Source organism: Salinivibrio proteolyticus (assembly GCF_001996165.1).
GTDB lineage: Bacteria > Pseudomonadota > Gammaproteobacteria > Enterobacterales > Vibrionaceae > Salinivibrio > Salinivibrio proteolyticus.
In genome coordinates, this window is sequence record NZ_MUFP01000019.1 from 1 (window position 1) to 57,671 (window position 57,671).

47 protein-coding genes (1 of these 47 running past the window's edge) are annotated in these 57,671 nt (G+C 48.3%); 21 read left to right on the plus strand and 26 right to left on the minus strand.

Annotation, left to right across the window (positions count from 1 at the left end):
• Together BZJ19_RS13710 and BZJ19_RS13715 are read left to right on the plus strand one after the other, a co-directional pair.
• A partial coding sequence (locus BZJ19_RS13710; protein ID WP_131826406.1) for a VCBS domain-containing protein occupies positions 1-6,261 on the plus strand: 6,261 nt, incomplete at its 5' end.
• Between the two features lie 117 nt (positions 6,262-6,378).
• Positions 6,379-7,290 carry a mechanosensitive ion channel family protein gene (locus BZJ19_RS13715; protein WP_077676046.1) on the plus strand — a complete coding sequence of 304 codons (912 nt, stop codon included), beginning with the start codon at positions 6,379-6,381 and terminating at the stop codon, positions 7,288-7,290.
• Between the two features lie 58 nt (positions 7,291-7,348).
• Here the strand turns inward: BZJ19_RS13715 and BZJ19_RS13720 are convergent, their stop codons facing one another.
• A complete protein-coding gene (locus BZJ19_RS13720; RefSeq protein ID WP_077676047.1) occupies positions 7,349-8,689 on the minus strand; it encodes a magnesium transporter in 1,341 nt (446 codons plus the stop codon).
• A 307-nt stretch (positions 8,690-8,996) separates the two neighbouring features.
• Here BZJ19_RS13720 and BZJ19_RS13725 point away from each other — a divergent pair, with 307 nt between their 5' ends.
• The 5 genes from BZJ19_RS13725 (at position 8,997) to BZJ19_RS13745 (ending at position 13,497) form a co-directional block, all read left to right on the plus strand.
• A complete protein-coding gene (locus BZJ19_RS13725; protein ID WP_077676048.1) occupies positions 8,997-9,443 on the plus strand; it encodes an ATP-dependent zinc protease family protein in 447 nt (148 codons plus the stop codon).
• 13 nt (positions 9,444-9,456) lie between these two features.
• Entirely contained in the window at positions 9,457-10,362 is a 906-nt protein-coding gene (rimK, locus tag BZJ19_RS13730; RefSeq protein WP_069590396.1) for a 30S ribosomal protein S6--L-glutamate ligase, read from the plus strand.
• The gene (locus BZJ19_RS13735; RefSeq protein ID WP_077676049.1) at positions 10,349-11,410 is read left to right on the plus strand and encodes a succinylglutamate desuccinylase/aspartoacylase family protein; all 1,062 of its coding nucleotides are present in this window, start codon (positions 10,349-10,351) and stop codon (positions 11,408-11,410) included. Before rimK ends, BZJ19_RS13735 begins: the two co-directional genes overlap by 14 nt.
• A gap of 114 nt (positions 11,411-11,524) precedes the next feature.
• Complete coding sequence (gene msrB, locus BZJ19_RS13740; protein WP_077676050.1) at positions 11,525-11,968, plus strand: peptide-methionine (R)-S-oxide reductase MsrB; 444 nt, start codon at positions 11,525-11,527, stop codon at positions 11,966-11,968.
• A 122-nt stretch (positions 11,969-12,090) separates the two neighbouring features.
• Positions 12,091-13,497, plus strand: coding sequence for a GGDEF domain-containing protein (locus tag BZJ19_RS13745; protein WP_157891201.1), 1,407 nt, complete (start codon positions 12,091-12,093; stop codon positions 13,495-13,497).
• Between the two features lie 3 nt (positions 13,498-13,500).
• On the opposite strand, the gene BZJ19_RS13750 is transcribed toward BZJ19_RS13745, so the two are convergent.
• Entirely contained in the window at positions 13,501-14,883 is a 1,383-nt protein-coding gene (locus tag BZJ19_RS13750) for a class II fumarate hydratase (protein ID WP_077676052.1), read from the minus strand.
• 163 nt (positions 14,884-15,046) lie between these two features.
• Between BZJ19_RS13750 and BZJ19_RS13755 the strand changes: the two genes are divergently transcribed.
• Entirely contained in the window at positions 15,047-15,331 is a 285-nt protein-coding gene (locus BZJ19_RS13755; RefSeq protein WP_077641331.1) for a hypothetical protein, read from the plus strand.
• A 45-nt stretch (positions 15,332-15,376) separates the two neighbouring features.
• On the opposite strand, the gene BZJ19_RS13760 is transcribed toward BZJ19_RS13755, so the two are convergent.
• Entirely contained in the window at positions 15,377-16,510 is a 1,134-nt protein-coding gene (locus BZJ19_RS13760; RefSeq protein ID WP_077676053.1) for an MFS transporter, read from the minus strand.
• Positions 16,511-16,612: 102 nt separating this feature from the next.
• Between BZJ19_RS13760 and BZJ19_RS13765 the strand changes: the two genes are divergently transcribed.
• Entirely contained in the window at positions 16,613-17,383 is a 771-nt protein-coding gene (locus tag BZJ19_RS13765) for an AraC family transcriptional regulator (protein WP_077676054.1), read from the plus strand.
• Positions 17,384-17,410: 27 nt separating this feature from the next.
• Here BZJ19_RS13765 and BZJ19_RS13770 read toward each other — a convergent pair whose 3' ends face one another.
• The 3 genes from BZJ19_RS13770 to BZJ19_RS13780 form a co-directional block, all read right to left on the minus strand.
• Positions 17,411-17,878, minus strand: a complete 468-nt coding sequence (locus tag BZJ19_RS13770) for an ASCH domain-containing protein (RefSeq protein ID WP_077481159.1) — start codon at positions 17,876-17,878, stop codon at positions 17,411-17,413.
• A 227-nt stretch (positions 17,879-18,105) separates the two neighbouring features.
• Positions 18,106-19,353 (minus strand): cysteine desulfurase-like protein, encoded by a 1,248-nt coding sequence (locus BZJ19_RS13775; RefSeq protein WP_077676055.1) that lies wholly within the window; start codon positions 19,351-19,353, stop codon positions 18,106-18,108.
• A gap of 2 nt (positions 19,354-19,355) precedes the next feature.
• A complete protein-coding gene (locus tag BZJ19_RS13780) occupies positions 19,356-19,991 on the minus strand; it encodes a 2OG-Fe dioxygenase family protein (protein WP_077676056.1) in 636 nt (211 codons plus the stop codon).
• A 424-nt stretch (positions 19,992-20,415) separates the two neighbouring features.
• Between BZJ19_RS13780 and BZJ19_RS13785 the strand changes: the two genes are divergently transcribed.
• From BZJ19_RS13785 to BZJ19_RS13795, 3 genes are all read left to right on the plus strand, one after another.
• Positions 20,416-21,021, plus strand: a complete 606-nt coding sequence (locus BZJ19_RS13785; RefSeq protein WP_077676057.1) for a DUF6151 family protein — start codon at positions 20,416-20,418, stop codon at positions 21,019-21,021.
• A gap of 162 nt (positions 21,022-21,183) precedes the next feature.
• Positions 21,184-23,928, plus strand: a complete 2,745-nt coding sequence (gene acnA / locus BZJ19_RS13790; protein WP_077676058.1) for an aconitate hydratase AcnA — start codon at positions 21,184-21,186, stop codon at positions 23,926-23,928.
• Positions 23,929-24,071: 143 nt separating this feature from the next.
• Complete coding sequence (locus tag BZJ19_RS13795) at positions 24,072-26,090, plus strand: LTA synthase family protein (RefSeq protein WP_077676059.1); 2,019 nt, start codon at positions 24,072-24,074, stop codon at positions 26,088-26,090.
• A 46-nt stretch (positions 26,091-26,136) separates the two neighbouring features.
• Here BZJ19_RS13795 and BZJ19_RS13800 read toward each other — a convergent pair whose 3' ends face one another.
• Entirely contained in the window at positions 26,137-27,186 is a 1,050-nt protein-coding gene (locus tag BZJ19_RS13800) for a glycosyltransferase family 9 protein (protein WP_077676060.1), read from the minus strand.
• 96 nt (positions 27,187-27,282) lie between these two features.
• Between BZJ19_RS13800 and BZJ19_RS13805 the strand changes: the two genes are divergently transcribed.
• Together BZJ19_RS13805 and BZJ19_RS13810 are read left to right on the plus strand one after the other, a co-directional pair.
• Entirely contained in the window at positions 27,283-27,684 is a 402-nt protein-coding gene (locus tag BZJ19_RS13805; RefSeq protein WP_077676061.1) for a diacylglycerol kinase, read from the plus strand.
• A gap of 73 nt (positions 27,685-27,757) precedes the next feature.
• Positions 27,758-29,587, plus strand: coding sequence for a DUF3413 domain-containing protein (locus BZJ19_RS13810; protein WP_077676062.1), 1,830 nt, complete (start codon positions 27,758-27,760; stop codon positions 29,585-29,587).
• A 77-nt stretch (positions 29,588-29,664) separates the two neighbouring features.
• Here the strand turns inward: BZJ19_RS13810 and BZJ19_RS13815 are convergent, their stop codons facing one another.
• The 3 genes from BZJ19_RS13815 to BZJ19_RS13825 are packed head-to-tail and all read right to left on the minus strand — an operon-like array spanning position 29,665 to position 32,023.
• Positions 29,665-30,615: a 5-oxoprolinase subunit C family protein gene (locus tag BZJ19_RS13815; RefSeq protein WP_077676063.1), complete on the minus strand. Its 951-nt coding sequence runs from the start codon at positions 30,613-30,615 to the stop codon at positions 29,665-29,667.
• Entirely contained in the window at positions 30,600-31,295 is a 696-nt protein-coding gene (gene pxpB / locus BZJ19_RS13820; protein WP_077676064.1) for a 5-oxoprolinase subunit PxpB, read from the minus strand. Before pxpB ends, BZJ19_RS13815 begins: the two co-directional genes overlap by 16 nt.
• Entirely contained in the window at positions 31,292-32,023 is a 732-nt protein-coding gene (locus tag BZJ19_RS13825; RefSeq protein ID WP_077676065.1) for a 5-oxoprolinase subunit PxpA, read from the minus strand. The genes pxpB and BZJ19_RS13825 overlap by 4 nt, the downstream gene beginning before the upstream one ends.
• Before the next feature lie 288 nt (positions 32,024-32,311).
• Between BZJ19_RS13825 and trpS the strand changes: the two genes are divergently transcribed.
• Both trpS and BZJ19_RS13835 read left to right on the plus strand, forming a co-directional pair.
• The gene (trpS, locus tag BZJ19_RS13830) at positions 32,312-33,349 is read left to right on the plus strand and encodes a tryptophan--tRNA ligase (protein WP_077676066.1); all 1,038 of its coding nucleotides are present in this window, start codon (positions 32,312-32,314) and stop codon (positions 33,347-33,349) included.
• Between the two features lie 221 nt (positions 33,350-33,570).
• The gene (locus BZJ19_RS13835; protein ID WP_077676067.1) at positions 33,571-35,241 is read left to right on the plus strand and encodes a methyl-accepting chemotaxis protein; all 1,671 of its coding nucleotides are present in this window, start codon (positions 33,571-33,573) and stop codon (positions 35,239-35,241) included.
• Between the two features lie 63 nt (positions 35,242-35,304).
• Here BZJ19_RS13835 and BZJ19_RS13840 read toward each other — a convergent pair whose 3' ends face one another.
• The 4 genes from BZJ19_RS13840 to BZJ19_RS13855 all read right to left on the minus strand — a co-directional run bounded on the left by BZJ19_RS13840 (position 35,305) and on the right by BZJ19_RS13855 (position 38,173).
• Entirely contained in the window at positions 35,305-36,609 is a 1,305-nt protein-coding gene (locus BZJ19_RS13840) for an MFS transporter (protein ID WP_077676068.1), read from the minus strand.
• Positions 36,610-36,769: 160 nt separating this feature from the next.
• Entirely contained in the window at positions 36,770-37,324 is a 555-nt protein-coding gene (locus tag BZJ19_RS13845) for a GNAT family N-acetyltransferase (protein ID WP_077676069.1), read from the minus strand.
• 49 nt (positions 37,325-37,373) lie between these two features.
• Entirely contained in the window at positions 37,374-37,730 is a 357-nt protein-coding gene (locus BZJ19_RS13850; RefSeq protein ID WP_077662728.1) for an NADH:ubiquinone oxidoreductase, read from the minus strand.
• A gap of 56 nt (positions 37,731-37,786) precedes the next feature.
• The gene (locus BZJ19_RS13855; RefSeq protein ID WP_131826407.1) at positions 37,787-38,173 is read right to left on the minus strand and encodes a hypothetical protein; all 387 of its coding nucleotides are present in this window, start codon (positions 38,171-38,173) and stop codon (positions 37,787-37,789) included.
• Between the two features lie 298 nt (positions 38,174-38,471).
• On the opposite strand from BZJ19_RS13855, the gene BZJ19_RS13860 reads away from it, so the two are divergent.
• The 3 genes from BZJ19_RS13860 to BZJ19_RS13870 all read left to right on the plus strand — a co-directional run bounded on the left by BZJ19_RS13860 (position 38,472) and on the right by BZJ19_RS13870 (position 42,073).
• Complete coding sequence (locus BZJ19_RS13860) at positions 38,472-39,530, plus strand: ABC transporter substrate-binding protein (RefSeq protein ID WP_157891202.1); 1,059 nt, start codon at positions 38,472-38,474, stop codon at positions 39,528-39,530.
• On the plus strand, positions 39,527-41,362 hold the full coding sequence (locus BZJ19_RS13865; RefSeq protein ID WP_077676072.1) for a sensor domain-containing diguanylate cyclase: 1,836 nt from the start codon (positions 39,527-39,529) through the stop codon (positions 41,360-41,362). Before BZJ19_RS13860 ends, BZJ19_RS13865 begins: the two co-directional genes overlap by 4 nt.
• A 171-nt stretch (positions 41,363-41,533) precedes the next feature.
• Positions 41,534-42,073: a histidine phosphatase family protein gene (locus BZJ19_RS13870; protein ID WP_077676073.1), complete on the plus strand. Its 540-nt coding sequence runs from the start codon at positions 41,534-41,536 to the stop codon at positions 42,071-42,073.
• Between the two features lie 73 nt (positions 42,074-42,146).
• Here BZJ19_RS13870 and BZJ19_RS13875 read toward each other — a convergent pair whose 3' ends face one another.
• Positions 42,147-43,574 carry a 6-phospho-beta-glucosidase gene (locus tag BZJ19_RS13875; RefSeq protein ID WP_077676074.1) on the minus strand — a complete coding sequence of 476 codons (1,428 nt, stop codon included), beginning with the start codon at positions 43,572-43,574 and terminating at the stop codon, positions 42,147-42,149.
• A gap of 230 nt (positions 43,575-43,804) precedes the next feature.
• Here BZJ19_RS13875 and BZJ19_RS13880 point away from each other — a divergent pair, with 230 nt between their 5' ends.
• Both BZJ19_RS13880 and BZJ19_RS13885 read left to right on the plus strand, forming a co-directional pair.
• Positions 43,805-44,692 carry an aspartoacylase gene (locus tag BZJ19_RS13880; protein ID WP_077676075.1) on the plus strand — a complete coding sequence of 296 codons (888 nt, stop codon included), beginning with the start codon at positions 43,805-43,807 and terminating at the stop codon, positions 44,690-44,692.
• A gap of 80 nt (positions 44,693-44,772) precedes the next feature.
• The gene (locus tag BZJ19_RS13885; protein ID WP_201249199.1) at positions 44,773-46,167 is read left to right on the plus strand and encodes a sensor domain-containing diguanylate cyclase; all 1,395 of its coding nucleotides are present in this window, start codon (positions 44,773-44,775) and stop codon (positions 46,165-46,167) included.
• A 30-nt stretch (positions 46,168-46,197) separates the two neighbouring features.
• On the opposite strand, the gene BZJ19_RS13890 is transcribed toward BZJ19_RS13885, so the two are convergent.
• From BZJ19_RS13890 to BZJ19_RS13940, 11 genes are all read right to left on the minus strand, one after another.
• Complete coding sequence (locus BZJ19_RS13890) at positions 46,198-47,301, minus strand: hypothetical protein (protein ID WP_077676076.1); 1,104 nt, start codon at positions 47,299-47,301, stop codon at positions 46,198-46,200.
• Positions 47,285-47,569, minus strand: a complete 285-nt coding sequence (locus BZJ19_RS13895) for a type VI secretion system PAAR protein (protein WP_069590453.1) — start codon at positions 47,567-47,569, stop codon at positions 47,285-47,287. The genes BZJ19_RS13890 and BZJ19_RS13895 overlap by 17 nt, the downstream gene beginning before the upstream one ends.
• A gap of 28 nt (positions 47,570-47,597) precedes the next feature.
• Positions 47,598-49,547, minus strand: coding sequence for a type VI secretion system Vgr family protein (locus tag BZJ19_RS13900; protein ID WP_077676077.1), 1,950 nt, complete (start codon positions 49,545-49,547; stop codon positions 47,598-47,600).
• Between the two features lie 121 nt (positions 49,548-49,668).
• Complete coding sequence (gene hcp-2, locus BZJ19_RS13905) at positions 49,669-50,187, minus strand: type VI secretion system effector Hcp-2 (RefSeq protein ID WP_069590456.1); 519 nt, start codon at positions 50,185-50,187, stop codon at positions 49,669-49,671.
• A gap of 319 nt (positions 50,188-50,506) precedes the next feature.
• Positions 50,507-51,628 (minus strand): hypothetical protein, encoded by a 1,122-nt coding sequence (locus BZJ19_RS13910; protein WP_077676078.1) that lies wholly within the window; start codon positions 51,626-51,628, stop codon positions 50,507-50,509.
• 411 nt (positions 51,629-52,039) lie between these two features.
• Entirely contained in the window at positions 52,040-52,327 is a 288-nt protein-coding gene (locus tag BZJ19_RS13915) for a hypothetical protein (RefSeq protein ID WP_131826408.1), read from the minus strand.
• A gap of 131 nt (positions 52,328-52,458) precedes the next feature.
• On the minus strand, positions 52,459-53,070 hold the full coding sequence (locus tag BZJ19_RS13920) for an SEL1-like repeat protein (RefSeq protein WP_077676080.1): 612 nt from the start codon (positions 53,068-53,070) through the stop codon (positions 52,459-52,461).
• 1 nt (position 53,071) lies between these two features.
• Positions 53,072-54,418, minus strand: coding sequence for a hypothetical protein (locus BZJ19_RS13925; RefSeq protein ID WP_131826409.1), 1,347 nt, complete (start codon positions 54,416-54,418; stop codon positions 53,072-53,074).
• 410 nt (positions 54,419-54,828) lie between these two features.
• Positions 54,829-55,944, minus strand: a complete 1,116-nt coding sequence (locus BZJ19_RS13930; RefSeq protein ID WP_077676082.1) for a hypothetical protein — start codon at positions 55,942-55,944, stop codon at positions 54,829-54,831.
• A 180-nt stretch (positions 55,945-56,124) separates the two neighbouring features.
• Positions 56,125-57,252 (minus strand): hypothetical protein, encoded by a 1,128-nt coding sequence (locus tag BZJ19_RS13935; RefSeq protein ID WP_077676083.1) that lies wholly within the window; start codon positions 57,250-57,252, stop codon positions 56,125-56,127.
• Positions 57,253-57,422: 170 nt separating this feature from the next.
• Positions 57,423-57,671, minus strand: partial view of a sel1 repeat family protein gene (locus BZJ19_RS13940; RefSeq protein WP_131826410.1) — the 3' end only. The gene runs 819 nt beyond the window's last position; the window shows 249 of its 1,068 coding nt (coding positions 820-1,068); its start codon lies off the right edge, out of view; the stop codon is at positions 57,423-57,425.

A 57,671-nucleotide genomic window follows, 5' to 3' on the forward strand; every position in this document is an offset into this window, starting at 1 on the left:
GATGGTGCTGATGGTGCTTGGACGTACACCCTCGATCAATCTGCCGTGCAGAACTTGGATGCCGGTGATGAGGTGACGGACACCATCACCCTGACAGCCTCTGATGGCACCGAGCAAAATATTGTTATCACTATTACCGGCACCGATGACCTACCTGAGGTCACTGGTAGCTTTACCGGCTCGGTGACCGAAGGTGACGCGGGCGATACCGCAGTAACTGCCACCGGCACCATTGCGATCAGTGATGTCGATAGTGACGACGCGCCCACCTTTGCCAATACCACTGAAGCAGGAACCTATGGTTCGCTCCAGCTAGTTAACGGTAATTGGACGTACACCCTTAATCAGTCTGCGGTGCAAGATTTAGATGCCGGTGATCAAGTGACGGATACCATTACCCTGACTGCCTCTGATGGCACCCAGCAAGATATTGTTATCACCATTACCGGCACCGACGACTTATCTGAAGTCACCGGTAGCTTTGTTGGCTCAGTGACCGAAGGTGACGTGGGCGCTACCGCAGTAACTGCCACCGGCACCATTGCGATCAGTGATATTGATGACGACGATAACCCCACCTTTGCCAATACCACTGAGGCGGGCACCTATGGTTCGCTAGAACTGGTGAACGGCAATTGGACTTACACCCTCGAGCAAGCCAGCGTGCAGGATTTAGATGCCGGCGATCAGGTGACGGACACCATCACCCTGACTGCCTCTGATGGCACAGAGCAAGATATTGTTATCACGATTACAGGTAGCGAAGATGCGCCTGAAGTCACCGGTGAGTTTGTTGGTTCGGTGACCGAAGGCAACGTCGGCGATGTACCCGTTACTGCCACGGGCACCATTGCGATCAGTGATGTCGATGGCGATGACAATCCGACGTTTGCCGATACCACAGAGACCGGCACTTACGGTTCACTCGACCTGGTCAACGGCAGTTGGACCTACACGCTAAATCAGAGCTCAGTACAGAATTTAGATGCCGGTGATCAAGTCACCGATACCATCACCCTGACAGCGTCTGATGGCACAGAGCAAGCCATTGTGATCACTATTACTGGTAGCGAAGATGCGCCTGAAGTCACCGGTAGCTTTACCGGCTCAGTGACCGACGGTGACGAAGGCGATGCGGTCACTGCCACCGGCACCATTGCGATCAGTGATATTGATGACGGCGATAATCCGACCTTTGCGAATACTACAGAAGCGGGGACTTATGGCTCGCTAGACCTAGTTAACGGCAACTGGACCTACACCCTTGATCAGTCTGCCGTGCAGAATTTAGACACCGGTGATGAGGTGACCGACACTATCACCCTCACCGCAAGCGATAACACACAACAAGATATTGTTATCACCATTACCGGCACCGACGACTTACCTGAAGTCACCGGTAGCTTTACTGGTTCAGTGACCGAAGGCAACGTGGGCGATGCCCCTGTCATTGCCACGGGCACCATCGCGATCAGTGATGTCGATAGTGACGACGCGCCAACTTTTGCCAATACCACAGAGAGCAGCACTTACGGTTTGCTAGAGCTGGTGAACGGCAATTGGACTTACACGCTTGATCAGTCTGCGGTGCAAGATTTAGATGCCGGTGATCAGGTGACCGACACCATCACCCTCACCGCAAGCGATAACACACAACAAGATATTGTTATCACCATTACCGGCACCGACGACTTACCTGAAGTCACCGGTAGCTTTACTGGTTCAGTGACCGAAGGCAACGTGGGCGATGCCCCTGTCACTGCCACGGGAACCATCGCGATCAGTGATGTGGATGGCGACGACAATCCGACCTTTGCCGATGTTACACAGGCTGGCACCTATGGGTCGCTCGAGCTGGTGAACGGTAATTGGACGTACACCCTTAATCAGTCTGCGGTGCAAGATTTAGATGCCGGTGATCAAGTCACCGACACCATTACCCTGACTGCCTCTGATGGCACTGAGCAAGATATTGTTATCACCATTACCGGTAGCGAAGATGCGCCTGAAGTCACCGGTGAGTTTGTTGGCTCAGTCACCGAAGGCAACGTGGGCGATGCAGCGGTCACTGCCACCGGCACCCTTGCGATCAGTGATGTTGATGACGACGACAATCCGACCTTTGCCGATGTTACACAGGCAGGCACTTATGGCTCGTTGGAGCTAGTAGATGGTGCTTGGACCTACACCCTCGATCAGTCTGCCGTGCAGGATTTAGATGCCGGTGATGAGGTGACAGACACTATCACATTAACGGCTACTAACGGCGTACAACAGGACATTACCATTACCATTACCGGTACCAATGACGCTCCCATATTGACCCAAACCGTTTCAACACAAACTCTGCAAGAGGATTTTGTTAGCTACACCATTGATCTTAATACGGTGTTTTCCGATATCGACAGTGACGATACCTTGAGTTTCGATGTGGCAAATGTGCCCAGTGGGGTCTCCGTCTCTATTGATGCGAATGGTATCGCAACCATTTCATCGGTCGCCGATTGGAGTGGGACAGAGACAGTAAGCTTCCGCGCCACCGATACGCAAAATGCGAGTCTCACCCACGATGTCACCTTCAACGTCGAAGGGGTTGCTACCGCCCCCACACTTACGGTCAGCCGTGGCGATCAATCACTGACTTATATTGACGACACGGGACAAATCTCCGCCACTGACCCTGGCGCGGGCGGGTCACGTGCGATTCTTTCGCCCTTAACAATCTCCGGCACCGCCAATGAATCGGGCGAAACACTTACTTACCGAATCAGCGGCTTACCGGATGATGCAGTATTATCAGCGGGGACAAAAGAGGCAAGCACCGGCGATTGGCTACTCACGGACGCGCAACTGAGTGGTCTTAATCTCGCCTCTCCTGCCGATATTACTGGTGTCACACTATCGATTACGGCTATCAGTACCGACGGCACGGATCAGGCATCAACCACGGCCACGCTGAGTCTAGAAAATGATAGCTTTGCACAGACCGAAGGACAAACCACCAGCATTGCTAGTGTCGACGGACTGATCAGCAACGATACAGACACACAGGCCTCTGTCACCCGCGTTGCCACCAATGCCAGCCAAGGAGAAAGTGGTAACAGTGAAATTGTGATCGGCCCAGCCACTATCGCCACCGCATTGGGTGGCAGTGTTACTGTCAATGCCGACGGTAGCTTTACCTACACCGCACCTTCAGTGAACCATGCAGGCGGCGGTCAAGTCTATGACAGCTTCTCCTACCAAAGTAGCGAGAATAGCGAGTGGACAACCGTGACCTTTGATGTGAGCGACTCTGCACCGGTAGCCCATGATGATAGCGATAGCGTGGCCTCTGGTGCCTCGACAGGGGGGAACGTGATCACTGCCGGCGCCGGTGCCGATACCCTCGGTGCGGATACCACCACGGTGACCGCGGTTAGCTTTAATGGCACCACCTATGCAGTCAACGGCAGTACTGTGATTACCACATCGCAAGGACAATTAACCATTCAACCTGACGGCAGCTACCTGTATCAATCATCGGTCGCGTCAACGACAGATGCCAGCACGCTGAACGATGAGGTATTCACCTATACCCTCACCGACAGCGATGGGGATACCAGTCAGGCACAGCTCACACTCGGTCATGACAACAATACCCAATTAAACGCCGATATCGCTTCAGTCAGCGAGCAAGGGTTGGTGAGCGACGATAATAGTCAAACTACCCAAGGTAACCTGTTGGATAATGATACGGGGATTGGCGTCAATGTTAGCCTGTATCAAATTAATGGACAAAGCTTTGGCAGTGATGGGGTTTTAACCCTCACCACCGCCATTGGCACTCTGACTGTTTATAACCAAGACAACACCCAAGGTTATCGCGCGGGTGACTACACCTATACGCTCAATAATGCCACCAGCGGTGATAACGTGAGCGACGCCTTCACCTACACCACCTATGATCCGACGGCATCTACCGCGTATCGCTCATCAACGTTAACCATCAACGTCCAAGATGATGCACCCACATCTGACAACATCGAAAGTGCCTTATACGCCACGGCGGAGAGTAGCTCGACGTTTAACCTTATACTTACCGTTGATCTGTCCGGCAGTATGTCCGATCCGGTTGATCCAAGCGATCCGGCTTCACCCACTCGGATGGAAGTCACCAAAGCCGCGCTAAAATCCATGGTGGAGGAATATGACAAACTCGGGGATCTCAATATTCAAATCGTGTCTTTCTCGGATGCCGCGAGTTCTTCTGGCTGGATTCAGAATGACGTCGGCAGCGCATTAGACGCAATCGAGGGTCTATATGCCGGCGGCGCGACTCGGTACGATAACGCGCTGAACGAGATCATCAATAATGTCGATACCTCAGGGCTCACTGCGGATAAAACCATCTCGTATTTTATCTCGGACGGGATGCCCAATGATGACTTTGAAAATAACACCAGCCTGCAAAGCGCGTGGCAAAACTATATCAGTACGCAAGGTATTGATGAGTCCTTCAGTGTCGGGGTCGGAAACGGTATTACAACATCGCCACTGACTCCCATCGCGGCAAGTAGTTCAGGCGATACCAGTGACAATGTATTGTTAGTCACCGATGAAAATGAGCTCGCTTACTCACTACTACAAACCATTGAGAGTGGACAAGTGTCAGGCGGCCTCATTCTATTAGATGATGAAGGCAATACTGTTTCCTTATTCGGGGCTGACGGTGGTTATATCTCCGCGCTCACCTTGGATGGACAAACGTACAACTATGATCCCACGACTGACAGCGCACAGCAGACCTTTGAAACCGCAAAAGGCGGTATCCTCACCATCAACTTTGATACCGGCGAATACGACTATCGCGTGGCGGTCGACAGAAATATTCTCAACGAGCAAGAGCAAATCGCACTGACGCTTACCGACAACGATGGCGATACCAGTGACGTCAATGTCGTCATTAACCTCTACTACGAGGCACGACTTGACGCCAATCACGATATTGTGATCACCAATATTCATGACGGTAGCCCAATCGTCATTCCCGGTTTGGCCTTAACCCATAACGATATTCCTTCGATGGACAGCACGATCACGGCCACCAGTAATGCGATACAAGGGTCGGTAACGGGGACGGATGACATCACCTTCACACCTGATGGTGCGATGAATACGCAAAGCTTCCTTGATCCCATCGGTAACGATTCCGAGTTTATCGCAGAATCCGAACTGGGCGATTTCGCCAACTCGTTTGCTCAGGCACAGAGCCTAGATCGCGGTAAGTTCGGCACCATGACACAAGAGGTGTGGTCTCACATTGATGCCGGTAACTATGGTGCCAACGCTGCCCTGACGGGGACGGTCCAGAACGGCATTGATAGTGATATGACGAAAATGGATCTTTACCAGAACGAGACCTTACTCTTTGATGATGACCATTGGTTCAATGATTTAAGCGTGAGAGTCTATGACCAAAACCAACAGCTTTTGGACACCCTCAATCCCGACTCTGGCAGTAATAGCTTTACCGCCGGTCAGCAGGGCACTTACTACTTTGAGATCGTCTCCAACGATGACGCCAGTGACACCGAGAGCTATGAAATTTATCTCACTCTGGATAGCTCGAACGCGGTGTTGCCAGAGCCTGAGCATCAATTTGAATACACCACCTCTAACGGCAGTTATGTGGACAGTGCATTGGTCGATATTATTGCCATTGATGACCAAACACTGGAAGGTGGCTATCAAAGTGAAATCCTCGCCGCCGGTACAGGTGACGATACCCTGATCGGTAACGAGGGAGATGATAGCTTACTCGGGAACCTCGGCGATGATACCCTTGATGGCGGGCTTGGGGATGACCTGCTGATTGGCGGTAAAGGTGACGATACGCTGACTGGCGGGCTTGGGTCGGACACCTTCGCATTTTTAAGCGGTGACCAAGGGTCTGTCGGCGCAGAAGCGGTCGATCGCATTACGGACTTTGATGTGCAAAAGGACACACTGGATCTCTCCGAGCTGCTTATTGATGAAGACCAAGCCGGTGCAAGCCTTGAAGACTATCTAACCCTTGAGGACAACGATCAAGGTGAAGCCACCTTATACATTGCCTCAGCGGGCGATAATCAAATCGATCAACACGTGGTGTTCGAGAACCTCAGTGTGGCAGATATGGCCGCAGCCTACGAGATTGATATCAGTGGCCTGAGTAGCCAAGAGCTCAGCGCTTCAGTGATTGATGCCATGATCCAACAAAGCAAATTGATGACAGATTAGCACCCACCTCACACGCCGATACCTCGTCCTGAGGTATCGGCAACTTTGCGTTTTATTTTTATCGCCAAAGGGGCAGAATAGCGCCAAAGCTCGGGAAAAAAACAATAGGGAGCAACTTTGTTATCTGAGTTAAAAAATATTGCCCAACTGTTGGTCGATAACAAGCTACTGACCACCATCGGCGTCATTGTTGTTGTGAGCGTTGTTCGCCGCCTGATCCTACGTCATATTCGCGGTGACAGTAACTTTCTCAGTGAAGATCAACGTAAGTGGATATCTCGCACTAAAAATGGGGCGTTTAGCTTACTGTTACTGTTTTTATTTTTATTCTGGAACACGGAAATTAGCGAGTTTGCCCTCTCACTGACTGCCATCRCAGTGGCCGTCGTGGTGGCATCGAAAGAAATTATCTTGTGCTTTACCGGCTCCATTCAACGCGCTAGCTCTCGATCATTTCGTATCGGCGATTGGATTGAGGTGGGTAACTCTCGCGGCGAAGTGATCGAGCACAATTTGATGGCGACCAAAATTCAGGAAATTGACACCCACCATGGTCACTATTGCTACACCGGAAAAACCGCGACATTACCAAATAGTCTGTTTTTCTCTACCACAGTGAAAAACCTGAATTTTATGAAGCGCTATGTCTATCACCATTTTCACTTAGTGATCCGTGGCGATATTAATCTATACCCTCATATTCCCGCACTGCTGGCACGCATTGATGATCATAGTGAGGATTTTCTCGATGTCGCTCGACGTTATAACCATGTGATAGAGCGTCATGCAGGGGTGGATTTACCTGGACCTGAACCCCATGTTTATTTGTCTCATGCCGATACCGGCGAGCAGCATGTTCACGTCCGCCTGTTCTGTCCGACCGAACGCGCCGCCGAACTCGAACAATTAATACGGGAAGACATTATGACGCTTTATTGTGAGAAGCTGCTCCCTGCCGCTGACGGAAAACGGCCAGAGAGCGCCGACGCTGCTGCGTCAGATACTCCCGCGCCACCAGCAAACCCATAACAAAAAGCGCTCGTCGTTACGGCGAGCGCTTTTCAATCCCTGCTTTCTTGGTAAAGGTTTACAGCAAAAACAAGGTTCCTAACCCAAGGAAGGCAACAAAACCAACAATATCCGTCACCGTGGTTAAAATGACCGATCCTGACAGAGCCGGATCAATTTTCAGCTTATCGAGAATGACCGGAAGAAAGATACCAGCCAAGGCGGCACTGATAATATTGGCGACAATGGCAGCACCAATCACCATCCCTAGTCCCCAGCTGTTAAACCAGTAACCGGCGATCAAACCAATCACTATCGCCCAAAGCACACCATTCAGTAGCCCCACTTGCAGCTCTTTGTTCAATAACGGCCTCAAGTTACTTTTAGATATTTGTCCTAATGCTAAGCCTCGCACAATCAAGGTTAGCGTCTGGCTTCCGGCGATCCCACCCATTGACGCCACCACGGGCATCAATACCGCCAGCGCGACCACTTGTTGTAAGGTTGCTTCAAATAAACCGATAAACCAAGATGCAAGAAAAGCCGTCATCAAATTAATGCCAAGCCACAGTGCACGATTGCGCGCACTTTTCATCACTGGGGAGAATAAATCTTCATCTTCATCCAAACCCGCCGTCGCCATAATTTGTGCTTCAGCTCGCTCGGCTTGCATTTCATACGCGGTACCGAGATCAAGCCGACCAATCAACATCCCGCCATCGTCTAGCACTGGTAAGGCAACTTCTTCACTGCTAGCGACCTTATCGGCACTCACATAAATATCCTCGCGAGCATTCAGACTCGGGAACTGTTCGCGCACCAGCTCACTAATTTTGAGCACACCATCAGCACCAAAGAGTTTGTGAATCGGCACCGCACCAACCCATATTCCACGGCTATCAACTACGAACACATGGTCACAGTATTTTGGCATCACACGGCGCAGTAAACGCAGCACGACATTCACTTTTGTTTTGGCCGGCACCACTAAAGGTTGATGGTCACACCAGTGCCCTACCTCGCTATCTGCATATTGCTGAGCGGAGGCATAACGTTGCTTTTGCTCCGTATCCATGCGCCCCAATGCTTCTTCCAGCAAAGGTTCGGTGAGCACATCTTGCAGCTCCAGCAAGGTGTCGGCATCCAGTTCTGCAAACAAGTCATGGAGACGAACCTCATCCACCGCGCGAATAATCGCTTCACTCGCATCAGCGCGCATTTCTGCTAGCACCGGAAGCTGTATTGCCGGCGACAACTGCTCCCAAAAACTCACACGATCAGTAACGGGTAAAGACTCAAGTAATAGCGCGAGGTCATCAAGACTATGGGCTTGCTCGATCTCTTGTGCCACTTCGGGCGTTCCCTCATCAACTTTTGAGAGCAAATCCTCAATTACTTCTTGTCTATCACTGTTTTGCATGGTATTTCCTTCATGAAACTTTTCGTGTGCTCTCTGACACGCCTTTAAGGCCTCTATGTGTCGCCCTGCCCAGAGATGCCATGACGTTGCCACGACGAATCCCAGACTCTCTCGTATTGCCGCAAAGCGGTGAGTGCGTGCATCCGCATGCACCTCATACTGCTGACACCACGAAAATGTCTGAGTCAATGCGTTGTAAATGTATGCGATGGTTATCACACATCATCGCTTATTTTTCAGATTCTTACCACGAGTAATCGTCATCCCTTCTACGGTAGAGTAAGGGACTTTTTTATAGCGGATCAAAATGAACACTGTGCAACACAAAACACCTAAAGTCAGCGTCGGCTGGCGAGAGTGGGTCGCACTCCCCGACCTAGGCATTGATCGGGTAAAAGCCAAAATTGATACCGGAGCACGGACTTCTTGCCTGCATACGTTTAAGATCGAAGAATTCGACCAAAACGGGGAAGCTTGGGTTCGCTTTTGGGTTCATCCTCATCAAGGGGACGATGAAACACACGTACAAGCTGAAGCCAAAGTCCTAGCCAGACGCGTTGTTCGCGACTCGGGAGGTCATGAACAGCTTAGGTATGTCATACAGACCACACTTCAAGCGGGTACATTGCGCTATCCGATAGAAATGACACTAACGGCAAGAGACAACATGCGTTTTCGCATGCTACTCGGCCGCACAGCCATGGCGGGACAAATGACCGTCGATCCCATGCACTCTTTTTTGCTCGGTAAGTAGGAGCGGTTAAACCATGAAAATAGGCATTCTGTCGCGTAACAAAAATCTTTATTCTACGCGTCGCCTGATAGAAGCCTGCGAACAACGCGGTCACGAATATAAAATCATTGATGCGCTGCGCTGCTACATGAGTATTAACTCAACGCAGCCGATGATTCATTTGGCCGGTGAGGAGCTATCAGGATTCGACGCCATCGTACCGCGGATTGGTGCATCCGTTACTTTCTATGGCTGTGCGGTACTGCGCCAATTCGAAATGATGGGCGTATTCCCCGTCAATGAGTCGGTTGCCATCAGTCGCTCTCGCGATAAATTACGCTCAATGCAATTGTTGTCACGTAAAGGGATCGGCATGCCTCATACTGGGTTTGCCAGTAAGCCCGGTGATATTGCTGACTTGCTGACAATGGTGGGTGGCACGCCCGTGGTGGTCAAACTCTTGGAAGGAACCCAAGGTATTGGCGTCGTGCTTGCTGAAACTAAAAAAGCCGCAGAAAGTGTGATTGAAGCCTTTATGGGCTTAAAAGCGGATATTTTGGTGCAAGAATACATTAAAGAGTCTAGCGGTGCCGACATTCGCTGCTTTGTGATTGGCGACAAGGTGATCGCCGCGATGAAGCGTCAAGCGCAACCGGGCGAGTTTCGATCTAATCTTCACCGTGGCGGTACGGCGAGTCTAGTCCGTATTACGCCAGCCGAGCGTCGAACCGCGATCGCGGCCGCGAAAGCCATGGGACTTAACGTGGCAGGGGTTGATCTTCTTCGCTCCGAGCGCGGGCCCCTTGTGATGGAAGTCAACTCATCTCCTGGACTAGAAGGCATTGAAAAAGCAACAGGAAAAGATGTCGCGGGCATGATCGTCGAGTATATTGAAAAGACGGCTAAACCCCAAAGGACACGCACACGTGGCAAGGGCTAAAAAAAACAATGCCATCGATATCGGTGGCGAAACAATCCAAGCTGGCGAGCAGGCCAGCTTGGAGCTGGAAATGGCGCGCCTATACACTCACGCGCCATTAAATGTCAGCATTGAGGTGTTAAACGGCAAGTTAGAGGGGCCTATTCTGCTTGTTTGCGCCGCAATTCATGGCGACGAGCTCAATGGAATTGAAATTGTTCGTCAAATATTAGCCAAAGTCGATACCGAAAAGCTTCGTGGCACCTTGATAGCTATTCCTGTCGTCAATGTCTTTGGCTTTATTCACAAGTCCCGCTATTTACCCGATCGACGCGACTTAAACCGTTCTTTCCCCGGCTCCGAGCGCGGCTCCATTGCCGGCCGTATGGCATATCAATTATTTAATGAAGTGATCAGTCAGTGTACGCACGTCATTGATCTTCATACCGCAGCGATTCATCGCACCAATCTGCCTCAAATCCGCGCCAATCTTGATAATGAAGGAGCAGCCGAGATGGCTAAAGCCTTTGCAGCTCCCGTTATGGTTGATGCCGCCTTACGTGATGGCTCTCTACGTGCCGAGGCGGAAGCGATCGGTATTCCAGTCATCACCTACGAGGCAGGTGAAGCGCTGCGATTTGAGCCTTACGCCATTAATACGGGCGTGCGGGGTGTCATTCGCGTTATGCGTCATTTAGGGATGCTACGCCATTCTCGGCGTACCCTGCCCTATCAACCGGTTACAGCACGGGCTACACGGTGGGTGCGCGCTGAAGCTGACGGTATCTTTCGTAGTCATATTGCGCTGGGTGAAAGAGTTAATAAGGGACAAATACTCGGTATCATCAGCGATCCAGCTGGCAGCAATGAAGTGGAAATCAAAGCCTCGCAAAGCGGCATATTGATTGGCCAACAAACTCTTCCTGTTGTCAATGAAGGGGATGCGGTCTTTCATATTGCCTTTTTCTCGCAATCTGACGAACTAATTGAGCAACACTTAGAGGGCTATTTAGATCAAGTGCGAGACGATCAAGACGATGAATTACGATGGGGTATCGGCACACTTTAACTTTGATCTTAAAGGCGAATCATCACCGTACTACTTGCATCACGCACTCAGATTCATAACACTACGCGTTTTTGTAGCACGGGCAGTTGCCCGCCACACAAGAGGATCGACATCATGCTGACATGGCAAGAGATCGTCACACGAAGCGAACAAGGTAATGTGTCGCCGCGCCAGCGGGTGGAAAAAACAGATCAACAATGGCAGTCTCAGCTCAGCGACGAGCAATATCGCGTCACGCGTCAAAAGGGCACTGAACGTGCTTTTAGCTCGGGCATGTGTACCTTGTTTGAGCCAGGCCTATATGGCTGCGTTTGTTGCGGCACACTGTTGTTTGATGCGAATGAGAAATTTGACTCTGGCACTGGCTGGCCTTCATTCACACAACCTGCCGAAGATAGCGCCATCGCATACCATAAAGATACCAGTCACGGGATGACGCGAATTGAAACCACTTGTGCCAGCTGTGATGCTCATCTGGGACATGTGTTTCCCGATGGTCCCCCACCGACTGGATTGCGTTTTTGTATGAACGCCGTTGCGTTAAAGAAATTGGATTAACTCCCCTCCTCGAGTTTCAGAGCCGGCGCATGCCGGCTCTGCTATACTTATCAAGAGAATATACTTCAATGACTTAGCATTACTGCTGAGGCCACTGCTGCCCTCTGATGGATGTGGGAGACATGCAATCAGTTCTATCTCAAACACGATCACGGATGATTTTCTTGTGGATTGTGTTGYATGGCAGCCTTGTCTGGGCAGATATGCGGTTCTTATCGGCCATTCTCGATCTGAACACGGTGACGCTGCTAAACATTTCTAGTGGGCTTGCCGTTATCCTATTCCAACATTTTGGAACAAGGCTTGTCTTGCCTCTTACCGTTGCAGGTGCATTAGGACATGGTTTAGCGGCTATTTCACGTATTGAATCCGTCCATCTAATCACTGGATTACTCTTCGGTGCTTGCCTGACCCTGACCCCACTCGTCTCCTCATGGATATGGAAAAAGCTATACCCTCACTGCCTCGACAGCGTGAGTGCCTTGTTCAGGTTTCTCATTATTGGTTGTTTAGTGCCTGCGCTTGGAATGATCGCGCTCATCTCGATTCCTCTTTACCTTGATGAGCAACTTATCTCTGGGCGGATTCAATTTCTCGCTATAGAGTTTGCAGTCACTTACACGACCGCTGTTTTGATGAGTGTTAGCCTATATACCGCATGGCAACGTGTCGGAATAGATTTTGGTAAGATTACACGAATGCGAGTGGCTTACGTGCTGTGCGTTTTTTTACTCACACTGTTTAGCTTTTCTGTTTTCCCTGGCTCAATTTTCATCGTCCTTGCCTTGCTAATCTATATTGCCTTCGCTGGCCACTGGCGGACCCTATTGATTGCATTATGTACATTAATTGCAACAACGATCGTCATGGTTCCCATCAATATGGGCGCCTTTGATATCCCAGATATTCATAACGGGGTGCTAGCGCTACTGATCTATATTTTGACCACCGTACTCGCCAGTATCAGTATTTCAATCCAAGTCATGGAACTCAAAAACGCGGTTGCCGCAAGGGATAGCTGGCAGCTAAAAGCCAGCTTAGATCCTTTGACCGGAGTGGTAAATCGCTATGGTTTATTACCTGAGTTGGCGATTGAATATGAACATGCTCGCCGAGCTCGTTATCGATATACCATCGCCGTATTTGACGTAGACCATTTCAAACAATTCAATGATAGCTATGGCCACCTTGCGGGCGATCAAGTATTGAAAGATGTCGCTAGCATCATCACAGACACAGTGCGCCAGAACGATTTAGTCGCTCGCTATGGCGGTGAGGAGTTCGTGGTCATCTTTCGCAACACGCGTGCAAGCGATGCCACTCATGTGGCAGAACGGATCCGAGAACGCATCGCCGCTAGCATTTCTCACATTGATGGCCAGTCACTGACCTATACCGTCAGCTGCGGTTTGGCTGAAAACCACACGGACGATATTCACCCAGAGCGTGTTTTTGACCGAGCCGATGATTGCTTATATCAGGCCAAAAAGACGGGGCGCAACCGTGTTGTTGTGGCGCCCCCACCCTAATATCTATTCAGCGATACCGCCTTCGGTGAGCTTGGCAGGATCAAGCAATTGAGACAAATGCTCGCGGCCGAGATCCGTTTCTTCCTCCGCAACATCCAAGATAGGCCGGCCCTGTTGATAGGCCTTCTTCGCAATTTCAGCGGCTTTAAGGTAACCCACAACTGGGTTAAGCGCCGTTACTAAAATAGGGTTACGGGCTAGCGCTGACTGTAAGTTATCTTCTCGCACTTTAAAGGTCGCCACCGCTTTATCTGCTAGCAGATGAGCAGCATTCGCCAATAGACGAATACTTTGCAGTAAGTTGGTAGCAATCACAGGCAACATCACGTTCAGCTCAAAATTCCCCGATTGCCCCGCCACCGTGATGGTAGTGTCGTTGCCCATCACTTGCGCCGCAACCATAGCAGCAGATTCTGGAATAACAGGATTCACTTTCCCCGGCATAATAGACGATCCGGGCTGTAACCCCTCTAGCTCAATTTCTCCAAGCCCGGCCAGTGGGCCCGAGTTCATCCAACGTAAATCGTTACTCAGTTTCATAACTGCAACCGCGGTTGTCTTCAACTGGCCGTGCAATGCCACCAGCGCATCTTGGCTACCAATAGCAAAAAAAGGATTCTCGCTCGCCGTGAATGACGAGTGGCTGCACGCACAGACTGCGTTGGCAAAACGCTCGGCAAACAATGGATGAGCATTGATTCCCGTCCCCACTGCCGTGCCACCCTGAGCCAGTGCGCGCACCGATGATAGACTTTGGGTAATTTGTACCATCGCGTGTTCGACCTGCTGAGTCCAAGCATCTAGCTCTTGGCCAAGAGTCACAGGCATCGCATCCATCAAGTGAGTGCGACCCGTTTTCACGATATGGCCGACTGTGCGTTTCTTTTCCTGTAACGCATCACGTAAATGCGCTAACGCTGGAAGTAAGGCTTTTTCACAGCCTAATGTGGCACTGATTTGGATAGCCGTAGGAACAGAATCGTTGCTACTTTGACTCATATTGACATGATCGTTGGGACTGACCGTTTCACCACACTTTTCAGAGGCTAACGTTGCCAGCACTTCATTCATATTCATGTTTGAACTCGTGCCTGAGCCAGTCTGAAACACATCAACGGGAAACTGCGCTAAATGCTCACCATCCATGATAGATTCGGCACTTTGGCGAATCGCATGTGCAATATTGCCATCCAGTAAGCCCAGCTCTTCGTTAGCCGTTGCCGCTGCATGCTTCACCATGGCTAACGCGCGAATAAAATCCTCAGGCATCGCCTGGTCACTGACCGCAAAGTTATTCACGGCTCGCTGAGTTTGTGCTTGGTACAGCGCATCAGCAGGTACCTCAACATTACCCATACTGTCTTTTTCGATACGTGTTTTCACCATGACTATATCCTTTTCATTCGCCACACCATTTCGATAATGGTTATCATTAACATATTGAGTTAACTAAATGAAGTTAGTGACGTCATAGGCTGACAAAAAATCCGTGCCTCTCAGGCTTGCATCCCCTAGTATGACGTCACTGTCACCCATAACGAGCAATACCATGCAAGATGAAACCAGTACCAGTATCGCTAACTTGATTGAAGTGGTTGAGAACCAGATCGCCGACCAAGACCCTAAAAAGGTAGCAGAAACCTTGATGCGCCTGCGTATGACCGGCTATTCACGCGACGAAGCTATCGAATACATTGCCTGTGCGTTAATGGTTGAGATCTATGATGTTAGCAATCACAACGGACAATTTACCCTGTCCCGCTATGAAGCCAACTTAGACACCTTGCCAGACATGCCATGGGCCGATGAGATTAATTTGGATATCGGTGAGTAAACTTTGATCGGATTAGTCGCGACAGTGCCCGCCTAAAAACGCAGTTCAGACCGATTTTGTCTGCCACCACCCAATGCACATCGCGACTATACTACTGACAGTCAAACTTATCCCCAGAGCTTGCTCTGCTCCTACGCTTGCTAATCCAATACCAATTAACCCGTAATAGAGCATACCGAATAGGGCGCCAGCCGTACCGACACAATCAGCGTAGTGGCGAAGCGCGTATGCGAGGATGTTAGGGATCGCAATCCCATACGCCATCACAACGAATATCATAGGCATCACAAACCACGGACTGGTTTCTAGCCTCCAAACCGCAATACTTCCTAGGGTAGAGACGAGGCAAGACAATAAAAGTAACGGCTTATACACCCAGCCTCTTGCTATAAGCTTCTTATTCACGATGGCTCCCATACCAATCCCTAGTGCTAAGATGCAACCTGAGTAGCCATACCATGAGGGCGGCATACGCAAAGCGCTAAAATAGAAAGGCGCAAGCTGATARTAAGCAAATAAATTAATGTTAAATGCAGCCACCAAGACAGCACTGAACCAGACATCAACATCCATCATTAAGCGCCGTAAAATCGGTACTATCGGAGGAAGAGAGTTATCAGCCCTTCGGGTCTCAGGTAAGCACTGATAGGTGTAGAGAAAAAGTCCTACAGACGTAATAGCCAGCCCAATAAAAACGCCTTGATAACCAAGAAAACCTACCAATAACGCTCCAGCCAACACGCCAATCGCAGGGCTCAGTGCAATGGCAATCCCCATCACTGCGAACATTCGCGTCAATTGGGTACGACTATAGCAATCTCTAATCATTGTTTGCGTGCCAACTGACCCAACCGCGGCACCAAAAGCAGCCATGACTCTGGCGAACAAAACAAGGCTAAAAGTAGAACTAAACACGGCAAGCAAGCACGCCATCGCATAGACACCCAAGCCAGCGAGCATACTCAGCCGACGACCTATAACATCACAAGCTCTCCCCCAAAAAACAACGCCAAATGCAAAAGCAACAAAGTAGCTAGATAAGGTTTGCGAAGCAATATCGGGAGTAACCGAAAAGTGTAAAGCAAGTTCGGGGAGTGCCGGGCTGTAAATAGTTTCTGCAATTTGCGGAAACATCATTAAAGCCATAGCTAAAGTCAGGCTAAAAGTCCGTGTTTGCATAATGACCTCTGAAAAAAACAGTGAGGTCTAAACTTATCAACATCGGTCCTTTGCCCATTATAATATAAAAGACAATTAATTTATAAAATAAGACAGTTTGTAATGGCATGGCTCAACAGCGACGATAACTTTGATCCTGATATGCTCAATAACTCGGTGCTTGGGATCGGTGCTGACTTAACCTCGCACGACTCAGGCTTTCACTCTCACCAAAAAGGTCAATTACTCTTTAGTCAGCATGGCTGTATGCGGATAACCCTCGCGAATTCAGTCAGTATCTTGCCTCCCACCCGAGTTGCGTGGATTCCGGGCCACTGCAATCATCGGGTTGAGATGCAACACACGGTCGGCTATCGCTCGATCTATTTTGACCAAAGGGTAATCACCCAATTACCTACTCAGTTAATGATCCTGACGACGACACCATTACTCACAGCAGTTCTGGAACGTATTGCTCTTTCTCCGTTTGCGACGAATTGGCAATGTGGCGCACCAGCCAACCTTCTCGCGGTATGTATCGATGAGCTGGCAAACGCTAAAGAAGAAACAATGACGTTGCCTTTACCGGCGGATTATCGTTTATCACCACTCCTCGAAATGGATGTACTCCCACCGTTAAAAGAAGCAGCAACACGATGCGGCGCCTCTGAAAAAACGATCACGCGCTTGTTTAAGAAAGAAACAGGGATGAGCTATCAGCAATGGCGACAACAATGGCGGATCATTAAAGCGATAGAGCTACTCGCTGCGGGAAAAAAGCAAGGTGATATCGCCCATCGATTACACTTTGCCAGTGACAGTGCATTTATCACATTTTTCAGAACCATGCTGGGAGAGTCACCTCGCACTTACATGAAGGTGAATCACCATTAAAAAAGCCGCTCAGCGCGGCTTGGATTTTTAGAGTGGATAGACTTTCTCAAACTCTTCAAGCACCACATCCGAGTGCTCATCAAAATGTAGGCCGTGTGTTTTGGCGTACTGGGAAAAGTAACCCCAATGCGCTTCGTGCCAACACTGGTAAGATCCATCTCCCTCTCCTTCACGTGCCGCAAATTCAGCACTGACTTGGTTAAACGGGCAATAGCTCACCTGTGTGGTTTTGACGATACACACGGGTCGGTGGTGACCATTAAGGACAATCTTATAATGTCCTTTGTGTGGGATCACCGCATTTTTCTCTTCCAAAGAGCTGCGCAATCGACAGTGAGCTTTCTTTTTATTCAAACTCACCAATGTCGCAACTTCGTTCGCTCTCACCGTGTGATGACTTAAGGTGTCCACCACCACTTGATCATCAGTTGGCCGTTGGTCCGCGGGAAGGGTCGTTAGATATTGGTGCCAAAAGGCGTTTTGTTCTTCAGTCATGGGTCTCGCCTTGATTATTATTGGTTTCGTTTTTAAATGATTTCTTTCTGAATAGTTTCTTGGACAGCACTAACGATGGTGATCATAACGTGCAGCCGCACATTCGCCTATGCGCTAGCTAACGTTTCTAGGTTGCATTGTGAATAAATTCACACTTAAACATCAACTGAAGCCAATTTTGATCAAAAAAAAGCGGCCTTTTTGGCCGCTTGAGAGATTGATTAACCTTAATCGCTAATAAATGGCAATAAGGCTTGGTGAAGCCGGTCAATTTCATCAATTGTGTTGTAATGCATCATTCCAATGCGGACCACACCGCCTTTGTCTAAGATATCAAGCTGCTCGCACAAGCCTTGGGCATAAAAGTGCCCATTCCAGACACACAAATTTTGCTCGCCAAGTGCTTGAGCAACTTCTGCCGGCTCTGTTCCCTCTATGCGGATCGCAAACGTTGGAGTCCGTTTATCGAGCTGATTATCATCGGTAATACCATAAATACGTACTTTGGGATAAGCGCGCATCAACTGGATAAAATGTGCTGACAATGCTTGCTCATGCGCTTGATACTGCGCATAGCTTGCCGCTAGTCTTTCTCGCAGAGAGGACGTCGGATCGCCCCATTGCGCAAGATAGTCAACCGCCGCAATAAAGCCCGCTATCGCCTCAAAGCTTTGGGTGCCTGTTTCAAATCGGCCAGGGCCTTGATTGGTCGCAGGTTCCACTTTGTACGGTTTTAACGTCTGTACCCACTCAGGCGCGACATAGGCAAAACCAACATGAGGCCCAAAAAACTTATACGCTGAGCAGGCAAGAAAATCGCATCCGAGTGCTTGCACATCCACTAAGTGATGGGGCGCATAATGCACCGCATCCACATACACTTTGGCACCCACTTGTTTCGCCATCTCTACCACTTTTGCCACATCAACCAAACTGCCTGTGGTGTTTGAGGCGAGTGTCACTGCAACCAACTTGGTCTTTTCGGTCATTAGGCTGGCAAGATGTGCCATATCGATAGAATACGTCGACTCATCAACACGTATCTGTTTCACGATCGCGCCTTTGTCATGCGCCGCTTGTTGCCAGCTAGATACATTTGAATAGTGATCGAGTGCCGAAACAATCACTTCATCTCCCGCCTGCCAGTCGCGACTGATTGCCCGACTCAACGAGAAGGTCAAGGTGGTCATATTCGGACCGAATACCATGCTTTCTGACGACGAGGCATTCACAAAGGTGGCCGCCACATCACGCGCGCGCTGCATAAGCTCGGTGGTATAACGACCAGAGAAAAACTGGCCGCCCAGATTGGCATTGTAGTGCCCTAAATAATCCACCATAGCGTCAAGCACCGCGCGGGGTACTTGTGCGCCCCCCGGGCCATCAAAAAATGCAACGGGTTTACCTTCAATGATTTGCGCGAGCGCGGGAAAGTGGCCCCGAACAGCATGGGGTGAAAAACCTGCCGGTGTCATCGTTACTTCCTTGTTGCTGTGAGTACAAATACATCCATCGTGCCCGGTTTCTGGTTATCCACGGGCGTAATCGGCTCAGCGTAATGCCATAGTGTACGGTCATCAAGTGCCGCCATTTGTCCCGGTTCCAGCGGCAGGCTAAACAGCGGTGCGCTGGTTTTATGACTAAATACCTGAAAGTCACCGCCCTCAATATTATCGCGGCCAATGCTGACAATGGCGATATGATCAAAGCCGTCTTGGTGAACGCCTTCTGGGGCGACTTGCACCGACTGATTATCCGCCTGAATACGGATTTGGTGGATTTCGATGTCGTTGTCATCGCTAAGCTGATATAAGTCGCGGAATGTCCGACACATGGCATGGAAGCCGGGTGCTTGAATGGTCTGGGGCTCAATATCCTCAAAGGTTCTGGCCACATCCCCTTGGAATTCATTGATATCAGATGTTTGCATAAATGGGCGAGTCGGCAACTTCTCGACGCCTCCATCGAAAGCATGCACGATTGAATAGCGACGCAAGCGATAACCGCCGTCCGCGTGAGATGTACCGGGAAGGTTATCAAACGAAGGCTGTAATTGTTTGATGTGATTATCGTCCAGTTGATTAAGCTGCATGAGTAATGTTGACGTATTCATGGCTTCCTCCTGTTTCGYGACCGTGTCGCGCATTCAAACCAATACGTTTGAAATACATTTATTTAACAAACGTGATACATCCAATCATCAACCATATACACTGTTATTTCCAGATCGAGCACTATATTTGTCGACCATGAACCACTCGTTTAGTTTTTTTGTCTAAAAAATTTCGCTAAGCCGTTGAAAGTCTCCACCGCAAAGATTAACAATTATTAAACAAAAGAATTAATCACTACATAGCTGGCATATTGCCCTATTTTAGAAGGTGGAAATGGGACAAGAATGTCACGAAAAGTTGCCATTCTGCGTAATTTAGAGGAATTTCATGTTCAGATAGTGTTATAAATCAAACACTCTGCATCGGTTTTTCGCTCATCCTCTACACTAGTAAGACACGCTTTGATGCGCGGGAGAGGATAGAATGACAAGGTTGAATATCCAGTGTGCTTGTGGTCAAGTGACGGGAGAAATTATTGATGCACGACGCAGTCAGCGTTGCGTATGTTACTGCAAAGACTGCCAAGCCTTCGCTGAAAAACTGGGTTACCATACCGAGCTAAAGCCCGGTGGCGGCACAGAAATCCTACAAATCACGCCCGCCCAATTACGCGTGTACCGAGGGCGAGATAAGCTTTCCTGCGCGAGATTATCCGAAAAAGGGCTTTATCGCTGGTACGCGAGCTGTTGCCATACACCGATAGCGAATACGATTAGCGCAGCTATCCCTTTTATCGGCATTATTAGTAGTTGTTATCACATCGAAGGGGATAACGAAGAAGAAATTGGCCCTGTTCGTTGGTACGTGCAAGGTCAAGACGCACGTTCCCCCATCCCAGAAAAAAATGTCCACCCTCGCTTTCCACTTAGCTTAATGATCAGAACCGCTCTACGCATTGGCTGGGCACGTTTACTCGGTCAGCATCGTCCCAACGCTTTTTTCGATCGCCAAGGTCAGCCACGCGGCGTTGTTTACTACCCACAAGACGCGATGATCGCCAAACCCGACAAGCAGCCTCATCCTGAATAAAAAGGTTTCAGCGATGGCAGTTATCGGCCACACGATAGTAACCAAGCTTTAACTAAATCAATCTCGCATTTACAATAGTGCTGTAAAAACAAGCAATCCCCCGAGCGAGGTGTCCTTATTCATCTCGCTTCTACTCACAATAACGGACTTGGGGAGGCACCCGTGAGCAACACATCTCATTCCAATAGCCAAGACAGTTTCAACACGCGACGTACCCTACACGTCAATGGTGAAACCTACGATTACTTTCGTCTCGATGCATTGTCTGATCAATTTAATATCAGCCGCTTGCCCTACTGCCTAAAAGTGCTGCTTGAAAACTTGCTGCGCAAAGAAGACGGTAAGAATGTGTCGGCAGAAGACATTAAAACCCTTTGTCAGTGGCAAGCTGATGCTGCCGGTAAAGATCAGGTTAATTTCACCCCTGCACGTGTCGTGCTTCAAGATTTCACTGGCGTACCTGCCGTGGTGGATCTAGCAGCCATGCGTGCCGCCATGCGCGATTTAAAAGGCGATCCAGCCAAGATCAACCCGCTTGGTGCGGTTGATCTTGTCATCGACCACTCGGTCATGGTGGATGACTACGGCAACCCTGACTCCTTGCAGAAAAACACTGAGATTGAGTTCGAACGAAACAGCGAACGTTACCAGTTTTTACGCTGGGGTCAGCAAGCCTTTTCGAATTTCCGCGTCGTCCCCCCCGGCACTGGGATCGTACACCAAGTGAACCTCGAGTATTTAGCCCCGGGTGTATTAGTCGAAGCGCAAGGCGGCAATAAACTAGCCATGCCGGACACGCTAGTGGGCACTGACTCACATACCACCATGATCAACGGCTTAGGTGTACTTGGTTGGGGTGTGGGAGGTATCGAAGCGGAAGCGGCGATGCTCGGCCAGCCTATCACCATGCTTATTCCTGAAGTAGTTGGCTTTGAGCTCAAAGGCGAGCTACCTGCGTCTGCCACTGCGACTGATTTGGTACTCACCATCACCCAAATGCTACGTGAGCGCGGTGTGGTGGGTAAATTTGTTGAGTTTTATGGCCCAGGTCTCGCCAAATTGCCGCTGGCTGACCGCGCGACCATTGCCAACATGGCACCCGAATATGGTGCAACCTGTGGCATCTTCCCGATTGATGAAGAAACACTTAGCTACATGCGCCTAACAGGACGCACCGACGATCAAATCACACTGGTCGAAACTTATGCCAAAGCACAAGGCTTGTGGCGAGATGACAATGCACCGGTGGCTGATTATAGTGACACGCTCCAGCTCGACCTCGGTGACGTGGTGCCAAGCCTTGCCGGCCCCAAACGACCGCAGGATAGAATCGCATTAACGGATGCCAAAACCCAATTCGATCAGCTGTTGGAAAAAGAGCAAGCGGCAGCAAATAACCTAATCGCCAGTTTTGCCAGTGAAGGCGGACAAACTGCGGTCGATAATCCCAGTGTGCGCGAACAAGGTGATACTCAAGTTAAGTATAAGGGAGAGACGTTTACGCTTGAAAACGGTGCAGTCGTCATCGCGGCAATCACTTCCTGCACCAACACCTCAAACCCGGCCGTGCTTGTTGCTGCTGGGCTGGTCGCCAAGAAAGCACGCGAGCTTGGCTTAAAAACAAAACCGTGGGTGAAAACCTCGCTTGCGCCAGGATCACAGGTTGTCCCTGCCTATTTAGAGAATGTGGGTTTACTCGAACCTCTGGCTGAGCTTGGCTTTAACATCGTCGGCTTTGGCTGTACTACCTGTATTGGTAACTCAGGGCCATTACCAGAGCCTATCACTGAAGCCATTCGCGCTGGCGATTTATTGGTGACTAGCGTGCTGTCCGGTAACCGTAATTTTGAAGGCCGTATTCACCAAGATGTAAAAGCCAACTATTTAGCCTCTCCACCACTTGTCGTGGCCTACGCACTGGCAGGTAATATGAACGTGGATGTTCTGAACGAGTCACTCGGACAGGATAAAAACGGTAAGCCAGTTTATCTCAGAGACATTTGGCCAACGCCACAGGAAGTCGCGCAAACCATTCAGACAGCAATGACCGATGGGCTTTACCAAGACAAATACGCGGACGTGTTTTCCGGCACAGACGCATGGCGTCAGCTGCCCGTGCCTGAAGATGAGATTTATTCATGGCCTGACTCCACCTACGTTAAAAAGCCAACGTACTTTGACGGCATGACCATGGCACTGCCTGAGATGAAACCTATCAAAGGCGCGCGCTGTGTGGTGAAAGTCGGTGATTCGATCACGACCGACCATATTTCACCTGCAGGGGCGATAAAACCAGATAGCCCTGCGGGCGAGTATTTGAAATCTAAAGGCGTTGAGCCAAAAGATTTCAACAGCTACGGCTCACGCCGAGGCAACCACGAGGTGATGGTACGTGGCACCTTTGCCAACGTGCGCTTGAAAAACCAAATGGCGCCAGGCTCCGAGGGCGGTATGACGACCTATTTGCCCACCAATGAACAAATGAGTATTTACGATGCTGCGCAACGGTACCAAGCGGACGGCACGCCATTAGTTGTACTTGCGGGCAAAGAGTATGGGACAGGGTCAAGCCGTGACTGGGCCGCCAAGGGTACCAACTTGCTGGGTATCAAAGCCGTCATTGCTGAAAGCTTCGAGCGTATTCACCGCTCTAACTTAGTGGGCTTTGGCGTGTTGCCGTTGCAATTTAAAGACGGCGATTCCGTCGAGTCACTCGAGTTGGATGGCACGGAAACGTTCGATTTTGAGGAGATCAGCGGCGAACCCTCGACCCTCAAGGTGCGTGCGGTTCGGGATGATAAAACCATCGAGTTTGACGTCAACGTCCGCATCGACACCGCGGTTGAATGGGATTACTATCGCCACGGCGGCATTCTCCACTACGTATTGCGCCAACTCGCCAGCTAATACTGGCATCGCTACCACAAAGGCCCCGCGGGGCCTTTTTTGTTATCTACCCCACAGCTTAAAGGCGTCTCAGGCAACCCAATCATGACAGCGAGCTAAACAGTGTTATAGTGAAAACTATATATAAAGTATAAGTATAAGGTATGTATCAATATCGCTTTCGTTTTTTATTTATAATGAGTTTTCGCTATATATTGCCAGGGCTTGCCATTCTCACTCTTGGGCGGCTGGCATTATTGTGGTTTGTGAATACTGACATCGAACTGGACACACGCGTTCAAGATTTACTTAGGGCACTATGGGTTGGATTCAGATTTGACGCAAAAGTAGTGGCTATAGGTTTTGCACCATTGATACTCGCTGGCTTATTAAGCCTCACCTCGACACGTCTTTTCCAAAAACTAACAAAAATCTCGAGTTGGTATGCTACTGTCATCTATGCCTTAATGATTCTAGGCTCCGCGATAAATACTTACTATTTTTTAGCATACGGGAATCATCTTGATGTATTCCTATTTGGTTTGTTTGACGATGATAGTCAAGCAATCATGGATACGCTTTGGCAAAGCTACCCATTATTCTCAGGCGTTATGGCCACAATTATTATCGCATTTTTTCTCGGGCATACTTTTTGTGTAAAATACAACTCAAATGAACGTTACCAATCCCTGTCAATAAGATCACATATCATGTATTGCATGGCGATCGCAGCGTTTGTTGTTGCTTATTTTATCGTCGCTCGCGGTTCGATAGAGTCACTACCACTTAAGCGTTATCATGCTAGCGTATCCGAGCTGCCATTACTGAATGCAACAGTGCCCAATGCTTTTATGGCCCTTGATTGGGCATACAGTGATTATCAAAAACAAGAGATCCTCTCCTCGATTGAAGAAAAAGAATTAAGAGAACAAATGTTTGCTGTGCTTGGCAAACCCACTCCCTTTGAAAAAACATTAAATAACGACTATTTAAAAAATAATCCGCCTCATGTCGTTATAACTTTGATGGAGGGAATGGGGATGAATATGTTGGTTGAGGATAATAAAGAGACTAATGACTTGTTGGGAAGACTGCGCCCTTACTTTCAAAAAGAGTTCGTTTTTACGCGTTTCTTGGCTGGTACTTCTGCCACCATTGATAGCATCGTCATGATGCTCTTTCACAGTGATGTCCCCACAATTAGCCATTCAACTTATAGTGCTAAGTCTCTGTCAGATAGTGCCGTAGAACCTTATAATCGTGCAGGATACCAAACCATTTTTATCTATGGTGGTAATGCAATGTGGAGAAATCTATCACGTTACCTTCCGTTGCAAGGCTTTGACCACGTTTACGACGAAAATACAATCATCGACATATTCCCCGAAGCGAAAAAAAGTGCCGGAACATGGGGGGTCGCAGATGAATATACTTTCAAGTTGGCTCAAGAAATACTTGAAAAAGCATCCAAACCAACCTTTATCTATATCATGACGGTGACTAACCACTCTCCTTTTTATGTACCAGATAACTATCAAGCGAAACCAGTCACTGCGAGCCCCCGATTAAAAAGTAGAGTCCATGGTGAAACAGTTGAAGTAAGTACTATGTTAAAAGCCTACCAATATGCTAGCGATGCTTTAGGCGGTTTCATAGAGGCCATTGATGACTCACCACTTTCTGAGCGCACTATTATTGCTGCAACAGGGGATCATCATTTACGATTTTTATCAAAAGGTGCACAGAACGAAATTGCACTGAATTATGCTGTTCCATTTTTTCTTAAAGTACCAAAAAAAATTCTAACTCAAACATCTTATTATTATAACCCAACGCGTATCGGCTCACACCGTGATATTTTCCCTACGCTCTATCACTTTAGCTTATCCAACTCGCTATACTCGAGTTTAGGCGGAGAAAACTTGCTGCAAAAGCAACCTGTCTCTAATTATGGCTACAATAGCTCTGTTGTTATCAATTCGCAGGGTGTATATCGCCTCTCGTCCCCTAAAAAACTCTATCCTTGGCGTACATTACTAACCAACGAACGCGAGGCGATCACAAATTCAGAGCCAAACTGGGGTAGAAACTATCAAAAGCTTCAACATAACTTTCTAAGATTTAGGGTCAACGCCAACAGTGAAAAACATGCGCTGATACGTCCCACTACGACGAATAAGTAAAACAGAAGCGCGTAGGTGCCGCCTTATCATAACCTATGCGCTAACCTCAGTGATATTGCTTCGCCATCATGGTTTCAAACGCGTCGATCACCTGCTGAGTGCCAATGGTGGCCATCACATGATCGCCTTTCACCCGCGTGCTCCATGCTAATTGCTCAACGGGCTTTCCATGTTGCTGTTCAGCAAAGGTTTCATAAACACTGACCACATCCGCGAGGTTGTTGTAAGGGCCGGTCCGCTTCGGGTTGCTATGGCCATAAAGGCCTAAAACAGGCGTGCCTTGAGTAGTCGCCATGTGCGCGGGGCCAGAATCGGGGGCCAGCACCACATCGGCGCGTGCGAGCACCGCAGCTAATTGCTTAAGGCTTGTTTGTCCCACCAAGTTAACCAGTGGCGCGTTAGCGGCGGCAATAATGCGCGCAGCCAGCGTTTTTTCACGCGCAGCCGGCGAACCACAGAGTACCACCTGATAACCTTTACCGACCGCGTAGTCAGCAAATTCGGCATAACGCTCTGGTAGCCAGTTGCGCTCATCTTTACTCGCGGCTGGACTAATCACGATAGTGGGCTTATCACCCAGTTGCGCGTTGGCAAAGGCATGATCGTCTTCAGAAAGTGGTAGTTGCCACTGCGGCGGCGTAACCGGCACGCCCAAATATTGAGTGAAGGCGAAAAAGCTATCTAACACATGGCAAGATTGGGTATCGGGGATCCGTTTATTGGTAAACAGCCACTGTCCCTCTTTCGCTCGGTGGCGGTGAAACCCCACGCGATAGCGCGCGCCGATCCCCACAGTCAATAAGCTAGCGCGTAAAGCAAGCTGCATATGTACTAACGCATCAAACCGACGTCCTTTCAGCTGCCGCCAGACTTGACGCATACCCGCCAAGCCCGCTTTTTTATCAAACACCACCAGCTCCACCCCATCAAGCCCGGCTAAAAGCTGTGCTTCGACTTTACCAACCACCCAAGTGATCTGCGTCTGCGGCCAATGGCGCTGCACGGCTTGAATCGCCGCGACCGCATGACAAACATCGCCAATCGCAGATAGGCGCAAAAAACACAGGGAGCGTGGGGCGTGAGTAAACAGAGGCATAACAAATTCCAATTAAGTTATCGCGCCGATTATGCAGTTGGCTCGGTTAAATGTAAAATGCCAGCCTATCGATCAAATTGTTACGAGAATGTATTTATGGGCGCTAATACATCCCCATCAGAAAAACCGCGAGGGCTGATACGTATCATTAAAGCCACTGGCTATTCTTGGGCTGGATTAAAAGCGGCATATCACCATGAAGCCGCGATCCGTCAAGAAGTTGTATTATTGGCAACGGCGCTAGCCGTATTACTCTGGCTACAATTGCCTGTGATGGAATCTTTGATGATGTTCGGCGTCATTGTGTTAGTGATTATCGTCGAACTGCTTAACTCCGCCATTGAAGCTGTGGTCGACAGAGTGGGTGAAGAGCGTCATGAGCTGAGTGGTAGAGCAAAGGACATCGGCTCTGCGGCGGTGTTTGTCAGTTTGCTTTTAGCCGGTGTAGTCTGGCTTACCACCTTATGGCATCACTTTGGTGTCCAATTGATTCAATAACACACGTCGTCATACAACCCGGCAACGCGTCCATTATGTTGCCGATTGATTAACTTAACTGTGATGAGAAATCATGTCTTTTAAATCGCGACTTCAAACACACAGCTGGTTCATCGCCATTAACGCCCTTGTGTTAATGGCAATAGCCAGCCGCTACTTTGCGTTTCTACCTAGCTTTCCCACTGAGCCACTTGGCATCACCTTTATCGTGGTCAGTACCTTTAGCCAAATGGCCTTACTTGCCGCCATTGTTGGCTTGATAACACTGCCACTGCTATTGCTGCCAACCAAGGTGCGCCAACCGTTGCTCGCCTTGATTGCCTCGGTGGGTGTGATCACGCTTTTCATCGATACCATCGTGTTTGCCCAGTACCGATTCCATATTAATGCCATGGTGTTAGATCTGATCCTCGCTGGGCAGATTGTCAGCTTCCCGCTGATCACTTGGCTGATGGTGATAGGTGGCGTGGTTGCCTGCCTCGCCGCGCAATGGGCGCTACTGGCTGCGTTGTCGCGGACACGGTTTTCCCACCAGCACAAAGTCGGCAAAAAGTTTGCGCTGCTCACGTTTCTCACCTTGCTCGCCACCCACGGGATTCATATCTGGGCTGCGGCCTATGCGTACCAACCCGTGACAACGGTAAAACGTTATTTGCCACTTTTCTATCCAGCCACCGCCAACAGTATGATGCGCAAAAACGGCTGGATTGATGAACAAGCTCTAGCGCGCCAAAAGGCGATGGATGTAGATCGCGAAGCCGACCTTAACTACCCGCTTTCACCATTAGAAACCATCCATGTTGAACAACCGGTGAATATCATGTTTCTGGTGGTTGATTCATGGCGTGCGGATACCTTCAACGCCGACAACACCCCTCACCTTTGGGCGTTGGCACAAAATGGCCGTACCTATTCACATCATCTTGCGACGGGGAACGCCACCCGTACCGGCATTTTTGGCCTGTTTTATGGCATGCCGGGCACCTATTGGCACAGTTTTCTTGCCAATCAGCAATCTCCGGTGCTGATGGACCGTCTGCAGGCGCTCAATTATCAACTAGGTATTTTTACCGCCGCGCAATTGGAAAAGCCGGAATTCAACCAAACCGTGTTTGCCAAGGTGTCCGATTTACGTAACGGCTCTGAGGGGGACTCTCCCGCCGAGCTAGACGCAGATCTCACCCAAGATTGGATCCGCTGGCACCAAAAGCGTGATCCCAATCGTCCCACCTTCTCGTTTTTGTTTTACGATGCGCCCCATGGCTATGATTTTCCTGCGGACTTTACCCCCAAGTATCAGCCGATGCTGGACGAAATTAACTATCTCAAGCTAAATAACGAGACAGACCCGACACCGTTTTTCAATCGCTACAAGACCAGCGTGCGCTACGTTGATAGTTTGGTTGCCCAAGTGGTTGAAGAGCTGAAACAAAGCGGAGAGTTCGACAATACTCTGCTAGTTCTCACTGGTGATCACGGCCAAGAAATGAATGACAACCAGCTGAATTTTTGGGGACACAACAGCAATTTTACTGACCCACAAATTCACGTGCCTTTCGCGCTGATAGGCCCCGGCATCGATGCAAAACAGGTCGATACCGGCAAACAACTCACCAGCCACCAAGATGTTGCACCTACCCTGATGAAGCATTATTTAGGTGTAACGTCCGATCCAGCCAGCTATGCGATTGGTCATGACTTGCTTGCACCAAGTCCCGGTCAAGATTGGGTGTTATCGTCAAACTACAGCGGCTATGCGTTAGTGACCGACGACACTATTTTAGAAGTGGGTGCGGGGGGGCAATATCAATACATGGATAACACCAACCGACCCATAGAAAACGCGTCACCTGACTTTGCGCAAATGGAAAAAGCCCTTGAGCAAATCAGCCGTTTCCGCTAGTCCGTCGCTTGCACGTTAAAGCCTATCCGTTTATGAGCCTCTGTCTTCCAGAGGCTCATCTATCCATTTTCTGCAGGCTATATCCAGTCAAAAAACTGCACAAACTCTTGCCATTGCGCCGATGCATCCGCCAGCCGCGCTGGATAAAAACGCACGGCCTGACCCGGTCGCGTTTGCGCCAACATGCTCAAGCTGGCACGGGTTAAACAGCCAAGCTTAGGATAACCACCGAGTGTTTGCCGATCGTTGAGCAACACAATCGGCTGACCATCCGGGGGCACTTGCACGGCCCCGAGCGCAATGCCTTCGGAAACAATGCCCGGTTGCTTGCTCACGACGCTCGGTCCATTGAGGCGCACGCCCATACGATCACTGTGCTGATCGACCGTGTATTCACCCTCAAAAAATGCCGTTAGCGCCTCGGCGCTGAAGCTATCAAATTGATACCCCGGCACAAGCGCCAGTGGGGTCAGGGCGTTGTAGTCAGGAATAAAACGTGTCGGCACACCGCGCACCCTCGGCAACAGCGCATGTGGTCGACAAGGCAACACCTCTCCTTTGGTGAGCGCCATGCCTCCCGCCTGTTCACCTAATCCGGAATGCAGGCCGCCGAGTTGATTGCGCATCACCGTCGCGGCACTGCCAAATGCGCCATCTACCGTCCACCCGCCACGCACCGCGAGATAGGCGCGCAAGCCACGGCGTGCGTAGCGTAAACTCAGTTCATCACCCGTATTTAGCGTTAAAGTCTGCCACATACCCACGCGCTGACCATTGATACAAGGTTGCATGTCTGCACCGGTGATAGCGATCGAAAGGGCGTGATCAGCACGAAAACGTGCCTGACCCATGGTTATCTCGACAAGCGGTGTATTGGCGGGGTTATCGAGTAAATAATTCGCCCAAGCAAAAGCGTGGCAATCGACCGGCCCGCCTTGGCTTAAGCCAAGCTGGCCCACCCCATAGCGACCTGTGTCTTGCACCAAGCTCAATACGCCGGGGTCGAGCACCGTTAATCCTGCCACCATTGACCTCCTACCGCGCGGTAATCAGACTCTGACATTGGCTCAAAACGGACGGTATCACCTACATCAAACGGCATCATGGGCGATTGACGAGGATTGAATAGCACCTTGGGACAGTTGCCAATAATTTGCCAGCCTGCGGGCGACGCCGCCGGATACACCGCGGTTTGCTGTTGTGCAATGCCCACACTGCCGGCGGGGATCTGATGGCGAGGCGTGGTATGCCGCGGCATGGCTATCGTCTCATCCACCGACGCAAGAAAGGCAAAGCCGGGCGCGAAACCAATCGCACAGACGGTGTAAGTTTGTTGGCTGTGTCGCGCAATCACCTCTTGCTCACTCACGCCAGCAAACTCGGCGACCGCAGCTAAATCGGGCCCAACCGAAGGGTGATAATACACCGGCAATGTCACGTGTTTTCCGCCCACGGCGTCGTCGGTGACTCGCAGTGATTCGCCTTGGTTCATCACCCACGTTTTCAACTTTTCTGGCGGAAGCAAGTGAACATTCACTTCTACTAGAACGCTGGTGTAGGCGGGAATTAACTCAACCACACCACGGCCAAAGTGTTGGCGGATTCGCTCACACAGCGCAGATAACTGTGGGACTAAGGCAAGATCGATTGTATTGCCCAACCGGATCATTACCGTGGTTTCACTGACCTGCTCAACCTTGAGTGTCATGGTGTTAAGGCCTTTCTGAGTTGTTTTATCGCCTCGACCGATTGTGGATTATCTCCATGCACACACACCGTATCCGGCGATAGGGTGAGCGTTTGCCCCTCAAGGGTTGTTACCGTGCCATGTTGAGATAGCTGCAACACCTGCGCAATCATCGCGTTAGCGTCATCTAACACCGCGCCCGGTTGACCGCGCGGCGCTAATTGCCCTGACGCCAGATAGGCTCTATCAGCAAAGGCCTCAAAAATCAGCGGCACACCGACTTGTTGGGCAAGCTGGCGATGCTGACGGTTATCCGGCAGTGCCAGCACCATTAATGGTGTATTGGGCAGCGTATCAGCCACCGCAACCAACACCGCTTCAAAGCAATCATTGTCCACCATCATGGTGTTATACAGCGCACCATGGGGCTTCACATAATCAAGGCTCGCATTAAAGCGTGCACAGATCCCTTGTAGCGCACCGATTTGATAGCGAACGAGGTTACTAATTTGTGCTGGGGTATGATCAATATGGCGACGGCCAAAGCCCTGCTTATCGGCGTAACCGGGATGAGCACCAATACTCACATTGTGCTTTACTGCGAGTGCCACCGTGGCCGCCATCACATCAGGGTCAGAGGCATGAAAACCACACGCGATATTGGCCATATCAATCCACGGCATTAGCGCGCTATCCATTCCCATCGTCCACGCGCCAAAGCTTTCACCCATGTCTGCGTTTAGTTTCATCACTCCCTCGATTTCACTGACTTTGCTTTACCTTACGGCTTTTTAACCCGCGGATAAACCAACAAAATAGTTAGGATGTGAGTCTTGTGTCGTACTCATAAGACTGATAGTTTAAACCACTATGAAAACGGTATTTGATACACACACTCTATTGATTTTTCGCACCCAGTGGTGGCGCGCGCTTTAGCGTGCCATTGAGTCTGGGTATTCATTGGCCGCCGGTAGGCAGTCAATGAGTCGTTTTCAACTTCCCTGTCTCCGTCGGCTTTTATCCTCAAGGAGACACCAATGCACACCCCCTACTCTATCGACAAAAACGCTATCGACAAAAACGACGTTATTCTGACCGGCGATCGCGCCACTGGCCGCTTACATCTTGGTCATTACAGTGGCTCACTTAGCCAACGACTTGCCTTACAAGGACAATGTGCTCAAACCATTCTGGTCGCAGATATGCAGGGATTAACCGACAATGGTCATCAACCAGGTCACGTCGCCACGCATATTTTAGGCTTGGTCGCGGACTATCTCGCGGTTGGGCTTGACCCTGATAAGGTCACAATTTGTCAGCAATCCCAACTTCCCGCACTCGCAGAACTCACCATGTTTTATAGTAATTTAGTGAGTTACGCACGACTGGTCCGCAACCCCACGGTAAAACACGAAATCAACGACAAGCAGTTTGGACAGCAAGTTCCCGTCGGTTTTTTAACCTACCCAATCAGTCAAGCCGCCGACATCACCGCATTTGGCGCTAACCTCGTGCCAGTAGGCGATGATCAACTTCCTATGATCGAGCAAACCAACGACATTGTGCGCAAATTTAATCACGTTGTCGGCGAGCCTGTATTACGCGAATGTCGTGCACTCACCAGCAAAGCATCACGCTTGCCGGGTGTTGATGGTAAAAGCAAGATGTCAAAATCTTTGGGTAACGCCATCTATCTTAGCGATGACAATGACACCATACGTGACGCGGTACGATCCATGTACACAGACCCTCAACACCTACGCGTCTCAGACCCCGGCCGAGTCGAAGGCAATGTCGTTTTTACCTACTTGGATGCTTTCCACCCTGACGCTCAACAAGTCGCCGAACTCAAAGCACATTATCAACGCGGAGGTCTAGGGGATATGACAGTGAAAAACATGCTGACCGATATCTTGACCACCCTGATATCACCCATTCGAGAACGGCGAAAAGCACTAATGAACGCCCCTGATTACTTGCATGGTGTCCTAAAAGATGGGCAACAAAAGGCGCGTATACAGACAGAACAAACATGCCAGAACGTTAAGCGTGCGTTGGGCCTGCTTGTGGGATAAAGAGGTAAGAGGAGTGAGTAAAAAATGGCTTATACTTACTTACCAGTGATGAATCAGATAGTTATCGCAATCTCTTTTGCATAACGAGTTAGACAGATGTGAAAGATTGCAAGATGTTTCCCAATCCACATCAAATAAAAGGGCTTTTTGCGCGGCAAACGGAAAAAATGTCTTCCATACTTTAGCGAAATCGAAACCACAATTAACACAAGGTATCCGGTATGTTGAAGTTAATGCTGCGCGGAAAGCTCTTAGTGCTTGCCATCGTACCTTTGGTATTATCCATTCTCGTTACGTTGTTTATCACTACCTATTACGAGCGAGAGCTGGTCGAAGAGAACATTGCCACTTTTCGAACCAAATTAATTGATGAGCGAAAAATGCAACTGCGGGAAGCGACTGAAATTGCCGCGACTGTAGTAAAAAACGCACAGCAAGCGGGCGGCGATGCTACGCAAAATGTCAAAGACGCACTTCGCGAAGTGACCTTTGGTAAGGCTGGCTACTTTTACATCTACGATAAACAAGGCAACAACGTATTCCATGCCTTAAAGCCAGAGCTAGAAGGCCGGTCCTTGATCAATCTTACTGATCCCAAGGGCAACAAAATTATCGTGGGTCTGCTCGAAGCGGCGCAAAGCGGTGATGGCACCTTCACCTACCTCTATCAAAAACCGGGTACCGATGAACTGATCGAAAAGATTGGCTATGCCGATATGGTCAATAACGGCCAGTGGATGTTGGGTACTGGGGCGTACATTGACGATATTGAGGCGCGCGTTACCGATTTCCGTGAAAATGCAGAGGGAGCATTAGCGGCACAAACTGCGCGAATGATTATTGCAGGTATTCTTATTTTGATCATTACGTTCGTTGCCGTCGCCTTTGTTGCCCAACGGATGTCAATACCGGTGAAAGACATGCTGGACAACCTCAATGATATTGCCGACGGTGATGGAGACCTGACCCAGCGGCTGAAAATTAAAGGCAGTGACGAGATTGCCCTACTTGGGGATGCATTCAACCGCTTTATCGATAAGCTGCAAACCACCATCCGCAGCGTGGTGGATGTCACGGAAAAAGTGAGCCACACCGCACGCACGATTGACGAGCAAACCCAGATGGTTGCCACGCAATTACAGACTCACGATAACGAGACCGAGCAAGTGGTCACCGCTGTTACCCAGATGAGCTCAGCCGCGCAAGAGGTGTCACAGAACGCCACCCAAGTGGCTGATGCCACTAGTGCAGCTACTGACGACGCGCGTCACGCCCAAGAGAAAGTTCAGTTCTCGATCACCTCGATGCAAGCGCTGGTCGAGCAAATGAATACCTCGAGTACACATGTGGATTCGCTGAATGAGCAGTCCCATAAAATTACTGGCGTGCTTTCTGTGATTGGCGATATTGCTGAACAAACCAACTTGCTGGCACTTAACGCTGCCATTGAGGCCGCACGTGCAGGCGAACAGGGTCGCGGCTTTGCCGTGGTCGCTGACGAAGTGAGAACCCTCGCAAGCCGTACGCAAAAGAGCACTCACGAAATTCGCGAAATGCTGGATGAACTTCAGTCATACGTCAATCAGGCTGTTGAGGGGATGAAGCAAAGCAACGATACCTGCCAACAAACCTCGGAGGCATCCAACGAAATTGGTAGCGGCATTGATTCGGTGAGTAATGCCATTACCCAAATCAATGACATGACCAGCTATATTGCCTCGGCTGCCTCGGAGCAAACCACGGTGACCGAAGACATTCACCGTAATCTGGTATCGATTCGCGACATTGTGAGCCAGCTACTTAACGCCAGTAATGACTCGGCACAAGCGGCGACTGACTTAAATCAGACAGGCGAAGAGCTCAAACGTCTGGTGAGCCAATTTAAAGTTTGATTCGTCAAACCAAACGAAAAAGGCGCTGATATTTCAGCGCCTTTTTGCTGCTGGACAATCGGCTTACCGTTCCACCTCAGGCAAGGCGCGCGCCATCAATGCCCCCAGCAAGCCAAGCGCCGATAACACCACAATCACTACCATCAACCCCCACTGGCTCAACCATGCCGTGACGCCGCCCATGAATAAGAGCATGAAGCCAATCAAAGTATTGCTGACCGAGACATAATCGGTGCGCTGATTGCCCTCAGCCATATTCACGATGTAGGTTTTACGGCCAAGGCGTACACCCTCGTGAGCAATGGTCAGGACAAAATAGACGCCAGGCAGTACCCACGGCAAAGAAAACAGCGCGGGATACCAATGACTGATACTCACGACCACCAGCCCCAGTAACGCCGTCACCACGGCAGCCATTATCATTACTTGGCGACTAGATCGATCGGCAAACAGTCCCCAAAAAGGTGCCGACAACAAGCTTGCGATGCCACTAATCGCGACAAAGCTTGCGGTGGTGATCGCCAGCGCTTGGCTATGCTGACTGGCTAACAGCACATAATAGGGCGCGGATAGGGCCGAACAGAGTAACAGTGAACGGGTGATCACAAAGTGGCGTAGACGTCTATCATCCACCAACAAGCGCAGTTTAGAAAGCGCATGCGTGAGCGCATTGGCACCGCCTTCTGTGGCCCCTTCGTATTCATCAACTTGGCTGTAAACCGCTGCGGCAATCCACCAAAGTACTGCGCCGAACGCCAACAGCGCGCAATAGACCCACACATGTTGCTGATCCGAGACACTGAATAATCCGACACCGGCGGCAATCGTCACCGCCCCCGCCAAGCTTGACGACCACCCGTTCAGGCGCCCTCGTTGCGGCTTAGGGATGGTTTTCCCTAACACATCTTTCGAGGCGACCGAGCACAAGCCTCGCGCCAAACTAAATACCATCAGCAAGCCGATAATGCTCCAGCCGGCTACTTGACCGGTTAAAAGTAACGCAGCGATCGCCATGGCTAGGATACACGCCCCTTGAATGACAGAGCCCGCCACCCATGCCCACTTACGTACCGCAAATTGGCGGACATAACCGGCGATACCCAACTGAGGCACTAACGAGCCCGCCTCTCGTATGGGCACCAATAAGCCAATTAACGACAAGGGAGCACCAACCGCGGTGAGCAGCGCTGGCAAGACAATTTTCGGGTTAGATACCGCGTCGCCAATTTTGGTGAGTCCTTGGCTAACGATGATGCGGAAAAAATTGCCCGGAACCTCACGGCACGCACTGCCATCAATGTCTTTACAGGCACGCGCATCTTCTTCATTAAAAAGTTTTTGGTGTAAGTCATCCGCTAATTTGTGCACACTTTCTCCCAGTCTTTTCTTTTTGTTTTTATTCTGCCCTTATTGGCAAGGCACGGCAAAATCAACGTGATAATGTTCATCATGGCGAACCCAAGACCGCCGCGTTGAAAACTGAATATGTTGCTTTAAATACTGCCCATACCGGGTATCGTACCGGCGATTAATCAGCATGGTCTGCCTGCCAGCTGGGCTTCGATATCGCGTATAAGACATGCGTTGCGAGCGGATGATCTGCCGCCAAATGAGGATGCGAAAAGGTAAAGGGGGCCGTTGGTGCCATCCCGAGTTTTTTCATCACTGCTTGTGAGGGCAGGTTACTCTCGGTGGTAAACGCATAAATCGCCGGAAGCTCAACGTCCTCAAAGCCGATGGCGAGTGCTTTTTGTGCCGCTTCAGTGGCATAGCCTTTTCCCCAATGTGGCGACGCTAAACGCCAGCCAATTTCAACAAACGGCTGATGGCCGAGATCGAAGGTGGGACGGTTTAACCCCACAAAGCCAATGAATTCCCGTGTTTCCGTCAGTTCTACCGCCCAAAATCCGAACCCATTATCCGCCAGTTTGGATTGAATATGCGCCGCCATTGCATCGCTTTGGGCGCGTGAAAGCACACTGGGAAAATAGCGCATGACATCGGGGTCTTGATTGAGTGCCGCAAAAGGGGCCAAATCGGACGCTTGCCATGCGCGTAGCGTCAGTCGCTTCGTTGAGTGCATTACCTATCCCATTCCTCGTTAAACGTCATGCTGCATAGCCACACACCTACTACTGTAAATCTTTGTGGCGCAAGCGCGTGAGCCAATATTCACGATAGCGAAAATAGCAATAGGTCGAGGCGAACAAGAAAAATAAATACGAAAGCGAAAATACCAAAGGCGAGGTGATCAACGCATGTTTTAACCCGAGCAATACACCCGCCGCCGTCACCGCAATCTTAGCGACCACCCCGAGCAACAACAAAAATAACGCAAACTGGGGGTAATGACTGCTACGAAACGTGATCCAATAGCAAGCACCCACCGCTGTGCTGGCGACGCCCAGCCCAAGAAGATAAGAATGGAAGTGCTCACCCGCCAGCACACCGCCGACTATGGTCAGCACGAGAAGAAGAATAAATGCCATGTTTCCTGCCTTTTTCTCTATTATGCCACTGGCTGGCTAAGGGTGAGAGTGAAGGCTTAAGAGAGTGCGACGCCGCTTACAGGTTGGGTGCACATAGATGAAAGAGTGGGCGATTTTACCGTCATGATGGCGCCGTAGCGTTGTGTCAGCGCATTCACAGGGATCACTTGCCCTTGGCGTTTTACACTAACACGCGTGCCATAGTCAGCCCCAATGTGTCCAGCGCCCTCATCCGCGCTACCCACATAGGTGAAGCATTCAATCGCTAAATCCACAATCCGAAACTCACGACGACGCGCACTTAAAAGCGCTACCCAACATTTTGCCGCAAGCACTTGTTGGGGCGTTTCTGCCCGTACCGCAAAGCGCCAACCTTCACCGTCACCATAAAAATCCATCGGGAAATGACGCTTTATTCTCTTTTTATCGTTATAGGTTTTCATTGTTCAGTTGTCGTTTTTTTCGTCACCATCAATGACAATCATCGCCATAATTACTGCATTATCATGCCCTATCGTCCAACGCTTGCCTAATCAAATTTATGCGACAATGTCCAAACGTCTAGCAATTAAACATGTAAACTATGAATAGCCTCGCAACCTCACGCGTTACAAAACCATTATAACGGTTATGTCATCAACCACTCGCTAGACAATCAACCGAAACAGATACAACTAAGCTATTATTTGTATTGGGAGATTTTCATCAACGGGGCTGCGAGAGAGGATGAGAAATAAGATAATGCGTTGTCTGAGCGTAYTTATCAGTCTTGCCATCATCATGCTAAGTGCACCTGCAAACGCAGAGCAGCCCGTACGGGTTTTATTCATCAATCCCGGGCACGCATCTGAAAGTTTCTGGCATGAAGTCGATCAGTACAGCATGGCAGCGGCGGATGCATTGGGGATCGAGTTAGACATCCGCCACGCCTCCCGTAATCACTTTGCGATGCGTCAGATCCTCTCGGTGAAACTGAATAAGCTACCACTTCCCAACTATGTGATCATTGTGAATGAAAAGCTGGCAGCCAATCATCTGTTTCCGATTTTGCGCCAACACCCGATTTACGTTCAGGTCATCTTAAATGACATCGATGCAGACGTGCGCGCAAAACTGTTGAGCGATCCTCACTGGCAGCAATATTTGTTACCCAGCGTTATTCCCGATAATCGCTATATTGGAGGGAAAATCGCTGAAGCTATGGTAGAAGCCGGTCACCAACGACCCGGCGAAGCGGTCATGATATCGGGCGATCTCACCACCCCCGCCTCGGTAGCCCGCGAAGCCGGCGCACGTGACTACTTTAAAAGCCATACAGATGTCGCGTTAAAACAAGTGGTTCACGGGCAATGGGATGAAGTAATCAGCTATGAACAAATGGGCACATTGCTGCAACGTTATCCAGCGTTGAGATACGTCTGGACCGCGAATGATCATATGGTATTTGGCGCCATCAAAGCGGCGCAAGAAATGGGGAAAAAACCGGGTGAAGATATTTTTTTCGCCACAATCAACACCTCAGCACAAGTGCTCGCCCTCAGAGAGCAGGGAACGGTATCAGCACTCGGAGGTGGACATTTCTCTGCGGGAGGCTTAGCACTAACCCGTATTTATGCCCATGCTAATGGCCTACCATTGCCATCGTTGTGCGCCAACCAGTTATTTCAGTTGATAGAGCCCAACACACCCTACTTTTCTTATTTACAAGCAGATAATTGGCAGCGTATCCCTTTCAAAAAAATGGCACGTCAGCGACTATTAAACTGTAGTTCTGAGCAAATACAACGGATTTTTAAGTGACCAGACATAGACTTGATTTAAAAGGCCTCCAAGCTCGTATCGCTTTTGTGGTACTGGCGCTTAGTTTACTGTTTTCTATCGGGAGCACGCTGTCTCAGATGTATATTAACTACCAACGTGCGGTAGCCACCTCGACCACACTAATAGAAAGTCGCAGCACGGACGCCGCGCGTGTGATTAGTCATGCGCTCTGGGTAGTCGATTTAGAACTCGTGCGTCGCAGTGTCAAAGGATTATCGATGATCCCAACCGTGTGCCGCGTTGAGGTAAAAGGCTTCGATGGCACCCAAATCAGTGAAGTTAATAGCACCAGTAGTCATTGTGATGCCAATCATCAAGTTCTTTTAAGCGTGCAAGGGAATAACATTGGTACGCTGAATATGGTACTCAATCGCTACGAGGTAAAACGGGAGGCGCTTGATACCGCGACACCTCTCGCATTAGTTCACTTCACTGAAGCGCTCATCATCACAGTCATTGTGCTATGGGTAGTCAACCGCTTGTGTTCTCGTCCACTAAAGCAACTAACCGACGCACTGGATCGGTATCAAGCAGACAAAGCCAATCAAACCTGTGTACCAGTAGGCTTGATCCAACGCGGTGATGAGATAGGCAAGGTAGCGCGTTCCATCAACGCCATGCAATCGCGTATTCGCGATGACTTTCTGCAAAAACGTATTACCGAGCGAGAATTAAGGCAACATCAAACCTTACTGAAGGAGCAGGTCGAACAACGCACCAAAGCACTCAATTGGCAATCAAACGCAAGCTCTTTGCTCGCAGATATTTCCATCCAGTTTCTAAGCTCTGACTCCCACAATATCACGGAAGATGTTGAGCAAGTGCTCCCTAGCATGGCAAAGCTTTTAGGAGTAGAAGCAATCAGCTGGTACGCCTTCGATGCCTATCGCGCTGAGCGTCGTTGCTACTGGCCACAGGACATTACCTTCGCCCCAGATGTGGTCGATTTGAGTGAAATGCACATGATAAAGCGTTGGCTTGCGGACACAGAAGCGCTGGTGGTTCCCCATGTCGGACAGTTGGGTGAAGACGCTATCAACGAGCGAACTTGGTTACGCCTTCGCGGCATTCTCTCTATTGCCGCATTTCCGCTGACTGACGGCCGAAAAAGTTTTGGCATGATCACGGTGGCGAACCGTCACTTACCCTTTATTTGGGATAACAACAAAACACTGTTGCTCAAACGCTTTGCGACTGCAATCAGTGAGGTCATGATCCGCGAACGCAATCATGTTGCCATGGAGCAGTTACAAGAAGAATTGATCATTGCCAATGAGCGACTGAAGGTACAAGCAGAAACCGACGATTTAACCCGACTCATGAACCGCCGCCCGTTCAAACGTGAACTCAGCAATCACATTTACGACGGCATCAAAAAACACCATCCAGTCGCGGTCATGATGATCGATGTCGACCATTTTAAAGCCTATAACGATGAGTATGGGCACTTACAAGGCGATGACGTACTTACTCAAATCGCACGTATTCTACTCACCCGTACCCAAGAGTATGAAGGCACAGTTGCACGGTTTGGGGGAGAAGAATTTGCCATCACACTGCCCCCTAAGCATGCCGCACAGCTCGACGACTTGGCCAATGCGATTCGCGAAGATATTGCTGAATTAGCGATGGTGCATGAGAAAAACCCTGATGGCGATTATGTCACTGTCAGTATCGGCGGGATCATCACGATACCTGATGATGATACATCAGACTCCTATCTGTTAGAGGCCGCCGACCAGCAACTCTATCAAGCCAAAGACGACGGCCGCGATTGCATTAACATTCTCGACCAGCGAGAGGAAAAATAGCGAGCCAGCTCACGACCGTTTGCGACCAACCATCGACATTCATGACAGGACGATGACGGTATGCTACAACGCCAACATCATGGTGTGGTAGCTGCCTTTGCAATGCCCATCAATAAGCGCATCCGCGCAACATAATAATAAACTGTTATCGACTCAAGAAAAGGAAGCCCTATGAAAGTCGTTTTTATCCGTCATGGAAAAACCGATTACTCACTGGCAGACGCGCGCCAAATGAGCCAGTTGGAAAAAGACTATGCCCCCTTGCAGCGTGAGTGTATTCCCGACATTCAGGCCTTGGCCAATCATCCTAGCTTACAGCAAGCAGAGATTATTCTGTCTTCGCCCTACACGCGTGCATTACAAACCGCTGAAATCCTCAATCGTCATCTGCAAAACCCGTTGTTTGTAGAACATGACCTACGCGAGTGGCAAGCGGATATCAAAGGCAGCTATATTCCCCTTTCAGAGCGCGATAGACGCTGGCTTGAGTATCGCGAGCTGTTCGCCAATGGTAACGAAGTCAACAACGCAGGCTATGAATCGGCAACTTCGTTGCACCGCCGCGTCAGTGCCGTGCTCGATAGCTATCAAAGCTACTCAACCATTGCCGTTGTCGCCCACTTTAATGTGATAGAAGCGATTGTGGGTTATCGCGAACAAGGCATTGAATACGGCGAAATTATCGAATTTGATTATCAGCCCGGTCAATAATTACCTTCTCACGCAGAGATGACGCCTCGAGTACAGTAAAAAGGGACGCCACAGCGTCCCTTTGCCGTCACCACTATTCTGTCAGGCCATTATTGGCAATCACGTTTTGATACCAGTAAAAGCTCTTTTTGCGATGGCGTGAAAAGTCACCACTGCCATCGTCATGACGGTCAACATAAATAAACCCATAACGCTTGCGATACTCCCCTGTGGTAAACGAAACACAGTCAATACAGCCCCAAGGGGTGAAACCAATCACATCCACCCCATCTTGTGAAATCGCCTCTCCCAACGCCTCGATGTGTTGTGATAAGTAGCTGATACGATAGTCATCGTTAATCTCGCCCGATGCCTCCATCGTATCCAGCGCACCTAAGCCATTTTCCACCACAAAAATCGGTTTCTCGTAACGTTCATAAAGCTCAGACAGCGCGTAGCGCAACCCCTTAGGGTCAATTTGCCACCCCCAATCAGAGGCGGGTAAGTGCGGATTCAAACGGCTGGCGCTGAATAACGCATTTTCATCTTCCTCGGGTGGATTGGCATCGACAATGTTGGTCATGTAGTAACTGATCGCCAGAAAATCCGCGCGGCCATTTTCTAGAATTTGTGCGTCATCGTCGTCCATCGCGACCTGAATCCCTTTTGCAGCCCATTGTGGCCAGATGTAATGAGGATAGTGGCCCCTAACCTGCACGTCGCTGCATAAATATTTATCTCGCATCGCGCGTTGAGATGCCAGTAGATCATCAGGATGGCACGTTGCCGGGTACAGCGGCATCATATGGATCATGCTGCCAATTTTAAAATCTGGGTTAATGACGTGGCCCAGCGCGACCACTTTGGCACTCGCCACGAATTGATGGTGCAGCACCTGATAAAGCATCTGCTCGGGGTGATCGTGTTCGGTAAAAATGACCCCTGAGTTACAATAGCCGAATAGTGGATAGTCCCAATTAAGCTGATTGTTAATCTCGTTAAAGGTAATCCAGTAGGTGACTTTATCGCGATAGCGCGTGAACACCGTCTCGCAAAAACGCACAAAGCAGTCCACCACTTTGCGGTTGGCCCAGCCACCATACGCTTTCACAAGGTGATAAGGCATTTCGAAATGCGACAGGGTGATCACCGGCTCGATTCCCTGCGATAACAAGTTATCAATCAAGCGGTCATAAAACGCTAATCCCGCTTCATTCGGTGTGGACTCGTCACCGTTTGGAAAGATCCGCGACCATGCAATCGAGGTTCTGAAGCACTTAAATCCCATTTCCGCGAATAAAGCAATGTCTTGCGGATACCGGTGGTAAAAATCAACCGCTTGGTGATTCGGATACGCCTCCCCAGCCTCAATGGTATCGGTCATCTTTCTCGGGACACCATGCTCACCTTTGCTCAACACATCAACAATGCTGATCCCCTTGCCATCGGCGTTCCAACCACCTTCCACCTGATGCGCAGCCACGGCGCCGCCCCAAAGAAAGTTCTCAGGAAATTTACTCATGTATCACCTCTTATCCGTCGTCGTCGCTAGACTACCCCGTTCAATACTGCTGAAGTGTGAACTGAATCCAATATTAATTGATAATTAATATAGTTGCTGGACATGGCTATACCGGAATGAATAAAAACGCAAAAACAAAGACAATTTATTCTGTTAACTTATTTTGCTAGCAGTGATACGCTTAAGTGATACACAACGGATACCGTTTGATCAGCCCACAAGGAGTATCAATGAGCATTTTTAGTCAGGTCGCGATTGTTGGTGGCACCCATGGCAATGAATTCAGTGGCATCTACGCACTTAAACAATGGCAGCAGAATAGCGAAACAGTCTCACGAAGCAGTTTTTCTACTGAGTTATTTTTCGCAAACCCCTGCGCATATCAAGCCAATAAACGCTATCTCGACTGTGACCTCAATCGACAATTTGATCCCAAGTTACTCGCTGATCAATCACTTGCTAACTATGAGCAGAGCAGAGCGAAGGTACTCAACCAGCAACTTGGCCCCAAAGGCGATCCGCGGGTGGATTTAATTATTGATTTGCACAATACCACTAGCAATATGGGCCCGACGTTAATCCTATTGACCCTAGACACCTTCAATACCCAGTTAGCCGCCTATGTCAGCGAACGCATGCCTGATGCGGTTATCTTAGTCGAAGATCATATCGAGCCCATTCAGCAAGCCTTCTTATGTTCAGTAGCTAAACAAGGTGTGATCGTTGAAATTGGCCCCCAACCTCAATCGGTGCTGCGCCATGATGTGATGGAATCGATGCATGAAATGACCACGCATATTCTTGACTTCGTTCATTTATTTAACATTGACCAAGTGCCAGAGTTGCCGGAAAAGACCACTGGGTTCCGTTACACAGAAACACTACACTTACCTCAGGATGCATCTGGGGAACGCATTGGTATGGTGCATCAACACGTGCAAGACAAAGACTTTGTTCCGGTGAATCCGGGGGATCCACTCTTTATCTTGTTTGATGGCAGCGAGCAAACATGGCAAGGCGACTATGTTGCTTACCCACATTTTATTAATGAAGCCGCGTATTACGACAACAACGTCGCCATGTCGATGGCAAAACGTATTGAGATCATCACCAAATAATAAACCCATCAATAATACGAGCAGGCACTGGGTTTTGTACTACGCTTAAGCTATTTCCGGCAGACGTATAGAGCCCAGTTGTGAGCAAGGCAATTGAACATCATAAAGACGTTGAGACGATACTGCCCTCGCTGTTTCGTAATCTAGATACCGCCGTTGTAATAGCCGATATGCAACGGCGCATCCAGTTTTTAAACCCCGAAGCAGAAGCCCTGTTTGGTTGTGCGCTGGAGACTGTGAAAAACACCAGCACGCGAGTGTTGTACGCCGAGCAAGAAGACTTCGATACTAAGGGGCGTGAACGCTTCAACCCCGAGGCGGAGCCCTACTATCACAATGCTTACGTAGTAAGATACAAAACCGCCGATGGTCATGTGTTTCTAGGAGAAACTCACGGTGGCCCAGTGTGCGATAATAACCAAGAGGTTATTATGTACGTGGCCTTTATCCAAGATATCAGCACGCGCGTCGAAGTAGAATCAGCCCTTAGCCAACTGCATTCCATTACCTCGGCGCGCAATCTTGACTTCAGCAAACGCGTGGAGCGTATTTTATCACTGGGTTGCAAACACTTCGGGCTACCCATTGGCATTCTTAGCCAAATCGTCGGTCAACGCTATACCGTCCAACAAGCCATTCATCCCGAATATGCACTCCAAGCCGGTCAGGTATTTGATTTACAATCCACCTATTGCAGTCATGTCTATCAAGCCAATGAGGTCAAAGGCTTTCATCATGTCAGCACCAGTGATATCCGTTCACACCCCTGTTACCAACATTTTGGTTTAGAAGCTTATATTGGCGCCCCCATTTTTATTGATGGTGAGCGCTATGGCACCCTAAATTTTTCTAGTCCAGAGCCCACTCGACCCTTTATTCCACAAGATTTCGAACTATTGCGACTATTTGCTGAGTGGGTGGGTCATGAGCTGGCGCGACTACGTGATTGGGAAGCGTTAGAACATGCACAGCAACTGCTTGAGATCCAAGCCAATACTGACTCGCTCACCCAACTCTACAATCGCCACTATCTGACCAATGCACTGACCAAGGAACTGGCACGATGTGAACGTTACAAAAATCCACTGACACTGGCCGTCGTCGACTTTGACCATTTCAAGAATCTTAATGATACCTATGGCCACCGAGCTGGTGATATCGCACTACAGCGCTTTGGGAATATTGTCAGGGAAGAATCACGAACCAACGACATATATGGTCGCTGGGGCGGGGAAGAGTTTTTGTGTGTGCTGCCAGAGACCGATATAGACGGCGCGAAAGTGGTACTCCAGCGTCTCGTCGAGCGCGTTCATGCCGAAGTCATCCATGTGGATGGACAAACTATACGTTTCACCATCAGTATCGGTTACACCCATTTTGTGTCACACGATACACAAGACACTATCATTCAACGCGCGGATACCGCACTTTATAAAGCAAAGAGAAATGGCCGGAACCGAATCGAGCAGGCGTGATCCGATCCCAACCATATTGTCCCTTATCGACTAGCTTGCAGGCTTATCCGCTACAACGTTGGCAGCAGTTCTCTGCCAGTAACGGTCATAATGGTAAAACGTGTTTGCCTTTCTCAGAGCCGCTGCTTTTTCCTCAATATCTTGGATTTGCTCTGCCGACACGCGAGACGATGCCAACTCAAACTGATCCATAGCTTGCTGACGGAGCTCTTTAAATTTACCTTGCCCAACAACATCAAGATAAGCAGATAAATAGACCAACCCTTCAATGTATTCCTCGTCAGCGGGCTCATAGTAGGTGGTGTAATAACGCCCTAGCGCAGCCAACGACATCAAGTCACCCTGCTCGATGGCTTTTTTTCTCCATTCAACCGCTTTGGGGCTTTCACCGCGACGGATAAAATCACGGTATAAGCTTTTGGTACCAGGAATGCCGCCTGCATTGGCAATCTGCTTTTTCACTTCAGCGGCAGCATCGAGTCGAGAACTCGGAAATAGGAAAAAGCCTCGTTGACCCAGCTCGATTTGCGACGCTTTGTGAAGCAACGCGTCAACATCATTCGCGGCGATCGCCTCGTCTAAATAAGCTTCTGCTTTGTCTTTATCGGTAGGATATAAATATTCATACAGACTAAAAGCGGCCTCTTCTGGCGCCTCGTCATACCAAGCGTGCAAGACTTCTTCGTACTTGTGCCGCCAAATAATCCGGTGAGTGCCTGACAACCAAGTCCCTTCTTCGACCAGTAACTTCATGGCCGGAATGTAGTTGGCTTTCGCTGCTTGAGTCAGGTAGTCCTGTGCTTCCTGAGAATAGTCGAGCTTTTGCGCATCATCACTCAGCAACACAGCATATAAATACGCGGCAGGGGCAATCCCGTCATCCGCTGCGGCTTTAAGGTATTTTTCCGCACGCTGGTAATGAAATTGCGCACGCGATAAGCGTCCATGTTCAAACAGCGCCTGCGGCGTCATGGCCTCAATGTCATAATCGTCGGCGATTTTCTCAACCGGTTCGATAGTCGCAAAAGGCGTCGCTTCTACTTCAACCTGTTCAGCCCAACTGTGGCTACTAACCGCAAGAAAGCAGCCCAGCAGACTCGCTCGAAGTATTGATTTATTAACCAATATTGACACTTGAACCTCCTGCAATCACCCCACCACAACTCACCGCATCGCCAATACGTGCGGCCGGCTTGCCGTCAATCATTACACTGCCGGATCCGCCATTTACGGCACGCCCATGTGGCGGATGTTTAGGTTTACTATGAGGGGCCAACGGATCACCTTTACGCACTGCGGGAATACCATCGATTTTTACTGTCGATGAACCTGCGGTAATCGGTGTCGGCGGGAAACCATCATGGGCTGTCCCAATATGGCCGACAAGTGCAGCTTTTGGCATACGAATCCTCAACTCTTTCTTTCGTTAACTATTCTGGCTTATACGCGGGGCGAGGCGATGTTGGCGACTTACCTTGATAGCCCGAACCGCTCCCTGCACTTCCTCCAGCATTTAAGTTAATTGCTGGACCAATCAGGTGGACGCCCGCTGCGTCGACTTTCATCACACTACCACCGGCGGATACGGTAATCTCAGTACCGGCATCAAGCACGACGTTTGTCCCTGCTTTGAGATGAACCTCACGTCCTGCCGCCGCGGCAAAGCGATTGTTAATTTTTTCATGAATACTGCCGCCAACTTCTAGGGTCGCATCTTTTTTGATACGCGAGCGATGCTGCTTCTCGACGGTCAAATGGTTATCACCACCCACTTTTGAGAACGCATCATTATCAACTTTTTTGTGCTGATCGTGACGCACCTGTGTGATCGCATCATTCTCAACCCGTGTTTCCCAATCTTTCTGAGCGTGTAAATACACTAGCTCACTGCCCGATTGGTCTTCGAAGGTGAGTTCGTTATACCCCTCGCCTTGGTGGCTCTCGCTGCGCCAAACCGTCTTGGTTTTGTGGGCCGGTAAAGTATAAGGCGGTACATTGGTCGCATGATAGGTACGGCCGGTAATAATCGGTTGGTCCGGGTCACCGTGTAAGAAAGAGACAATGACTTCATGGCCAATGCGGGGAATCGCCATCATGCCATATTGGCTGCCCGCCCAACCTTGAGCGACACGAATCCAGCAACTGCTTTTGTCATCGCCGTTGGAATAACGGTCCCACGGGAAGTGGACTTTCACCCGCCCGTGTTCATCACAGAAGATTTCTTCGCCTTCTGGGCCCACAATCATACCAATAAGAGGGCCATCCACCTGAGGCTTGGGCTGCGGGGTCGCCCGCCAAGGGGTGGTGGCCGGAATAACCATAAACTGGTTCGCATAGGTGGTCGCACCCTGTCCACCCTCTTCTTCAAGGGCTTGTGGCTGCGTACCACGGTGCTGAATACGCACCACTTGCCACCATTGATTCATCTCGCGATTAAGATGATCCTGCAACTCAAACCCATGACCTGCTTGCAAGTGCATATGGTTGCTTTTACCTATCGCTGTCACTTGTTCGCGAACCAAAAACTCTTTGCGGACCTGACTTAAGTGCTGCCCTTGCGCATCGTCTTTAAAACGTCCGGGGAAATCGTACACCTCATAATCTTGGCGCTGATAGTCTATTCCCGATACCGAGTTATGCTGCAGAAAACTATAAGCCGGCTTTTTGAAGCTATAGTCCTTCATCACTGACGAGGAAGGAACAACGCGCGTGTGCTTTTCCATATGACTGATAAATGGCGCATCAATCACCGCCCCCGAGAGTGCATTATGGGCGATGGGCGTTTCTAGCGAGGGCAGTGCAGAAGGCGCATCTGTGATATACAAAAGCTGTTTATCGTCCTGCCAAACAAAGCAATAGATTAAGCCTTCCTCTGCCGCGATACGCTCTAAAAAGGCGAGATCGGTCTCGCGATATTGCACACAGAACTCACGCTCCGCGTAGTCTTTTGTCAATCCAAAGCCCACATCCGAGATATCCATTTCTTGGAGCAAGATGGATATAATCTGCGGCACCGTTTGGTGTTGAAAAATACGACTGTTTTGACGCAAAGAAAGGCGTGCCAATTCAGGCACCATCTGCACATCATAGTAAGTGTGATGATGGCCGATATCGCCTTGCGAAAACTGGTTGATCACACCGCAAATTTTACGTTCACAAACCCCATTGCGGTACAAAAGCAAGGTGCCTTTACAATCCACCAATTGTTCCGGTGTAAGGGAGGAATCACGGCTTGCTAAAGCAATATTATAACGAAAACCGTTACAGGTTTGCTGGTCGAACTCGGCACTAGAAAGGGACTCATGGCCTTGAAATTCTCTTACGACGAACGTCTCAGGGTCGAGCCCCTCAACGTTAAATTCAAACCGCAACCTAGCCATGATGTCTCCTAAATCTTGTTCCAAACAAAGTGAACACTTGTGTAGCAATCCTTGATCAGTGAAAGCGTGCTACACAAGTGATGAAGCGCCAGCTCCAAGCCAGCGCTTCAACTCGATGCCCTTAGGCTTCGATAGGCTTGCGCCAGTCGTCTGAGCCTGAGGTGCCTGCGTTGACGTGATCCCACGTGATTTTGCGGTAAGACATCGACACCGTCAGGTTCTGCGTAAAGTCTGACTTCGCCGGGTCTTGGCAATGGGGCATCTCGCAGTGAATGTCCACAATCGAGGCGCTTTCCAGCTTGGTGGTAAAGAAGTTTTCTTGTTTGCCTTCAATCGACGTGCGGTACCACTTTAGCTCGACCGTTGACATCTTCTCACCTGACGCCAGTGCGTTATAAAGCAATGGCACCGCTTTGTTGAGCGCAACGGTGAATTTAAATGGCTTGTGCACACGTTGGCCTGATGGCTGACCTGACTGAGGGTCCGTCGGTACCGTCACGTTGTGGTCAAACTGTTGTACCAGCATCTCGTCTTCATGGCCTTCTACAAAGGCATCACCAATAGAATCCGCGGTGCAGGCACCGGCAGTAATCAAACCCTGAGTTTCACCTTCAATCGAGATATAACATGGCGTTGGCATAATCGCTCCTTTCTAATTAATGGAAGAGGCTTTCTATTCGGTGCCTCTGTTCGCCATCCCATATAGCGAAATGCATGCCAGCTTTTTTAGCCCTATAATTCAGTACGTTACTCTCTCACTGACCAATTTTTTGCACGCCACAAGCAAGTTTTTGCTCGGCGAGGCAAGAAGTTGCTTCAAGTTATCCACCTTTACTGCTCACTGAGCAACTCGACTGTGTTTCAAGAATAACCGACGATACCGCCCAACGAGTGTTGTATCACTCACTGAACGGGATAAATAAGCAGTATGAAAATAATAAAAAGATGACTATAGTATATTAGTAGCCTTTACTCCAGTCATCACTTTTAGTGAAATAGTCAATATAAATCATTGGCTTCATTTTAGAAATTTCCTTATCTGTCTCGCAGATACTTTCATCGTAATCACCTTTCTTAGGCCAATCACTGTCAAAACCATAAAAGTCCGTATCTGTATACATCTTCTCGAATAACACAGCATGGCAGTATTTATCTCTGGTTGTTAACTCATTGCTTCTATCAAATGCCATAGCCCAAAAATAATTCCGGCCACCTGATTTTTTTAACCTATCAAAAAGAGCAGTATTATCTCTTTCATAGTATACTAACTTACTCATCGCAGGTATATAGTAATTGTTGCTTGCTATTCTGAAGAGTTCAAGTGATAAACTTTTTAGTTTTTCTGTACTAAACACTCTTCCTTTTCTTGTTTGTTTCCTTAATGAAGATGTATAGTCCATCATTGGCTTATAATAATGCGCTTCTGCGAATCGGATCACTTCTTTAATGTATTTCTCACGCTTTTCTACGGACTTATCAAGGCCTTTATCTTTTAACAAAAAGTACTGAGCTCGTAAATCGCCTTCCGCCGCGAGTTTTTTAAAACCTTCGACTGCTTTTTGGTAGATTTCCTCGGTGCAATATTTATTTTCGTAAGAGGTATCTAAGCCAAGATCCTTTGCAACTTTGCTCCCTAAATTGCGAGAGCCAAGATACATATGGCAAATATTACTCTTGCTTGATAACCAGTAGGCTGCATAGGGGTTTCCCTTTTCCATCAACTCTGTTAGTACTGATGCCCAATAGCTACGTTTTTCTATATTTAATAATCCAGAGCGAGCTTTGATAATCATGGCGTGTTCATTACCTTCAGACATAAGCTTAGAAAAACGCTGCTGTATTTTGTCATCCCACGGAATTCCACGCTGTAAGTCAAGGAGAACCTCATACATTTCATCATCAGGCCTGAGCGTGCTTGATATATAAGGATCATCAGCTACTTTACCAATGTTCTCTTCAATGAACTCTTTGAATAAAGGGATGTCATCTTCAGGGTTGATCGCCTTTTCTTTGCAACCGGTAAGGAAACTCATCGATATGCTTAAAAGTATAACTTGGATAATCGTTTTATGACGCATCATAGGACTGTGTCCAACAGATAGTTGTTTCTGGGCTGACAGATACCATAACGCTTTAAACGTAAGGAATGCTACCGGCCAGCGAGTGTTGTATCACTCGCTGGCCGGTAAATATTTAGAGTACACACTCAACACTTGGAAAAAGCTTTACACTTAAAACGAAATATTGGTCTTAGCCGAACAGAAAATCATCCTCGGGCGTAAGTACTATGAACACTCTCGATCCTGACACTATCATAGCTAACTATTCACTTCGAAGGCAGACTGAATGATCACATAGATCTATGAAGGTTGGCTGACACAGAGTATTGAATACCCTCACCTTTTCGGTCAAAAAAGAGAAAACAACTTCGACCTAATATATGTATCAATTCTGGTTGCTTTTATATTAACAACCAGAATCAATAAAGCTATCTATATATTTTTACTATAACCCCTAAAGAACTCGATCGTTGTCTCATCTAAGTATAAATATGCTTTGTGGCCCTCAGCTCTCTGAATCGCCTTCTTAGCAATTTTATCAATGTCATCTTTACTCACTTTTTCACCAGTATATCTATCGAAATATTTCAATCCATCGGTATCATCATATACTTTTTCAAAATACTTTACCAAAGTACAGTCATGGTGGCTATTCATAACATTTGCGACTTTACAGTAAAAATATGCTCGTTTTGAAGATCTATCCTCTATCGATCCCACGCTTTTCTCTCTCATAAAAGGAATAAAGGTTAAACTCTTAAATACAAATGCATAGTAATCATTATTTTTAACGCCATAATTAATCCATTTTATAGCTTCTTCAACATCACCTCTTTTTTTATAAATGGATGCTACTTTATATGCGCCAAAAAAACACCATCCTTAGCTATCTTCTTTAAAAATTCTATTCGTACATCTTCATTGCTTCCAGACCAAAACTTATCATCAAAAAAAAAGGTGTAACCTCTATTTTCATATAACTTATCCGCCAACTTTCCATAGCGGTAATCCCGATAGAATGGAATATATTGCCACCAGCTAGGGTCATGATATAAAAGGGCATACATTGCCTTTCCATCGCCTTCTTCTGCGAGTTTCTCCCATCCCTCAATTGCTTTATCGACCCATTTTTCATCACACGGCCAGCCAAGATAATTACAATATGATGTCGTCACCTTTGGCATATGGGTACCTGCAAGTGTCGCCATCGCCCAAGGGTTACCGCCTTCGGCAGCCTTCAACAAGCTCGACCCTACGCCTAACGTTCCTGATGTTTTAAATTGTGTATAGGCTAGCCAATAAGAAGCCGTCGCATCACCTTTGTCAGATAGTATTTTAAATATGTCATTTGCTTCTTTGTATTTTTCTTGATTGATAAGAGACAATCCATCTCTTAGAGTTTTAGATTGGGCCCCCATACTAATAAGGATTAAAAACAAAAAAAACACTTTAATCATCTTCATTCTATCCACCAACTAATTTCCTATATCCTTTTCTTTCCATATCCTTAATTATTTCCTTATCATTGATATGTACTGATGCATATTCGGTCACTGTTCGATATGCAGGTAATGTAAACTTCCTCTTGTAAGGAACCCAAGTGCTTGTTAAATCGTTCAAAGTGCTTTGTAATAAATGATGGCTATTGATAAAATTACTCTTAATTGAGCTATCATCAATTAGATCTATATTTCTAGAGGCGCTCTGGAAATAAATTAGCACTCTATCAATGTTTTCCGCATACCTTTGCCATTTCACCTCTTCGGGAAGTTCCATTTCAATCTCTTCTCCGACCCTTTGCATCACGTTCTCGAACTTTTTCTTGGCATTATCGCTTACAGGGTGGCTCTCTCCTCTTATCCATTCTAAAAGCTTTGTCATCGCAGCTACTTGGTTAAGGTTACGCTCAGCAGCTTCTTCATCGTTGTCCCAAAAGCCCAAATCATGATAATGCAAAAGCACGGAAAAGAGCTTGGCGTAGGTCTCAGCCGGCATTTTCTTGATCCAGTCTCGCTGACCGGATGTCTCAACGTCACTATTAATGAAGTTCGCCACAAAGGGGGCGTTCGTTGCCTCCAATGCTCGCTGCTCCATGTCTCGAATAAGATGAAAAGGAAGCAGTGCAATTTGCGTCAGGGTAAGTTGATAGGCAACGGCAACTGTCAGTAGCCTGTTAAAAGCATAAAAGGCTTCACTGCCGTCACTTTCATGGAATAGGCCAAAGCGACTGAAGCTCGGGTGCTCCATCACATCTAACAGCCGTGAGATAAATTCATCGTAAGCAAGCGGGTCTAACTCAAACGCTAGCTTGCCAGAGAAACCAGCGATAGACGCGGCGCCAAAGTCGAAACGAAAAATTAAGCGGCCATTATCTAAGGTACATTGCAAGATAAGTTTGGCTCCAAGGCCTAACTGCGCGGTGAGGCGAGTGGCGAGCTTAAACAACTGTTTCATGTCTGAGCTACCCACATTTTTCCATAAGCATTCAAGACTGACTTGTCCACCTACCTCTGCACCAGCAAAGGCCGACACCTCAGTCTTTGCACCCGCCTTAATATTTCGCAGTTTACTATCATCCGCGAGTCCTAGGTCTTTTTTGCTTTCCAAACGCGTTGCAATAAAGGTTTGAGATGTCCGCAGGCCTGTGGCTCCTGTGGCAGCATCTTGACCAAATCCAATCTCATTCGAGTATTTTATGCTTGCCGCTAACATACCGTGCACAACCGCTTCAATGTCGAAGCGAATGTCTCCTAAGCTCACTTCACGACGCTCATTGTCAACGGTGTAATAAGGAACTTTCTGATCGTACATGTTTTCAGCTGGAATGGAGAATTTTGTCGCTAATTGGCCGCTGGCGCAATCAAGCGACGCCCCCAGCTGCGTGTTCCCCACTAAGTTTAAGTTGACGCTTTCAGCTGCTGCCTGTGCTGTAAAGGAATATCATCTTCAGGGTTGATCGCCTTTTCTTTGCAACCGGTGAGGATACTCATCGATAAGCTTAAAAGTATAACTTGGATAATCGTTCTATGACGCATCATAGGGCTGTGTCCAACAGATAGTTTTTTCTAGGCTGACAGATACCATAACGTTTTAAAGCTAAGGAATGCTACCGCCCAGCGAGTGTTATAACACTCACTGGGTGGTGGACATTTAGTATGTCAAATCAAAACGGGAAAGATGTCTTGAAATTTTTAACGTACCACCCTCAATCGAACAGTAAGTCAGCCTCGCCCCCAGTTATCGATCCTAGTGAAGTAATCGATATAAATCATTGGCTTCATCTCAGCGACTTCTTTTTCTATATTACAGATACTTTCATCGTAGTCGTCTTTTTCTTGCCACTCATCGTCAAATCCAAAATATCGTTTACTCTTGAATTTCTTTTCATACAATAGTGCATGACAGTATTTTTCTTCTCCGCTCAACTCATTACTTCTATCTAGAGCAGTAGCCAAAAAGTAATACCGATCCCCTGACCTCTTCATTCGTTCAAAAAGCTGATTGTTATCAGCTTCATACACGGTTGATTCTGCCATTGCAGGAATATAATAGTTATTACTAGCAATATTGAAGAGTTTTACTCCTAACTTCTCTAGCTCTTTAGATCGAAATTTACGACCTCTATGACTTGGTTCCATAAGTGTAGATGTGTAATCCATTAATGGCTTGTAGTAATGAGCCTCTGCAAACCGAATAACTTCTTTAATATATTCTTCACGTTTTTCTATCGACTTATCAAGGCCTTGGTCTTTTAACAAGAAGTACTGAGCGCGAAGATCGCCTTGTGCAGCAAGTTTTTTAAACCCCTCAACAGCTTTTTGGTAGATTTCCTCGGTACAGTATTTATTTTCATAAGCGGTATCTAAGCCAAGTTTTTTTGCTACTTTGTTGCCAAAATGTTCTGATGAAAGATAAGAAAGGCATAAGTTACTCTTATTAGATAACCAGTAGGTCGCATAAGGATTTCCTTTACTCATCAATTCAGTTAGTATCGCAGTAGCTTTACTTCGTTTATAAATTTCATCTATTTTTGTACGTGCATAGATTATTTTGGCATTTTCTACGCCCTTTTTCATCAGAGAGTCCATCTCATCCCAAGTTGTTTGACTCCAATCACCACGCTGCAGCATTAGCATCAAGTCATACATCTCATCATCAGGCTTTACTGTACTCGATATATAGGGATCATCGGCAATTTTATCTATGTTCTCCTCAATGAAGTCTTTGAATAAAGGAATGTCATCTTCAGGGTTGATCGCCTTTTCTTTGCACCCGGAGAGGGTACTCATCGATAAGCTTAAAAGTATAACTTGGATAATCGTTTTATGACGCATCATAGGGCGGTGTCCAACAGATAGTGATTTTAGACCGACAGATAACATAACGTTTTAAAGCTAAGGAATGCTACCGCCCAGYGAGTGTTGTACCACTCACTGGGCGGGATATTTAGGATGTAAAATCAAAACGGGGAAGAAATCTTTAAGTTCGGAAAACTCCAGTATCAGCCGAACAGAAAATCAGCCTCTTCCCCAGTTATCGATCCTAGTGAAGTAATCGATATAAATCATTGGCTTCATCTCAGCGATTTCTTTTTCTATATTACAGATTCTTTCATCGTAATCATTTCTTCCAGGCCAATCACTATTAAAACTGAAAAGGATATTTTTCTGGTATATTTTTTCAAAAAGCAAAGCATGACAATACTTTTCCTTCTCACCCATTTCTTCACTCTTATCTTCAAACATCGCCCAAAAATAGCACTTTCCACCTAACATTTTCATTCGTTTGTATAATTTATTGTTATCGTCACTGTTCCTTTCATAGTACATCACCGCTCCCATGGCAGGAATATAATTATTGTTACTCGCAACCTTTAAAAGATAAAAAGCTAGTTTCTCCAGCTTTTCTGAGCGGAAAACAACCCCATCATTGGTTTGCTTTTGTAGTGAATCAATATAATCAATTAATGGCTTATAGTAATGAGCCTCTGAGAATCGAATGACTTCTTTAATATACTCTTCACGTTTTCCTACTGATTTATCAAGGCCTTTTTCTTTTAGCAAAAAGTACTGAGCGCGAAGGTCGCCTTCCGCTGCGAGTTTTTTAAACCCCTCAACAGCCTTTTGGTATATTTCCTCGGTACAGTATTTATTATCGTAAGAGGTATCTAAACCGAGATCGTTCGCTACTTTATTACCAAGACTACGCGAACCTAAGTGTGCTCGGCAACGATAGCTTCTATTAGAAAGCCAATAAGCTGCATAAGGATTTCCCTCGCTCATTAGCTTCGCTAGACGAGATACTGCGACACTTTTTTCTGAGATATCATTCAATGTTAATCGCGAATATAGAATCGTTGCATGAGCATTCCCTTTCTCTATAAGGCGATTAAATCGATCTTCTTCTTCTTTGCTCCAAGGCGTTCCTCGTTGTAGGTCAAGCAACACATCATACATTTCATTTTCAGGACGAACTGTGCTGGATATATAAGGATCATCGGCAATTTTATTAATGTTCTTCTCAATGAAGTCTTTAAATAAAGGAATGTCATCTTCAGGGTTGATCGCCTTTTCTTTGCAACCGGTGAGGATACTCATCGATAAGCTTAAAAGTATAACTTGGATAATCGTTTTATGACGCATCATAAGGCTGTGTCCAGCAGATAGTGATTTTAGACCGACAGATAACATAACGTTTTAAAGCTAAGGAACGCTACCGCCCAGCGAGTGTTGTATCACTCACTGGGCGGAATGTTTGGGATGTAAATTTAAGACTAGTAAGCAACCTTTCAATTGGCTAAAGTGTCAGCAGAAATTTAGCCTCGCCCCCAGTTATCGATCCTAGTGAAGTAATCGATATAAATCATTGGCTTCATCTCAGCGATTTCTTTTTCTATATTACAGATGCTTTCATCGTAATCACTCTTATTTGGCCAATCATCATAATAAACAAAATAACGGTTGTCATTGAACAACTTTTCATACAATAACGCATGACAATATTTTTCTTTATTATTAAGCTCATCAGCTCTGTCTAGTGCCATCGCTAAAAAATAGTAGCTACC

Bases quoted from the DNA above. Each gene is read 5' to 3' on its own strand.
- BZJ19_RS13720 (WP_077676047.1), bottom strand. From the start codon at position 8,689: ATGCAAAACAGTGATAGACAAGAAGTAATTGAGGATTTGCTCTCAAAA.
- BZJ19_RS13725 (WP_077676048.1), top strand. From the start codon at position 8,997: ATGAACACTGTGCAACACAAAACACCTAAAGTCAGCGTCGGCTGGCGA.
- rimK (WP_069590396.1), top strand. From the start codon at position 9,457: ATGAAAATAGGCATTCTGTCGCGTAACAAAAATCTTTATTCTACGCGT.
- msrB (WP_077676050.1), top strand. From the start codon at position 11,525: ATGCTGACATGGCAAGAGATCGTCACACGAAGCGAACAAGGTAATGTG.
- BZJ19_RS13750 (WP_077676052.1), bottom strand. From the start codon at position 14,883: ATGGTGAAAACACGTATCGAAAAAGACAGTATGGGTAATGTTGAGGTA.
- BZJ19_RS13755 (WP_077641331.1), top strand. From the start codon at position 15,047: ATGCAAGATGAAACCAGTACCAGTATCGCTAACTTGATTGAAGTGGTT.
- BZJ19_RS13765 (WP_077676054.1), top strand. From the start codon at position 16,613: ATGGCATGGCTCAACAGCGACGATAACTTTGATCCTGATATGCTCAAT.
- BZJ19_RS13770 (WP_077481159.1), bottom strand. From the start codon at position 17,878: ATGACTGAAGAACAAAACGCCTTTTGGCACCAATATCTAACGACCCTT.
- BZJ19_RS13775 (WP_077676055.1), bottom strand. From the start codon at position 19,353: ATGACACCGGCAGGTTTTTCACCCCATGCTGTTCGGGGCCACTTTCCC.
- BZJ19_RS13780 (WP_077676056.1), bottom strand. From the start codon at position 19,991: ATGAATACGTCAACATTACTCATGCAGCTTAATCAACTGGACGATAAT.
- BZJ19_RS13785 (WP_077676057.1), top strand. From the start codon at position 20,416: ATGACAAGGTTGAATATCCAGTGTGCTTGTGGTCAAGTGACGGGAGAA.
- BZJ19_RS13795 (WP_077676059.1), top strand. From the start codon at position 24,072: ATGTATCAATATCGCTTTCGTTTTTTATTTATAATGAGTTTTCGCTAT.
- BZJ19_RS13800 (WP_077676060.1), bottom strand. From the start codon at position 27,186: ATGCCTCTGTTTACTCACGCCCCACGCTCCCTGTGTTTTTTGCGCCTA.
- BZJ19_RS13805 (WP_077676061.1), top strand. From the start codon at position 27,283: ATGGGCGCTAATACATCCCCATCAGAAAAACCGCGAGGGCTGATACGT.
- BZJ19_RS13810 (WP_077676062.1), top strand. From the start codon at position 27,758: ATGTCTTTTAAATCGCGACTTCAAACACACAGCTGGTTCATCGCCATT.
- BZJ19_RS13815 (WP_077676063.1), bottom strand. From the start codon at position 30,615: ATGGTGGCAGGATTAACGGTGCTCGACCCCGGCGTATTGAGCTTGGTG.
- pxpB (WP_077676064.1), bottom strand. From the start codon at position 31,295: ATGACACTCAAGGTTGAGCAGGTCAGTGAAACCACGGTAATGATCCGG.
- BZJ19_RS13825 (WP_077676065.1), bottom strand. From the start codon at position 32,023: ATGAAACTAAACGCAGACATGGGTGAAAGCTTTGGCGCGTGGACGATG.
- trpS (WP_077676066.1), top strand. From the start codon at position 32,312: ATGCACACCCCCTACTCTATCGACAAAAACGCTATCGACAAAAACGAC.
- BZJ19_RS13835 (WP_077676067.1), top strand. From the start codon at position 33,571: ATGTTGAAGTTAATGCTGCGCGGAAAGCTCTTAGTGCTTGCCATCGTA.
- BZJ19_RS13845 (WP_077676069.1), bottom strand. From the start codon at position 37,324: ATGCACTCAACGAAGCGACTGACGCTACGCGCATGGCAAGCGTCCGAT.
- BZJ19_RS13850 (WP_077662728.1), bottom strand. From the start codon at position 37,730: ATGGCATTTATTCTTCTTCTCGTGCTGACCATAGTCGGCGGTGTGCTG.
- BZJ19_RS13855 (WP_131826407.1), bottom strand. From the start codon at position 38,173: ATGAAAACCTATAACGATAAAAAGAGAATAAAGCGTCATTTCCCGATG.
- BZJ19_RS13870 (WP_077676073.1), top strand. From the start codon at position 41,534: ATGAAAGTCGTTTTTATCCGTCATGGAAAAACCGATTACTCACTGGCA.
- BZJ19_RS13875 (WP_077676074.1), bottom strand. From the start codon at position 43,574: ATGAGTAAATTTCCTGAGAACTTTCTTTGGGGCGGCGCCGTGGCTGCG.
- BZJ19_RS13880 (WP_077676075.1), top strand. From the start codon at position 43,805: ATGAGCATTTTTAGTCAGGTCGCGATTGTTGGTGGCACCCATGGCAAT.
- BZJ19_RS13895 (WP_069590453.1), bottom strand. From the start codon at position 47,569: ATGCCAAAAGCTGCACTTGTCGGCCATATTGGGACAGCCCATGATGGT.
- BZJ19_RS13900 (WP_077676077.1), bottom strand. From the start codon at position 49,547: ATGGCTAGGTTGCGGTTTGAATTTAACGTTGAGGGGCTCGACCCTGAG.
- hcp-2 (WP_069590456.1), bottom strand. From the start codon at position 50,187: ATGCCAACGCCATGTTATATCTCGATTGAAGGTGAAACTCAGGGTTTG.
- BZJ19_RS13910 (WP_077676078.1), bottom strand. From the start codon at position 51,628: ATGATGCGTCATAAAACGATTATCCAAGTTATACTTTTAAGCATATCG.
- BZJ19_RS13920 (WP_077676080.1), bottom strand. From the start codon at position 53,070: ATGAAGATGATTAAAGTGTTTTTTTTGTTTTTAATCCTTATTAGTATG.
- BZJ19_RS13925 (WP_131826409.1), bottom strand. From the start codon at position 54,418: ATGTACGATCAGAAAGTTCCTTATTACACCGTTGACAATGAGCGTCGT.
- BZJ19_RS13930 (WP_077676082.1), bottom strand. From the start codon at position 55,944: ATGATGCGTCATAAAACGATTATCCAAGTTATACTTTTAAGCTTATCG.
- BZJ19_RS13935 (WP_077676083.1), bottom strand. From the start codon at position 57,252: ATGATGCGTCATAAAACGATTATCCAAGTTATACTTTTAAGCTTATCG.